Here is a 56724-nt window from a genome sequence, read left to right as displayed (position 1 = left end):
GCTATTTGCTATCATCCCGCCAGCAATTTCTCGCGTCGATTTTCCGCTGCTTTGCCTTTGCAAGCCTGCCGCGCGATGCCGCTCGATGTGTTAAAAACAGTCCAGAGTAAGGGATGGTCACATGACCCAATCAATAAAAAAGATGAGCCTTATTGGCCTCATCCTCATGATATTCACCTCAGTTTTTGGTTTTGCCAATAGCCCCTCAGCATTTTACCTGATGGGCTACAGCGCCATTACCTGGTATATATTTTCCGCACTTTTATTCTTTATTCCATTCGCTTTAATGATGGCTGAAATGGGATCGGCCTACCGCAAGGAAGAGGGCGGTATCTATTCGTGGATGAATAATAGCGTTGGCCCACGCTACGCATTTATTGGCACCTTTATGTGGTTCTCCTCCTACGTTATCTGGATGGTGAGCACCTCAGCGAAAGTGTGGGTGCCGTTCTCGACCTTCCTGTTTGGTGCAGACATGACGCAGCACTGGGGCGTTGCCGGGCTTGCCTCAACGCAGGTAGTGGGGCTGTTGGCCGTGGTGTGGATGATATTAGTGACCACCGTCGCGGCCAAAGGGATTAATAAAATCGCCCGTATTACCGCCGTTGGCGGTATTGCCGTAATGTGTCTGAATTTGGTTTTATTGTTCGTGAGCATTGCCATTTTGTTATTAAATGGCGGCCACTTTGCGCAGCCGATTAATTTCACCGCTTCGCCAAATCCGGGTTATCAGTCCGGGCTGGCGGTATTATCGTTCGTGGTATTTGCTATTTTCGCTTATGGCGGTATTGAAGCCGTCGGTGGTCTGGTGGACAAAACCGACAAACCGGAGAAGAACTTTGCGAAAGGAATTATCTTTGCGGCAATTGTTATTTCGATTGGTTATTCACTGGCCATATTCCTGTGGGGCGTGAGTACTAACTGGCAGCAAATTTTAAGCGACCATTCGGTTAACCTCGGCAACATTACCTACGTGCTGATGACCAGTCTGGGCACTACGCTTGGCAATGCGTTGCACCTGCCGCCTGACGTGGCCGCTACGGTCGGCGTATGGTTTGCTCGTATTACCGGGCTGTCGATGTTCCTTGCCTATACCGGCGCTTTCTTCACGTTAAGCTACTCGCCGCTGAAGGCGATTATTCAGGGTACGCCAAAGGCGTTGTGGCCGTCGTCGATGACCCGTCTCAACGAAAACGGTATGCCGTCGACGGCGATGTGGATGCAGTGTGCGCTGGTCAGTTTGTTCATTCTGCTGGTCTCTTTTGGCGGCGATACCGCTTCCGCGTTTTACAACAAGTTGACGCTAATGGCGAACGTCTCGATGACCTTACCGTATCTGTTCCTGGCGCTGGCCTTCCCGTTCTTTAAAGCCAAAATGGATCTCGAGCGTCCGTTCGTGATGTTTAAAACGAAGGCGTCTACGTGGCTTGCCACCACGGTCGTGGTGCTGGTGGTGACGTTCGCCAACATCTTTACCGTGATTCAGCCGGTGATTGATGCGGGCGACTGGAGCAGCGCGCTGTGGATGATGGGTGGACCGGTCTTCTTCTCGCTATTAGCGATGGCGATTTATGAGAACTACCATCGCCGCGTTAACCGTCAGCCGGAGCTGGTGGCGGAGTAACGTTGGATGCCGGAGGGTAGCTGGCAGAAAGGTAGCTCGGCCCAACAACTTGACGCCGGGAACTCCCCGGAGTCGCTGCTTGCGCACCTCGTCCGGGCGACAATTTAGGTAGGCCGGATAAGGCGAAGCCGCCATCCGGCAATCTGCATAGTAGTGCCTGATGGCGCGCAGCTTTCAGGCACTACCCGGTGCTTACAAACTTCCCGGCTGGCGAGTTCTCCCCGCCGACGTCAACGTATTCGCCGTTTTCTTCCCATTCAGGCTCTCCAGGCGCATCTGGAACGGTGGGAATGGCATATCGATACCGTGCTGACGGAAACCGGCCAGAATCAGCTGGTGCAGCTCATGGCGCAGCGGCATACGGTGTCCCATTTCGGCAGCGTAGATACGCAGTTCGAAAATCTGAATCCCCTGCTGTAAGTCGACGAGGAACGCTTCCGGCGCCGGGGTATCAATGACCAGCGAGCAGCGTTGTGCGGCGGTGAGCAGGATTTGCGCCACCTCTTCGCTGTTGGCGTCGGACGGCGCGGGAATGCTTAACACCACGCGGGTGACCGAATCCGACAGCGACCAGTTAATAAACTGCTCGGTGATAAAGGCCTTATTCGGCACGATAATCTCTTTGCGGTCCCAGTCGCTGATGGTGGTGGCGCGGGTATTAATTTTTGTCACGCTACCGGTCAAATCACGAATCGTCACCGTATCGCCGATACGAATCGGCTTTTCAAACAGGATAATCAAGCCGGAGATAAAGTTGGCGAATATCTCCTGTAAGCCAAAGCCCAACCCCACACCGAGGGCCGCGACCAGCCATTGTAGCTTCGCCCATTCAATCCCAATCATTGAGAATCCGACCAGGCCACCTATCAGCAGTAACAGATATTTGGTGATGGTGGTGATGGCATAGCCGGTGCCCGGCGTGAGCGACAGGTGTTGCAGGATGGCAAGCTCAAGCAGTGCCGGTAAGTTACGCACAAGCTGAGTGGTGATAATCAACACCAGAATGGCAATCAGCACCGCGCCGAGGGTAATCGGCTCAATGCTCTCCACGCCTTGTACGGTGGAAGTGACGTCCCACAGCGAAATGTTCTCAAGGAAGCCGAACGCCGAGTGAATTTCCGACCACAGGATAATGACCGACACCAGAGCAACCAGCATCAGGATTGACCGCACCAGGCGCAATGATTGTTCGCTGATCGTATCGAGATTCACCTCACTGACTTCCATCTCTGCCGCGCCCTCAAGGCTTGATGGATGCGGCTCCTCTTCGCCACGGGCACGGTGCGCCAGCATCTCAGCACGCTTATTCTTGGCGCGCTCAAACGCCAGACGGCGGCGCTGAATCAGCATCCAGCGGCGGATGACGTGATAAATCACCAGCAGCAGGAACCAGATGGCGACCGATGTTTCAAGGCGTGCCAGCAGCGCTTGTGAGGTGGCGAGATAACCGACGGCGGCGGCAAAAATGGCGACCAGCGGCGCGCCAATCATCAGGTTCCACAGCAGGCTGTTGACCCGATTATCCCCATTGCCCTCTTTATCGAGATACAGCGGTATCCCTGCGCGCTTAAGACTGAGCGTCACTATCGCTAACGCGCCGCAGATCAACATAAAGCACAGCCTGCCGAGCGACGCCGAGAATTCGCGGTCGTTGAGATTATCGAACATGATCAACGCCATAATCAGCGGCACGATAAGCCCGATGCTCATCAGGTAATAGCGCATGGCGCGGGCAACGCGATTTTGCGGCCAGCCGAAGTGCACGATAAACAGGCCGTTGGTGCGGGCAAAGGTGGCGCAGATCATCACCACCCACAGCAGCGGCACGGTGGCGGTGACGCCATCGCCTATCGCCACTGCCAGCGGGAAGGGCCAGGCCTCCTGAAGGCCGTATCCCAGCGTGGCCCATAACACTGGTAACGGGGATGCCACCAGTATCGACCAGAAAACGGTGCGCATGGTGAGCCAGAAGTGATCCTGGGTGACTTTGCCGACCCGCGCGCTGGAGCGCTCAAGGAAGCGCGTGAAGTGCTTACGCGAGCTAATGCTAAAACCGACCAACAGCAGTGCGGCAAATAGCGGCAGTAAGGTCTGGCGGCTGGTGAGCATCATCATGCTGGCCTTACCGAGCTGGCTGACGGTATCCAGCGAGATCAGACGACGCAGGTCTTGTACGATTTCCAGCGGCCAACTGAAGTCGATAGGGCGAACGTCGGAAGTCCAGAACAGATAGCGGTGCGTGGCCTCGTTAACCTCTTTCAAGGCATCTTCCAGCTGGCTGTTAGAGACTTTCAGCTTGGTTAATTCGAGGATCAGCGTATCGCCGCCTTGCAGCAGTGAATTCAACAATTCGCGCTGGGTACGCAGCTGCGCTTCAAGAATACGATTCTGCTCGCTGGTGAGCGGCTGGCCGTCAACCTGATTAATCTGCCGGAGCTGCGGCTGTTTATTCAGCAAATCTTCATAACGTAGACGATGGACGCGAAGTTGCGCCATTTCGGTGTCAAGTTGCTGAGGCTTCGGCATTTCAGGCAGACGTGAAACCTGGGCGCGTAGCGCCTCACCCAACAGATTCGAGGCGCCGAGCCACTGGGACTGTTCGCGGAGGGTGTTGAGCGCCTGACGCACCTGAAGGGTCTGATTGGTGGCTTGACGCTGCTGCGAGGCAACGAGATCCATACGTTGCGCCTGCTGATTCAGCGCCTGGGACAATTCACGGTTAATCTTAAACTGATTGACGATACCAACCGGCAGGTTCTCGCTGTTTTCTGCCAGCAGTTCGGTGCTCTCAAGCGCCCGTTCCGCTTCTTGCTGACGCTGGCTGTTCAACTGATTACGCAATGCCTGGAGATAGGCATCAAGCTGCTCACTCTGCTTTTGCGCCAGCTCTGAACGCATACGCGACAGCTCCTGGCGGTTATTAGCTGAAAGCTGCGCCAGCTCCAGCTCATCAACCAGCGCTTTAAGTTTACTGGACTCGGCTTGCAGACTGAGCGCCTGCGCTTGCGCCAGTGGGGTATTGCCCGGCGTCGCGCCGATACGGCGCTCAACGTCATTTAACTGGCGGCGGGCGTCGGTTTGTTGTTGAGGCAGTTGGTTAACGGAATCGGCAATATCGCGCGCGCGTTCCTGCTCCTGCTGGGCAATGCGGCTTTTTTCCAGCAGTTGGCTGCTAACCTGCAAAATCTCCTGGTTTAGCGCATCCGAACTCATCCCTTCTGGCGCAGAGCGAGGTTCATCGCGCAGGTTGTTCAACTGGTTGCGCAGCGTCTGGGAGAGTTTGGGGAAGTTGTCGATAACCTGCTGATACTGAGCGGCGCGCTCGAGGGAGCCTTTTTGCTCCTCAAGCGCGGTCAGTGCATTTTGTAATGCCTCTACGGTTTCAGGCTGAGCGGGCTTGGCCGCTTTCGCCTGTTCCAGTTCCTGGGCAATTTGTCGGGCGTTGGGGGCCGTCGCTGCGTACGCCCCCTGGCTGAGGCACCAGGCCATCAGTAACGTGATAATCAGGCGCACATCAAAACCCTTTTTCAGTGATTAACTTTGCTCTTTTTTATCGTCAGTCAGAGGAGCGGCCTTTGGCTCAACAACCACTTCTTCAACCGGCTGTACGCTGCTTTTCGGTTCCGTTGCCACAGCGGGTTCAACCACAACTTCTGGCTCAGCCACAACTTCCGATTCAACGATAACTTCCGTTTCTACGACAGGCTCTGGCGTAACGACGACTTCGGGTTCAGCCACAACTTCAGGCTCGACAACGGCTTCGGTAGAGATAGCCAGCGGCTCGCCCAGTTTGGTAACGGAGAGATTTTGCAGCTGCTCAGCCAGCTTCACTTTGCCCGGGGCGAACAGGTTGATTACCGTAGAACCCAGCTTGAAGCGGCCCATTTCCTGGCCTTTCAGCAGCGCGATAGAACCTTCCTCATCACCGGCAGGGTACGTCCAGCGCTTGATCACGCCTTCACGCGGTGGGGTAACGGTACCCGACCATACGGTTTCGATACTGCCGACAATCGTCGCGCCAACCAGAATCTGCGCCATTGGGCCAAATTCAGTGTCGAACAGGCAGATGACGCGTTCGTTACGGGCAAACAGATTCGGGACGTTTTGTGCCGTCAGGTGGTTCACGGAGAACAGATCGCCCGGGACGTAAATCATCTCGCGCAGGATACCGTTACACGGCATGTGTACGCGGTGATAGTCGCGCGGTGACAGGTAGGTTGTGGCAAATGTCCCGTTACGGAACAGGTCGGCCATGATGTAGTTACCCGCTAGCAACGCTTCCAGCGAGTAGTTGTGGCCTTTAGCCTGCAGAATCTTGTCGCCTTCGATAGCGCCCAACTGGCTGATAACGCCATCGGCTGGCATCACCAGTACGTTTGGATCGGTATTGAGCGGACGAACCTCATCACGCAGCGGACGAACGAAGAAATCGTTGAAAGTGCGGTAGCTGGCGGTATCCGGCTTCTGCGCTTCGTTCATGTCGACCTTGTAGAACTTCACAAACAGATCGATTACCAGTTTAGTCAGCCATCCCGCTCGTTTGCTTGCACCCCAGCCTGCGAGACGCGTAAGCCACAGTTTAGGCAGAATGTATTGCAGTGAAAGTTTAAACGAGTTTAACAAGGTAGCCTCCAGGCCAATATGTGTCGTTCCAGATCCGACGCGATAGTCGGATCTTAATGAGAAAAGCGGCCGATTCTAGCGATTGTTGGCGAGAATGTCAGTCGGCAAAATCATAGTTCTCATTTATCGGTCTCTGAAAAGTTTTTACGCGTTTTTACCTGCGCCATACTGTCCAGAATGTGGTGGTAATGTTCAAAACGTGATTCGGCAATTTTGCCGTTCTCGACGGCTTCACGAATCGCACAACCCGGATCGTTGTCGTGCTTGCAGTCGCGATATTTGCACAGACCAAGATAGTCATGGAATTCGACAAATCCATTGGTCACTTGTTCCGGCTCAAGGTGCCACAAACCAAATTCACGCACGCCCGGGGAGTCAATCACGTCGCCGCCGTGCGGGAAGTGATACAGGCGCGCCGCCGTGGTGGTGTGCTGTCCCAGACCGGAAACGTTAGAAACGTCGTTGGTCAGGATACTGTCGTCGCTTAACCCTAACAACGCGTTAAGCAGACTGGATTTGCCCACCCCGGATTGCCCGGCAAAAATGCTGATGCGGTTAGTTAACGCCTCTTCGAGTGGCTTTAAGCCATCTTGAGTATGGCTTGAAGCCATCAGAACGCGATAACCAATATTGCGATAAATATCCATCTGCTCGTTGACGAACGCCATGCCTTCATCGTCCAGCAAATCGATTTTATTCAAAACCAGCAGCGGTTCTACGTCGAGCGTTTCGCAAGCCACCAGATAACGGTCGATAATATTCAGCGACAGCTCTGGCAAAATAGCGGACACGATGACGATTTGATCGATATTGGCGGCGATGGGTTTCACGCCGTCATAAAAGTCCGGGCGCGTCAGAACCGAGGTGCGTTCGTGTACCGCTTCCACGATACCTTTGACTCGGACGCCTTCAGCGGCGGCTTTACCTGGACGCCAGACCACGCGGTCGCCGGTGACCAGTGAGCGAATGGTGCGACGGATATTGCAGCGGTGGGTTTCGCCATCGGCGGACTCCACGTCGGCGTGCATACCGAAGCGACTAATGACGATCCCTTCGGCGGCTTCGCCAAACAGGTTATCGTCGAAATCGGGCTTCTCTTTCGTGGTTGTTAAGCGGCGCTGGTGGTTAGCCGATACGCGACGCTGCTGACCTTTGGAGAGTTTATTTTTACTCAATCGTGCTGACTCCTGGTCGCCCGTGCTGGGCAAAACCTCTATGATACACGCTAATTAATACGAGTTAACCCGTCGCGTCTTGTTTGCGGCAGGTCAGACAGAAGGGTGGAAAATAACATGAGTGCAGATGAAAACAACCTGATTTGGATCGATCTGGAGATGACCGGCCTGAATCCCGAGCGCGATCGCATTATCGAAATCGCCACGCTGGTGACCGACGCACAGCTCAATATTCTGGCGGAAGGGCCGACTATTGCCGTCCATCAATCGGATGAACAACTGGCGCTGATGGACGACTGGAACGTGCGTACCCATACCGGCAGCGGGCTGGTTGAGCGTGTAAAGGCCAGTACCCTTGGCGATCGTGAAGCCGAACTGGCGACGCTGGAGTTTCTGAAAAAATGGGTGCCGGAAGGTAAATCGCCGATTTGCGGGAACAGCATCGGTCAGGATCGTCGCTTCTTGTTTAAATACATGCCGGAGCTGGAAGCCTACTTCCACTATCGCTATCTGGATGTGAGCACCTTAAAAGAGCTGGCGCGTCGTTGGAAGCCGGAAATTCTGCCTGGCTTTAAAAAGCAGGGCACTCACCAGGCGATGGATGATATTCGCGAATCGGTGGCGGAACTCGCCTACTACCGCGAACATTTTATTCAGCTTTAACGTGCTAACGGGATGAATTGGCGATAGAATAGGCAGATTGCCGATTTATCCAGCACTTGAACGATAAATTCAAAAAATCGCTTCAAGGGGGGTTGCAGGGGGAAAGAATTCTCGTATAATGCGCCTCCCGTAACGAAGCAGAAATGCGAATTACGACAGCAACAAAAATTGCCAGATTTTGCGGGAATAGCTCAGTTGGTAGAGCACGACCTTGCCAAGGTCGGGGTCGCGAGTTCGAGTCTCGTTTCCCGCTCCAAAAATTTGAAAGCAGTACAGCACCAAGCACCTAAATGCGGGAATAGCTCAGTTGGTAGAGCACGACCTTGCCAAGGTCGGGGTCGCGAGTTCGAGTCTCGTTTCCCGCTCCAAAATTTGAAAGCAGTACAGCACCAAGCACCTAAATGCGGGAATAGCTCAGTTGGTAGAGCACGACCTTGCCAAGGTCGGGGTCGCGAGTTCGAGTCTCGTTTCCCGCTCCAAATTTTTCTTCCAAAACAAAATCACTTCCACAATGCGTTAAGCCATTGAGGTTGTTTTTTCGTTTCTGAAATACTCTTGTAAACAGAGTTATCCACAGCCTTTCACCGCGTTGTCAGCATGCAGATCTTTTTAAGATTTTTGCTGATTTAGTTATCTTATTGAAATATAAGACGATATATCATTTCAAAATGTTAGCGAGATCGCTTGACGAACTTAGGCATGTTGAAACGCAATGTGTTTTTATTTTTACCCACAGGCTGTGAATAGTTTACGCGTCGCGCGGTAAACCTTTTTCAACCACTCTCACCAGCCGCTGTTTTTTCGGCAGTTGCACTTCAACCGCGCCGTCATTGCGTCGCGCAATTTGCTGCGCAATAGCCCACTCAATGTGTTCATCGAGTAGTGGGTGCTCACCTCTACGACTTTCAAGCGCGTTTAACGCAGCAATGCTCCACGGGGCGTTACCCAGCGCGACGGCGATATTGCGTAACCAGCGTAAATGGCCGATACGGCGAATTGCCGACCCTTCCGTCACTTTCAGAAACCACGCCTCGGTCCAGGCGAACAGTTCGATAAGCTCAGGCGAGTGCAGCGCTTGTCGTGGACTGAAGTCCGCCTCGTCGGTTAACTGTGAAAAACGGTTCCACGGACAAATGAGCTGGCAATCGTCACAACCGTAGATACGGTTGCCGATGAGTGGGCGAAACTCTTCCGGGATGGCACCTTCCAGTTCAATCGTCAGGTAGGAGATGCAGCGACGGGCGTCAACGGTGTACGGCTCAACAATCGCGCCGGTCGGGCAAATGGTCATGCAGGCCACGCAGCGCCCGCACTCTTCGGCAACAGGTTTATCGATAGGGAGTGGGATATCCACCAGCAGTTCACCGAGGAAGAAGAACGATCCGGCATCGCGGTTCAGGATTAGCGAGTGCTTACCGGTCCAGCCAATTCCGGCTTTTTCAGCCAAAGGACGTTCAAGAATAGGCGCGGAGTCAACAAAGGGTCTAAAATTCAGCGAGACACACTGTTCCTGAATCATTTCACCGAGCTTTTTAAGACGGTTACGCAACAGCTTATGATAATCGCGCCCCAGGGCATAACGGCTGACGTAACCGAGTTCGGGGTTTTTCAGCGTGCGGGCAAAAGCCGCATTGGCGGGAAGATAGTTCATACGAACGCTAATCACCCGGAGCGTACCGGGCTGCAGTTCGTGAGGACGGGCGCGCATCATGCCGTGGCGTGCCATCCAATCCATCTCGCCGTGGTATTGTTTATCCAGCCATGCCTGTAGCTTAGGTTCGGCTTCGCTGAGATCAGTATCGGTAATACCGACCTGCTGAAAACCGAGTTCAGTGCCCCATTGTTTGATTTGTTGCGCTAATTGATTGAGATCGAGGGGCTGTGACATGACGGACCATACATTGACAAGAATCCCCCAAAGTATACCACACTCCATATGGCCTGCGGACGAACTGCGTCGCGCCGAAAAAACGGCGGCACAGAGTCTGGGGCTTTCCCTGTATGAACTGATGCAACGGGCGGGCCAGGCGGCGTTCGACGTGGCGCGTGCGGCCTATCCTGTTGCGCGGCACTGGCTGATTTTGTGCGGTCATGGCAATAACGGCGGCGATGGTTACGTGGTCGCTCGTCTGGCGATGGCGGCGGGAATGCGCGTGACCTTGCTGGCGCAGACCTGCGATAAACCATTGCCGCCAGAAGCACATAGCGCGCGCGAGGCGTGGCTGGCTTGCGGTGGCGAGATTCATCCGGCTGATATTCATTGGCCACGGGATGCGGACTTAATTATCGACGGTCTGCTGGGTACTGGCCTGCAAAGCGCGCCGCGCGATAACGTGGCTAGACTGATTGAACAAGCCAATGATTTTCCCGCGCCGATTATCGCGCTGGATATTCCGTCCGGGCTCAACGCTCAAACCGGCACCACGCCAGGCGCGGTAATCCACGCGGCTCAAACGATAACCTTTATCGCCCTCAAGCCGGGATTATTAACCGGGAAAGCGCGTGACGTGGTGGGGCAACTTCACCACCATGCGCTGGGGCTCGAAGCGTGGCTTGCAGAACAACCAATACATATTCACCGTATGGATGCTTCCCAGCTGGCGCAGTGGTTCACCGTGCGGCGTCCGACTTCCCACAAAGGGGATCATGGGAAACTGGTGGTGATTGGCGGCGACCACGGCACCGCAGGGGCGATTAGAATGACGGGGGAAGCGGCGCTGCGCGCGGGGGCAGGGCTTGTCAGAGTGCTGACGCGCGCTGAAAATATTGCCCCGATAATCACCGCCCGCCCGGAGCTGATGGTGTCTGAACTGACGCCGCAGTCGCTGGATGAAAGCCTGGAATGGGCGGGCGCGGTGGTGATTGGCCCCGGCCTCGGCCAGGCAGCATGGGGAAAACAGGCGCTGCGTAAAATCGACAATTTCCGTAAACCCACGCTGTGGGATGCCGACGCGCTGAACCTGCTGGCAATCAACCCTGATAAACGTCACAATCGCGTGATCACGCCGCATCCCGGAGAAGCCGCCCGTCTACTGAACTGTAAGGTTGCAGAAATTGAGAGCGATCGCTTACTTTCTGCACAGCGTCTGGTACAACGGTACGGAGGTACTGTGGTGCTGAAAGGCGCAGGCACGATTGTCGCCAGTGAATGCGGTGTGAGCAGTATTATTGATGCCGGAAATGCCGGCATGGCCAGTGGTGGGATGGGTGATGTGCTATCCGGCATCATCGGCGCATTGCTGGGGCAGGCATTATCGCCGTATGATGCAGCTTGCGCGGGGTGTATCGCCCACGGTGCCGCTGCCGATGAACTGGCGGCGCGCTACGGCACTCGCGGTATGCTAGCGACCGATCTTTTTTCCACGCTACGGCGTGTTGTTAACCCGGATGTGATTGACGTAAACCATGATTAATCGAGTGATTCCTTTAGCTGACGAGCAGGCGACCCTTGACCTTGGCAACCGAGTGGCGCAGGCCTGCGCTGGCGCAACGGTCATCTATCTGTATGGCGATTTAGGCGCTGGTAAAACCACCTTTAGCCGTGGTTTTCTCCAGGCGTTGGGCCATAAGGGTAACGTCAAAAGTCCCACCTATACCCTGGTTGAGCCTTATCAGCTTACCGATCTCATGGTCTACCACTTTGATTTGTACCGCCTTGCGGATCCCGAGGAGCTCGAATTTATGGGGATCCGCGATTACTTTGCTAACGATGCCATTTGCCTGGTGGAATGGCCGCAACAGGGCACCGGTGTTCTGCCCGAGCCGGATATCGAAATACACTTAGATTACCAGGCGCAAGGGCGTGAGGCGCGCATCACTGCGGTCTCCTCATTAGGTGAGTCTCTGCTGGCGCGGTTTGCCGGTTAATTTTAGGGATCGCAGGATGATTTTTCGCGCAAAAGGGTGGTTAGTCGCCGCGCTGATGCTGGTGGGTGCACCGGCAGTGGCGGCGAGCTTGTCGGATATCCAGGTAGCGAACAGTGAAACGCAGGCGCGGATCACGTTCAGCTTTATGGGCGATCCAGAATATAACTTTAGCCAGGATGACAAACGCAGCGTCGTGCTGGATATCAAGCAAACGGGCGTGATACAGGGATTGCCGCTGCGCTTTAGCGGCAACAACCTGGTGAAAGCGATTCGTTCGGCGACGCCCAGAGACGATCAATCGTTACGCCTGGTGGTCGACCTAACGGAAAACGGCAAAACGCGGGCAGTGAAACAGCAAAACGGCGCCAACTATACCGTGGTGTTCACCATTAATGCGGATGTGCCGCCACCTCCACCGCCGCCACCTGTGGTGGTTAAGCGGGTGGAAACGCCGGTGATTGCGTCCACGCCAAGCCAGCCTGCGCGTAACCCGTTCAGCGGTAATAGTTCCGGGCGCGTAGCAACCGAGCGGCAACCGGCTATTACCAGCACCATTACGCCTACGCCGCGTCCAGCAGCGCGCGCCAGCAGTACGCCTGGCGATAAAGTGATCATTGCCATTGACGCCGGTCACGGTGGTCAGGATCCTGGCGCCATTGGCCCGGGCGGTACGCGTGAGAAGAACGTGACCATCGCCATTGCGCGTAAGCTCAGGACGTTGTTAAACGACGATCCGATGTTCCGTGGCGTATTGACGCGCGACGGTGACTATTTTATTTCGGTGATGGGGCGCTCGGATGTGGCGCGTAAACAAAACGCTCACTTCCTGGTGTCGATTCACGCCGATGCCGCGCCAAATCGCGATGCCACCGGGGCTTCCGTGTGGGTGCTGTCAAACCGTCGCGCTAACACGGAAATGGCCGGCTGGCTGGAGCAGCATGAGAAGCAGTCCGAACTGCTGGGCGGAGCGGGTGATGTGCTGGCGAACAGCCAGGCTGACCCTTATCTGAGTCAGGCGGTGCTGGATCTGCAATTCGGTCATTCCCAGCGGGTAGGGTATGATGTGGCGACCAGCGTTATCAGCCAGATGCAACGGGTCGGGAATTTGCATAAGCGTCGCCCGGAACATGCCAGCCTCGGCGTGCTGCGTTCGCCGGATATTCCGTCGATACTGGTTGAAACCGGCTTTATCAGTAATAGCGGCGAAGAGCGCCTGCTGGGCAGCGATGAGTACCAGCAGAAAATTGCTGACGCCATTTATACCGGTTTACGTAACTATTTTACGGCGCATCCGATACAATCCGGCCCTCGTGATGAACAGTCGCAAACCGCCAGCGCCGCGTCAACTAACAGGACGCTCGTTAACTAAGGAGTTTTCATGCCGATTCAGGTTTTACCGCCACAGCTTGCCAACCAGATTGCTGCGGGTGAAGTGGTGGAGCGTCCTGCATCGGTAGTGAAAGAGCTGGTCGAAAACAGTCTTGATGCGGGCGCGACCCGCATCGACATTGATATCGAACGCGGCGGTGCCAAACTTATTCGCATTCGTGATAACGGCTGCGGGATTAAAAAAGACGAGCTGGCGCTGGCGCTGGCGCGTCATGCCACCAGTAAAATCACATCGCTCGACGACCTTGAGGCCATTGTCAGCCTCGGTTTTCGCGGTGAAGCGCTGGCGAGCATCAGCTCGGTTGCCCGTCTGACCCTGACTTCGCGTACCGCCGAGCAGCAGGAAGCCTGGCAAGCCTACGCGGAAGGTCGCGACCAGGCGGTGACGGTCAAACCGGCGGCGCATCCGGTTGGCACCACGCTGGAAGTGCTGGATCTGTTCTACAACACCCCTGCGCGGCGCAAATTTATGCGCACCGAAAAAACCGAATTTAACCACATCGATGAGATTATCCGCCGCATTGCGCTGGCGCGCTTTGATGTGAGCTTCAACCTGACCCATAACGGTAAAGCCATCCGCCAGTATCGGGCGGTAGCCGACGGCGCATCGAAAGATCGTCGCCTCGGCGCGATTTGCGGCGTGCCGTTTCTCGAACACGCGCTGGCAATCGAGTGGCAGCATGGCGATTTAGCGCTGCGCGGCTGGGTTGCCGACCCCCATCACACCACCGCGGCGCTGGCGGAAATTCAGTACTGTTACGTCAACGGACGCATGATGCGCGACCGGCTGATTAACCATGCCATTCGTCAGGCGTGTGAAGATAAGCTCGGCGCGAATGAACAGCCTGCTTTCGTGCTGTATCTGGAAATCGATCCCCATCAGGTGGATGTGAATGTGCATCCGGCGAAGCATGAAGTGCGATTCCATCAGTCGCGGCTGGTGCATGACTTTATCTATCAGGGCGTGCTGAGCGTGCTGCAACAGCAGCTGGAAACGCCGCTGCCGCTGACGGCAGAAGATGAACCCGCACCGCGAACGCTGCCGGAAAATCGTATCGCTGCCGGACGCAACCAGTTTGCCGAACCTGCGGTGGCCCGCGAACCCGAAGCGGCGCGTTATTCGTCGGCTGCCGGCGGCGCAAGCTCCCGAGGCAGTAGCCATGGCGGTGGAGCAAGCTGGCCGAACGCGCAGCCGGGTTATCAAAAACAGCAGGGCGCGCTGTATCGCCAGCTGCTGGAAACGCCAGTGAGTCGCTCGGAACCCGCTAAGCCAGCGGTGGATAACCTTGAGGGACACAGCCAGAGTTTCGGCCGCGTACTCGCGATTGTGGCCGACACCTGCGCGCTTCTTGAGCGTAACGGAAAACTGAGCGTGTTAGCCTTGCCGGTGGCGGAACGCTGGCTGCGGCAGGCGCAGCTTACGCCGGGTGAGGCGACGATTTGCGCCCAGCCGCTGTTGATCCCTCTGCGGCTTAAAGCGCGTGAAGAGGAACGTAAAACGTTGCAGGAAGCGCAGGCGACGCTGAGTCTTTTGGGTATTGAAATTCTGCTGGAAGGGCAGCACGTCACCGTCCGCGCCGTGCCTTTACCCTTACGGCAACAAAATTTACAAATCTTGATTCCTGAACTGATAGGCTACCTGGTGGGACAAATTGATATTGATGCCGGGAATATTGCGCAGTGGCTGGCCCGAAATCTGGCAAGCGATCACGCGCAGTGGAACATGGCGCAGGCGATTGCCATGCTGGCGGACGTTGAACGTCTTTGCCCGCAGCTTGTCAAATCCCCACCAGGTGGTCTGTTACAACCTGTTGATTTAGATTCTGCGATGAATGCGTTAAGAAATGAGTGATGTGACCGAGGCGAGCCTGCCTAAGGCAATTTTTTTGATGGGGCCCACGGCTTCGGGCAAAACGGCGTTGGCAATTGAATTACGTAAAGTTTTGCCAGTTGAGTTGATTAGTGTCGATTCAGCCCTTATTTATCAAGGGATGGATATCGGCACCGCCAAGCCTTCCGCGGAAGAGCTTCAGGCCGCCCCGCATCGATTACTGGATATTCTCGATCCGTCGCAGGCCTACTCGGCGGCGGATTTCCGCCGTGATGCGTTAGCGCAAATGGCAGAGATCACCGCAGCCGGGAGAATTCCCCTGCTGGTGGGCGGCACCATGTTATATTTCAAGGCGTTGCTTGAAGGTTTATCCCCGCTGCCTTCAGCCGACCCGGAAGTCCGGGCGCGGATTGAACAGCAGGCGGCAGAGCAAGGATGGATGGCGCTGCATCAGCAGTTGCGGGAGATAGACCCCGTTGCCGCCGAGCGTATTCATCCAAATGATCCGCAAAGACTTTCCCGAGCACTGGAAGTTTTTTTCATTTCGGGTAAAACTTTAACGGAGCTGACACAAACGTCAGGAGACGCTCTGCCCTACAAGGTGCATCAGTTCGCCATCGCCCCGGCGAGCCGTGAACTGCTCCATCAGCGCATTGAGCAGCGTTTTCATCAGATGTTAGCTTCAGGTTTTGAAGCAGAAGTGCGAGCGCTATTTGCTCGCGGAGATTTGCATACGGATATGCCTTCCATTCGTTGTGTGGGATACCGCCAGATGTGGTCTTACCTTGAAGGCGAGATTTCATATGATGAAATGGTTTATAGAGGAGTTTGTGCCACGAGGCAGCTAGCGAAGCGCCAGGTAACGTGGTTACGCGGTTGGGATGGCGTTCATTGGTTAGATAGTGAGCAGCCAGAGCAGGCGTTTAGCCAGGTGATGCAGGTAGTGGGTGCTAGTACCGATTGAATGTGTACAATTGGGTCGTATCGTGCGCAATTTTCGAATCGTAAGGTTCATACGCAAATCGCTCAGGCGTTGCCTGGATGACGAAGTGTATAAGTACAAATAAGCATATAAGGAAAAGAGAGAATGGCTAAGGGGCAATCTTTACAAGATCCGTTCCTGAACGCATTGCGTCGGGAACGAGTTCCAGTTTCTATTTATTTGGTGAATGGTATTAAGCTGCAAGGGCAGATTGAGTCTTTTGATCAGTTCGTGATCCTGTTGAAAAACACGGTCAGCCAGATGGTCTATAAGCACGCAATTTCTACCGTTGTTCCGTCACGTCCGGTTTCCCATCATAGCAACAATGCTGGCGGCGGCACAGGTAGCAACTACCACCACGGTAGCAACGCGCAGGGTTCTGCGCCGCAAGACAGCGAAGAAACCGAGTAAGGTTGAAGGCTGTTAATCCAAGTCGGGGAGCCGGTTTTTGTTCTATGACTTTTTCGTTGCAGGAAGGCTAATGCGCCTGCGGCTTAAAGGACGAGGAGCATCCGGGTTCCCCGCTGGTATTTCAGGAGATATAACGCTTGTTTGACCGTTATGACGCCGGTGAGCAGGCGGTGCTGGTACACATCTATTTTACGCAAGACAAAGATATGGAAGACCTCCAGGAGTTTGAATCTCTGGTCTCTTCCGCCGGCGTCGACGCATTGCAGGTGATTACTGGTAGCCGTAAAGCCCCGCACCCAAAGTATTTTGTTGGTGAAGGTAAGGCTGTCGAAATTGCGGAAGCCGTAAAAGCGACAGGCGCTTCCGTTGTGCTGTTTGATCATGCACTAAGCCCCGCGCAGGAACGTAATCTCGAACGTTTGTGTGAATGTCGAGTTATTGACCGTACGGGTTTGATTTTAGATATTTTTGCCCAACGTGCGCGTACCCATGAAGGTAAGCTACAGGTTGAGCTCGCGCAGTTACGCCACCTGGCAACACGCCTGGTGCGCGGCTGGACGCACCTTGAAAGACAAAAAGGCGGGATCGGTTTGCGTGGCCCGGGTGAAACCCAGCTCGAAACTGACCGTCGTTTACTGCGTAATCGTATTATGCAAATTCTCTCGCGTATCGAGAGAGTAGCCAAACAGCGTGAGCAAGGACGCCGTTCTCGCGTCAAGGCTGATGTGCCGACGGTATCGCTCGTGGGATACACCAACGCCGGTAAATCGACGCTGTTTAACCACCTGACTGAAGCGGAGGTTTACGCCGCCGATCAGCTGTTCGCCACCCTCGATCCGACCCTGCGTCGTATTGATGTTGCGGATGTAGGTGAAACGGTATTAGCCGATACCGTTGGTTTTATTCGCCACCTGCCGCATGACCTGGTCGCGGCGTTTAAAGCCACATTGCAGGAAACGCGCGAAGCAACGCTTCTGCTCCATGTTATCGATGCAGCGGACGTTCGCGTACAGGAAAATATCGACGCGGTTGATACCGTCCTTGAAGAGATCGACGCGCACGAGATCCCGACTCTGCTGGTGATGAACAAAATCGATATGCTCGATGAGTTCGAACCCCGCATTGACAGGGACGAAGAGAACAAACCTATCCGGGTGTGGCTGTCTGCACAAACCGGGGTAGGCGTACCGCTCCTTTTTCAGGCGTTAACGGAACTGCTCTCCGGTGAAGTCGCGCAGCACACGCTGCGTCTACCTCCACAGGCGGGGCGTTTGCGTAGTCGCTTTTATCAGCTTCAGGCAATCGAAAAAGAGTGGTTGGAGGATGACGGTAGCGTCAATTTGCAGGTACGTATGCCGATTGTCGACTGGCGCCGCCTCTGTAAACAAGAACCGACACTGGCAGACTACGTCGTCTGACGGTGCTGCTTGCCTGAAAAAATTAGCCCTTTGGGCACCCAGCGGTTCAGATCGCCTCAACGCGACGGCGACAACCAGGATGGAGTCGCGGTCAACAGCGAAAAGATCTGAACTGGGAAAAGGTATATCACCGCATAACAAATATGGAGCATAAACATGGCGTGGAATCAGCCCGGTAATAACGGACAAGACCGCGACCCGTGGGGGAGCAGCAATAATCAAGGCGGCAACTCTGGGGGAAATGGAAATAAAGGCGGTCGCGATCAGGGGCCACCGGATTTGGATGATATCTTCCGTAAACTGAGCAAGAAGCTTGGTGGTTTTGGGGGCGGTAAAAGCGGCTCCGGCGGCGGTAATTCTTCTCAGGGGTCTCGTGCTCCGATGGGCGGCCGCATTGTCGGTATCGCAGCAGCAGCCGTGGTCGTTATCTGGGCGGCCAGCGGTTTCTATACCATTAAAGAAGCGGAACGTGGTGTTGTCACTCGTTTTGGTCAGTTCAGCCATCTGGTTGAGCCGGGCCTGAACTGGAAGCCAACCTTCATTGATGAAGTCACTCCGGTGAACGTAGAAGCGGTTCGCGAACTGGCAGCCTCCGGCGTGATGCTGACCTCCGACGAAAACGTCGTGCGCGTGGAAATGAACGTGCAGTATCGCATCACCGATCCGCGACGCTATCTGTTTAGCGTGACCAGCGCCGATGACAGTCTGCGTCAGGCAACCGACAGCGCCCTGCGTGGCGTTATCGGTAAATACACCATGGATCGCATTCTGACCGAAGGTCGTACCGTGATTCGTAGCGATACGCAGCGCGAGCTGGAAGAAACCATCCGCCCGTACAACATGGGTATTACTCTGCTGGACGTCAACTTCCAGGCCGCTCGTCCGCCGGAAGAAGTGAAAGCCGCGTTTGACGATGCGATTGCCGCGCGTGAGAACGAGCAGCAGTACATCCGTGAAGCGGAAGCGTACACCAACGAAGTGCAGCCACGTGCCAACGGTCAGGCGCAGCGTATTCTGGAAGAAGCGCGTGCGTATAAGACTCAGACCGTACTGGAAGCACAGGGTGAAGTGGCGCGTTTCGCCAAGATCCTGCCGGAATATAAAGCCGCACCGCAGATTACCCGCGAGCGTCTGTATATCGAGACCATGGAAAAAGTACTGAGCCATACCCGCAAAGTGCTGGTTAGCGACAACAAAAATGGCAACCTGATGGTTCTGCCACTGGATCAGATGCTGAAAAGTGGAAATGCCCCAGCGGCAAAGAGCGATAGCAGTGGTGCCAACAACCTGTTGCGCCTGCCGCCTGCGTCCTCATCCAGCAGCACTAGTGCAAGCAGCACGCCGTCTGCCAGTCAGGGCAACATCATGGACCAACGCCGCGCTAACGCGCAGCGTAACGATTACCAGCGTCAGGGGGAATAACGATGCGTAAGTCAGTTATCGCGATTATCATCATTGCGCTGGTAGTGCTTTACACCTCTATCTTCGTTGTTAAAGAAGGCGAGCGCGGAATTAAGTTCCAGTTCAGCAGCGTCGTGCGTGACGGAGATAAGAAGCCGTTGATTTATGAGCCGGGCCTGCACTTTAAGGTTCCGTTCATTCAGTCGGTGAAAATGCTTGATGCCCGTATCCAGACGATGGATAACCAGGCAGACCGCTTTGTGACTAAAGAGAAGAAAGACCTGATCGTCGACTCTTACATCAAGTGGCGCATCAGCGATTTCAGCCGTTACTTCCTCGCGACCGGCGGCGGTGACGTCTCCCAGGCCGAAGTTCTGCTGAAACGTAAGTTCTCTGACCGTCTGCGTTCTGAGATTGGTCGTCTGGACGTGAAAGACATCGTCACCGACTCCCGTGGTCGTCTGACGCTGGAAGTTCGCGACGCATTGAACTCCGGTTCTTCCGGTGCCGATGACGAAGTGGCAACGCCAGCGGCGGATAATGCGATTGCAGAAGCCGCGGAGCGTGTTGAGCAGCAGGCGAACATCAAAGGCCCAACCATTAACCCGAACAGTATGGCGGCGTTAGGGATTGAAGTGGTCGATGTGCGTATCAAGCAGATCAACCTGCCGGCTGAAGTGTCAGAAGCGATTTACAACCGTATGCGCGCTGAGCGTGAAGCCGTTGCCCGTCGTCACCGTTCACAAGGTCAGGAAGAGGCAGAAAAACTGCGCGCTACCGCTGACTATGAAGTGACGAAAACGCTGGCAGAAGCCGAACGTCAGGGCCGTATTATGCGCGGTGAAGGCGATGCTGAAGCGGCTAAACTGTTCGCCGATGCGTTCAGTCAGGATCCAGACTTCTATGCCTTTATCCGTAGCCTGCGTGCTTATGAAGCCAGCTTCAACGGCAACCAGGACGTCATGGTACTGAGCCCGGACAGCGACTTCTTCCGCTACATGAAGACGCCAGGTAACGCGACGCGCTAATTGCGCAGACGCGTAAACAAAACCACCGACTCTTCCGGGAGTCGGTGGTTTTTTTATAAGAGTGATGAATAATGAATTCGACAATCCTGCTGGCGCTTGCGCTGGTTTTGGTGCTTGAAGGCCTGGGGCCGATGCTCTATCCGAAAGCCTGGCGCAAGATGATCTCTACGATGACCCAATTACCCGATACGCTTTTACGTCGATTTGGCGGCGGTCTTGTGGTTGCTGGCATCGTCATCTACTACATGTTGACGAAAACGGTTGGCTGATTAAAAAAAGAGCATTCAGACGCCATTTTGTGGGTAAAAAGTGCTGTATATCTGAAAAAGCGATGGTAGAATCCATTTTTAAGCAACCGGTAATTTTGAAAATGGGTAACAACGTCGTCGTGCTGGGCACCCAATGGGGTGACGAAGGTAAAGGGAAGATCGTCGATCTTCTGACTGAGCGTGCAAAATATGTTGTTCGCTATCAGGGTGGCCACAACGCTGGTCATACTCTCGTAATCAACGGTGAAAAAACCGTCCTCCATCTTATTCCATCAGGTATTCTTCGTGAGAATGTCACAAGCATCATCGGTAACGGTGTTGTGCTTTCTCCTGCTGCGCTGATGAAAGAGATGAAAGGCCTGGAAGACCGTGGTATCCCGGTTCGTGAGCGTCTGCTGCTCTCCGAAGCCTGCCCGTTAATCCTCGATTATCACGTCGCTCTGGATGGCGCTCGCGAAAAAGCGCGCGGTTCCAAAGCTATCGGCACCACCGGTCGTGGTATCGGCCCTGCTTATGAAGATAAAGTCGCTCGTCGCGGTCTGCGCGTTGGCGATCTCTTCGACAAAGAAACTTTCGCCCAGAAGCTGAAAGAAGTGATGGAATATCACAACTTCCAGCTGGTGAACTATTACAAAGTTGAAGCTGTTGACTACCAGAAAGTGCTGGACGATGTGATGGCGGTTGCCGACATCCTGACCGGCATGGTGGTAGACGTTTCTGACCTGCTGGATCAGGCGCGTAAACGCGGTGACTTCGTGATGTTCGAAGGTGCACAGGGTACGCTGCTGGATATCGACCACGGTACTTATCCGTATGTGACCTCTTCTAACACCACCGCAGGTGGCGTAGCAACCGGTTCTGGCCTTGGCCCGCGCTATGTTGACTACGTGCTGGGCATCATCAAAGCGTACTCCACTCGCGTGGGTGCCGGTCCATTCCCGACCGAACTGTTTGATGAAACCGGTGAGTTCCTGTGCAAGCAGGGTAATGAATTTGGTGCAACGACCGGTCGTCGTCGTCGTACCGGCTGGCTTGATGCCGTTGCCGTACGTCGTGCAGTACAGATTAACTCCTTGTCTGGCTTCTGCCTGACCAAGCTGGACGTCCTGGACGGCCTGAAAGAAGTGAAAATCTGTGTTGCTTACCGTATGCCGGATGGCCGTGAAGTTACGACCACCCCGCTGGCGGCAGACGATTGGGAAGGTATTGAACCAATCTATGAAACCATGCCTGGCTGGTCTGAAACCACCTTTGGCGTGAAGGAACGTAGCGGTCTGCCACAGGCAGCACTGAACTACATTCAGCGTATTGAAGAACTGACCGGCGTGCCGATTGATATTATTTCAACTGGCCCAGACCGTACTGAAACCATGATCCTGCGCGACCCGTTCGACGCATAATTATGGTTCATGGTGCAGCGCCTGATGGCGCTGCGCTTATCAGGCCTACTCGCTTTGTAGGCCGGATAAGACGCAAAGCGTCGTCATCCGGCTTAATCGTGCGTTAAACCCTCGCTTTTTTCCTTCCTGCCATGAAATAAATTAGCGGCTCAGACGCTGGCTGGTTTATCATCAATATAATTAATATCAACAATCTTACCCTTTACTCCCCATTTCCCTGAGGTTGATGTGCAGTTAACAAGTTTTACCGATTATGGACTCCGCGCGCTGATTTACATGGCGTCACTGCCGGAAGGCAAGATGACGAGCATCTCGGAGGTGACCGAGGTCTACGGCGTGTCGCGTAACCATATGGTTAAAATCATCAACCAGCTAAGCCGTGCCGGATACGTGACGGCAGTACGTGGGAAAAACGGCGGTATTCGCCTGGGTAAACCGGCAAAAGAGATCCGCGTCGGCGATGTCGTGCGCGATTTAGAACCGTTAACGCTGGTGAACTGTAGCAGCGAGTTTTGCCATATAACGCCAGCCTGTCGTTTAAAACAGGCACTTTCAGAAGCCGTGCAAAGTTTTCTCAAGGAACTGGATAACCACACACTGGCCGATTTGGTTGAGCAAAATCAACCGCTTTATAAATTATTGCTGGTGGAGTAATTATTACTACCGCCGGCAGCGATGATGACGGAGGAACCGACATGTCAAAAGATCCTTTCCTGGAACGTGAAACCCAGAAGTACGACAACCCTATCCCGAGCCGGGAATATATCCTTGAACACTTAACAAAACGCGAAAAACCGGCAAATCGTGAAGAGCTGGCCGTTGAACTGAATATTGAAGGCGAAGAGCAAACTGAAGCTCTGCGCCGTCGCCTGCGCGCCATGGAGCGTGACGGGCAGTTAGTCTTTACCCGCCGCCAGTGCTACGCGCTGCCGGAACGCCTCGACCTGCTCAAAGGCATGGTCATTGGCCATCGCGATGGCTTTGGCTTCCTGCGCGTGGAAGGTCGTAAAGACGACCTGTATCTGTCGAGCGAGCAGATGAAAATGTGTATGCACGGTGATGAAGTGCTGGCACAGCCGCTGGGCGCAGACCGTAAAGGTCGCCGCGAAGCGCGTATCGTCCGCGTACTGGTACCGCGTAACGCGCAAATCGTTGGTCGCTACTTTACCGACGCGGGCGTTGGCTTTGTGGTACCAGACGACAGCCGCCTGAGCTTTGATATCCTGATTCCACCAGAATCAGTGATGGGTGCGCGTATGGGCTTTGTGGTGGTGGTCGAGCTGACCCAGCGCCCAACCCGCCGCACTAAAGCGATTGGTAAAATCGTTGAAGTGCTGGGCGAAAACATGGGCACCGGTATGGCCGTTGAGATGGCGCTGCGTACCCATGAAATTCCTTATGTCTGGCCGCCAGCGGTAGAAAAGCAGGTTGCCGGGCTCAAAGAGCAGGTGCCGGAAGAGGCTAAAGTGGGTCGCGTTGACCTGCGCGATTTGCCGCTGGTGACTATCGATGGCGAAGATGCCCGCGACTTTGATGATGCGGTCTACTGCGAGAAAAAACGCGGTGGCGGCTGGCGTCTGTGGGTAGCGATTGCTGACGTTAGCTATTACGTCCGTCCGCCGACCCCGCTGGACGGCGAAGCCCGCAACCGTGGGACATCCGTGTACTTCCCAACGCAGGTCGTCCCGATGCTGCCGGAAGTGCTCTCGAACGGTCTGTGTTCTCTGAACCCGCAGGTTGACCGTCTGTGTATGGTCTGTGAAATGACCATTTCGACCAAAGGACGTTTAACCGGCTTCAAATTCTATGAAGCGGTGATGAGCTCGCATGCGCGTCTGACCTATACCAAGGTCTGGCACATGTTGCAGGGCGACCAGGAGCTGCGTGAACAGTACGCGCCGCTGGTTAAACACATTGAAGAGCTACATAACCTCTACAAAGTGCTGGATGAAGCGCGTGCCGAACGTGGCGGTATCTCGTTTGAAAGCGAAGAAGCGAAGTTTATCTTCAACGCCGATCGCCGTATTGAGCGAATTGAACAGACTCAGCGTAACGATGCGCACAAACTGATTGAAGAGTGCATGATCCTGGCCAACATCTCAGCGGCGCGTTTCGTTGAGAAAGCCAAAGAGCCTGCGCTGTTCCGTATTCACGACAAGCCAACCACGGAAGCCATTACCGCTTTCCGTTCAGTGCTGTCGGAATTGGGTCTGGAGCTGCCCGGTGGTAACAAACCGGAGCCGCGTGATTACGCCGAACTGCTGGAGTCCGTCGCTGACCGTCCAGACGCTGAAATGCTGCAAACCATGCTGCTGCGTTCGATGAAGCAGGCGATTTACGACCCGGAAAACCGTGGTCACTTCGGTCTGGCGCTGCAATCCTATGCGCACTTCACGTCGCCAATTCGTCGTTATCCTGACCTGTCGCTGCACCGCGCCATCAAGTACCTGCTGGCGAAAGAGCAGGGGCATCAAGGTAACAGCACCGAAACCGGCGGCTATCATTACTCGCTGGAAGAGATGCTGCAATTAGGTCAGCACTGCTCGATGACCGAACGCCGTGCCGATGAAGCAACGCGTGACGTTTCCGACTGGCTGAAATGCGACTTTATGCAGGATCAGGTGGGCAACGTCTTTAACGGCGTGATTGCCAGCGTCACCGGTTTTGGCTTCTTCGTCCGTCTGGATGAGCTGTTCATCGACGGCCTGGTGCACGTTTCTTCGCTGGATAACGACTACTACCGCTTTGACCAGGTCGGTCAGCGTCTGATTGGCGAATCCGGCGGCCAGACCTATCGCCTTGGCGACCGTGTTGAAGTCCGCGTTGAAGCGGTCAACATGGACGAGCGTAAGATAGACTTCTCGCTTATCTCAAGCGAACGTGCCCCGCGTAACGTCGGTAAGACCGAGCGCGAGAAAGCGAAAAAAGGCAGCGGCGGTAAGCCTGCCGCCAGCCGTCGTCGTCAGGCGGGTAAGCGCACCAACTTTGAGCCGGACAGCGCCTTCCGCGGTGAGAAGAAAGGTAAAGCGAAAGCTAACCCGAATCAGACAGCGAAAAGCGGCAAAGCCAGCGCGAATCAAAACGCAGAGCAGGGCAAAGCCAAACCAGCCTCTGACAAAGCGGGCGCGAAAAAAGCCAAAAAACCATCGGCGAAGACGCAGAAAATTGCTGCTGCAACCAAAGCGAAGCGCGCCGCGAAAAAGAAATCGTCGGAATAGCCTTATTTCCCTCACCGCGACCCTCTCCCTTTCGGGGAGAGGGCTAGAGTGAGGGTAATCACAACGTAGAATTAACAACGAGTATATTCATGAGTGAAATGATTTACGGTATCCATGCAGTGCAGGCACTGCTGGAGCGCGCGCCTGAACGTTTTCAGGAAGTTTTTATTCTGAAAGGCCGTGACGATAAGCGTTTGATGCCGCTTATTCACGCACTGGAAGCGCAGGGCGTGGTGATCCAACTGGCGAACCGTCAGTACCTGGACGAGAAAAGCGAAGGTGCGGTGCATCAGGGCATTATTGCGCGCGTGAAGCCGGGTCGTCAGTATCAGGAGAACGATCTGCCGGATCTGCTGGCGTCAATCGACAAGCCGTTCCTGCTGATCCTCGATGGCGTAACCGATCCCCATAATCTCGGTGCTTGCCTGCGTAGCGCGGATGCGGCCGGTGTCCATGCGGTCATCGTACCAAGAGATCGCTCGGCGCAGCTGAACGCAACGGCGAAAAAAGTGGCCTGTGGCGCGGCAGAAAACGTTCCGCTGATTCGCGTGACAAATCTGGCGCGTACCATGCGTATGCTGCAAGAAGAGAACGTGTGGATCGTTGGTACCGCTGGCGAAGCCACTCATACTCTGTTCCAGAGCAAAATGACCGGGCCGATGGCGTTGGTGATGGGCGCGGAAGGCGAAGGCATGCGTCGTCTGACCCGTGAGCATTGTGACGAGCTGATAAGCATCCCGATGGCGGGCAGCGTATCATCGCTGAACGTCTCCGTGGCTACCGGCATCTGTCTGTTTGAAGCGGTACGCCAGCGCGGCTAAGCTTTCAGGGTGACGGCATAATGCGGTCGCCCTGACTTCCTGACTAAGAGGGGGAACGCGTTAAGTGCATTCGCCCTTCTTAACAAAAAGTGGCTGCCATTTATGAATTCTGCTCCATTCCCATCGCGAATTATCGCCCATTTCCCCTATAACTATTTTGCTTTGGTCATGGCGACCGGCATCGTCAGCATTGGCTGCGAGACGGTGGGCTTTCACGCCATTGCGCGCGTCCTGCTTTATCTTAATACGTTCCACTATGGGATATGCCTGGTGCTGGCTATCGCAAAACTCATCACCCATCCCACGGTCGTATGGGAGGATTTGATTCACTCCGATAAAGGCCCGGGCTATTTGACGATGGTGGCGGGTACCAGCATGCTGGGCGTGCAGTACAACACATTAACGACGCTGCATAGCGTGCCGAACGTGCTGATGTTTATCAGTATCTTCCTGTATCTGACGGTGATTTTCTCGCTTATTGCCGGTATCGCCATGTCGAAAGACAAATGCTCACCGGCACAAGGGCTGGATGGGCTGTGGCTGTTGTGTACCGTTTCGGGATGCTCGATTGTGGTGTTGGGCATGTCGCTACGAGGGAGCGCGCCGCAGCTTCAGATGCTCATGCTGACCGCGCTCTGGTCGGCGAGCATCATGCTTTATTTCATCATTATTCCGCTGATATTCTTCAAGTGGCTTTTCAGCTCGCTGAACCGTAAAGATTTTTCACCCTCATGGTGGATTAATATGGGGGCGTTGGCGATTGCCGCGCTGGCCGGCGTGAAGGTGCTGGAAAACGAACACCATGACCTGTTTCTCGCCGTGACGCCGTCGATAATTACCATCACCTTCTTCCTCTGGGCGGCAGCGGCATGGTGGCTGATACTGCTGCTGACGATTCTGGTCTGGCGCACGGTCACGCGCTCATTGAATCTGAGTTATGCGCCCGGCAACTGGTCGATTGTCTTCCCTTCCGGCATGTTTGCCGTCACCACAATGAATGTTATGCGCTATCTCCAGGTCGATTTACCGGCTGAATGGCTCAGGGTGGCGATGGCGGGCGTTTTGCTGCTGTGGTTGAGTTTTTACCTGTGGATGCTGGCGTCTTTCTGCAAGGGTATTAAGGCGCAATAACCTATTTTGTGATCCTGGTGCATTGTTGATGTTTTGCCGCCGTCCATACTTAAGGCATTGCCCAATGGCGGAGGGAGAGACAGTGCACTGGCAAACTCACACCGTTTTTAATCAACCTACCCCCTTAAACAACAGTAATTTGTTCTTATCCGATGTCGCCCTGTGCGAGGCGATAACCCGGCATGATGCTGGTTGGGATAGCGATCTGCTCGCCAGTATCGGTCAACAGCTTGGCACCGCTGAATCACTGGAGCTGGGGCGATTAGCCAATGCGCATCCCCCAGAATTACTTCGTTACGGCCCGCAAGGGCAACGACAAGATGATGTCCGCTTCCATCCCGCCTGGCATTTATTGATGCAGGGGCTGTGCGCCAACCGCGTGCATAATCTTCCGTGGGAAGAGGAGGCGCGCAACGGCGCGTTTGTTGCCCGCGCCGCACGTTTTATGCTGCATGCGCAGGTGGAAGCCGGAACGTTATGCCCCATCACCATGACTTTTGCCGCCACGCCTTTACTGTTAAAAACGCTGCCGCCGCTATTTACGGATTGGCAAACGCCATTAACAAGCGACCGATACGACCCGCATCAGCAGCCGGGGGCGCTTAAACGCGGCCTGCTAATTGGTATGGGCATGACGGAAAAGCAGGGGGGCTCGGACGTCCTGAGCAACAGCACTCACGCAGAGTGCCTGGCGGATGGGAGTTATCAACTCACCGGGCATAAATGGTTCTACTCCGTCCCGCAAAGCGACGCGCATCTGGTGCTGGCGCAGGCAAAACGCGGGCTAACCTGCTTCTTTGTGCCGCGTTTGCTACCGGACGGAACGCGCAACGCTATCCGCCTTGAACGGTTGAAGGACAAACTTGGCAACCGTTCCAATGCCAGCAGTGAGGTGGAGTTTGAGCAAGCGCTCGGCTGGCCGATAGGCGAAGAAGGTGATGGTATTCGGCAGATCCTGAAAATGGGCGGCCTGACGCGTTTTGATTGCGCGCTAGGCAGCCATAGCCTGATGCGTCGGGCGCTATCGGTGGCTGTTTATCACGCCTTCCAACGGCAGGCCTTCGGCCATAACCTGGTGGATCTCCCATTAATGCGTCAGGTTCTGGGCAGAATGGCGTTACAGCTGGAAGGGCAAACGGCATTCCTGTTTCGTCTCGCCAGTGCCTGGGGGCAATCTCATTCCCCGCAGGAAACGCTATGGGCGCGGCTGTTTACACCTGCTGCTAAGTTCGCCATCTGCAAAGCGGGTATACCTTTTGTCGCCGAGGCGATGGAAGTGCTGGGCGGTATCGGCTATTGCGAAGAGAGCGAGCTGCCTCGTCTGTACCGCGAAATGCCGGTGAATAGCATTTGGGAGGGGTCTGGCAACATCATGTGCCTTGATGTCCTGCGCGTTTTGATGAAACAACCGGATGCCGTTTCGCTGCTCGCCGCAGAGTGTGCTGAAGTGAAAGGTCAGGATCGTCATTTTGACCGCCACTGGCGCCAGCTACAGCAACGGCTGCGAAAACCCTCTGAGGCAATGGGGCGTGAAATAACGGGGCAAGTTTACTTACTCGGCGTTGGGGCACAGATGCTGCGCTACGCGTCTCCCCCTTTGGCCCAGGCCTGGTGCCGGATGATGCTTGATGCAAGAGGTGGCGTGTTGCTGAGCGAGCTGGTGATTAATGACGTATTAAGTCGTGCGACGGGAGGCGTTCGGTAAGAACTGGAGGACGTGGAAGAGGCGTAACAGCGTTAGCGCATCTTCCACTATTGGCTGGTCTTAGGCATAGATTATCGCCTGTGCACGCCAGTTATCTTGCTGCGGTTCTTCGTACATCTGAACAATACGGTACCAGGAAGCGCCTTGCTCGTCTGCCTTGCGCGCTATCTCCATCTCAACATCTTCCAGGCTTCCGGCAACGTTATCGACTGAAATCAGCCCGATCTCATTCAGCCCGGTGACACAATCAGCGCTGGCAAACTCTGCTGACTGTGCCGCGGTGGCGTGTGAACCGCCGGGCAAAAGCAGGGTAGATAAGGTTAATGATTGTTTCATCGTCAGCTCCATTTCACATAACCCAGTGGGGGCAGTCCATAGCAGACGCATATCCTGTATTGCGATAAGGCGCCATTGTGCATCAGGAAAACGTGAAACGGTGCAAACCTACGTAAAGCTGCTAAAGATTACCGACGGTAGAGGATAGCCTGTGAGTACCACTGTCCCGGCACTACGGTGTCATCAATCATGACGATCACATAGTAGTCCGCTTTCTGCGCGGTGGCTTTTGCCAGGATGGTTTCTTCAACATCCATCGGCGAGCCGTGCACCAGCGCGCTGACCGTACCCATGCGCTGCAAACCTTCCGTCTGGTTGCGACGAATCTCCTGCGGGTGGTCGGTGACCGCTGGCGGCGCTTCGGGCGTGCCTTCCAGCAGGGTACAACCGCTCAGCATGAGCGCCAGCAACATAGGGATAAACCGTTTTATCGCCATTTCCCGTTTCCTGATAGACATAGTGTAGTGGGGAAAAAATTCCCTTTTGGGTTAATGTTCCTGAATTGTTAACCATAGCGCTATTTTCGAATGAAAATACCCTGAAACCGTAACCGGGTTCTCAATGTTATCAATCAAGGGTATTGTCATCCTATCACTGCATTAATTTTCCTATGCTCTATCAGCATAGCTAAAGGAGTTAACCCATGATTGAACTGGAAATGCGCACGCTGGCAGGACAACAAATTCTTCATGCCTTCCCGAAAGGGGCCGCGGAAAAAGCGCTGCCCAGCATCGTGTTTTATCATGGGTTTACCTCGTCAAACGTGGTGTATAGCTATTTTGCTGTGGCATTAGCACAGGCGGGGTTTCGGGTCATCATGCCCAGCGCTGCCGATCATGGCGAACGCTTTAGCGGTGATAGCGAAGGTCGGCTACAGCATTTCTGGCAGATTCTCATACAGAACTTCACCGAATTTCCCGCACTGCGGGATGCGCTTCTGGCAAGCGAGCTGGTGAGTGATAACAGACTGGCGGTTGCCGGGGCGTCAATGGGAGGAATGACCGCGCTGGGACTCATGGCGCAGCATCCTGAATTGAAATGCGTGGCGAGCCTGATGGGTTCGGGCTACTTCACCTCGCTATCCCACTCGCTGTTCCCGCCATCTGCGGCGACAATACAGGAGCAGGAACGGCTGCGGACCTTGCTGGCAACATGGGATGTCGGACATCAGCTGGCGCGGCTGGCCGACCGTCCGCTGCTGCTGTGGCATGGTGAAGAAGATGATGTCGTGCCTGCGGGCGAAACCTTCCGTTTACAGCAAGCGCTTTGTGAAGCTCACCTGGATGAACGGTTGACCTGCGTCTGGCAATCCGGCGTTCGCCACCGTATCACGCCAGAAGCGCTGGCGAGCACGGTGACGTTTTTCCGCCAGCATCTTTAAACGCGGATAACCTGCACGCTCTGATCCTCGAGTTTTTTGAGGATCTCCGGGTCTGCCTGCTTGCCGGTGATCAGAATATCGATCTCATCAGCACGGCTAAACAACATGCCCGCACGCTCACCGACTTTGCTGCTGTCGACCAGTACCGCCAGCTTGCCCACCACGTTCAGCATTTTTTGTTCGGCCATCGCGGTCAGCATGTCGGTTTTATACAGCCCCTCAGCGGTAAGCCCTTTGCCGCTGGTGAACATCCAGTGTCCCGCGTAGAGGCTATTTTCGCTGCCTTGCGGGCTAAGCGTAATCGCGTGGCTACGGTTGTATTGGCCGCCCATAATGATCACGCTGTCGTGTTCTCTGTCGATAAGATAGTTTGCCAGCGGCAAATAGTTGGTGATTATCTGTACCGGCTTGCCGCAGATCTCCTGGCCGACTAAAAAGGCGGTTGATCCGCAGTTGATCACCACGCTTTCGCCTGGCATCACCAGCTGTGCCGCCGCTTTGGCGATGCGGACTTTCTCATCATGGTTCTGAGCCTGGTGAATATTCATTGGCGACCAGCGTGGCGGCTGCTGATTGATTGCCTCAGCGCCGTTACGCACTTTCTTCAGCTTGCCGCTTTCGTCGAGTTTGTTGATGTCCCTTCGGGCCGTGGCGGGTGAAATTCCCAGACGGGAAATCACCTGTTCTACTGTAACAAAGCCCGCCTGTGCCAGCAGTTCCAGTAGAATCTGATGTCTTTGCGCTTCCGTCATGAGCTAATCCGAAAAAAAATGATGAGTAAAGATGATATTTGAAAACCTGGCAAAATACTAAAAATTCTATCCGGGTGCGGTAGGGGCTTTCCGGGAGTGCCGTTTACGAGCAGGTCTGTGCGGGCTTTTCCCGGCGTCGCTTGCGCTCGGCCGGGCTACCTGTCCGGTTACCTGTTGGTGTGGGTGTGAGAGTAGCCCGGCCAAGCGCAGCGCCGCCGGGATCTCTGCGGAGCCAACAAATTACAGGAACGATTTAAACGGCAGATCCGGTTCAATGGTAAAGCAGTCATCAAAGCCGCGTGGATAGTGATATTCAAAGTTATCTTTATCCAATGGCCAGGTAAATTTACCGCCAACCTGCCAGATAAACGGTTTGAATCCATACTTCAGCCGATCTTTTTTCATCTCCCACAGCACGCGGATCTCTTGCGGATCGGCCTGGAAGTTTGACCAGATATCATGGTGGAAAGGGATCACCACTTTGGTATTCAACGCTTCCGCCATACGCAGCATATCGGCGCTGGTCATTTTGTCGGTAATACCGCGTGGGTTTTCACCGTATGAGCCCAGCGCGACGTCAATTTGATGCTCGTTACCGTGTTTAGCATAGTAGTTGGAATAGTGGGAATCGCCGCTGTGATACAGCGTACCGCCCGGGGTTTTAAACAGATAGTTAACCGCCCGCGCATCCATGCCATCCGGCAGCACGCCTGCCGCTTTTTGATCGGCTGGCAAGGTGATAAGCGCGGTGCGGTCAAATGCATCAAGCGCATGAATTTCAATATCTTTTACTTTCACCACGTCGCCAGGTTTAACCACAATACAGCGTGATGCTGGCACACCCCAACCGATCCACAAATCGACACAAGTCTGCGGCCCGATAAACGGCACATCATCTGCGCAATTCTGCATGACCGCAGCGGCGACGTTAACGTCGATATGATCGTTATGGTCGTGCGTAGCCAGCACCGCGTCAATCTGACGAATAGCGAACGGATCCAGCACGAACGGTGTGGTACGCAGATTAGGTTGCAGTTTTTTCACCCCTGCCATGCGTTGCATCTGGTGGCCTTGCTTCATCAGCGGATTACCGTGACTTTGTTTGCCGGTACCGCACCAGAAGTCGACGCAGACGTTGGTTCCCCCTTCTGATTTCAACCAGATCCCGGTACAGCCCAACCACCACATTGCAAAGGTACCCGGCGCGACCTGCTCCTGCTCAATCTCTTCATTCAACCAGCTTCCCCACTCCGGGAAGGTGCTCAGGATCCAGGATTCCCGCGAGATAGTTTCTACTTTGCTCATCGTGTTTTCCTCTTTTACTCGTCAAATGTAATCATATAGTGATTTGTTGTGATTGATATTGGCACCGTTTTTTCATGAATGCAATGGGGTATTTTTGAGGGAATGGCGCGGTATGCTTCGGTAAGTAACGACAAATAATCAATGGTTAAACAATGTTTCAGTTACATTTGTTTGATTTATATAGGATATTTCAAGGCGGTTTTGTCGGGCTGGTTTCCCATGCTAAAGATAAGCTTATTATTGCGGCGCGCATCACAATTAATCAAATTGAATCTTGTTGTGATTATTTTTGATTATTAGAGTGTGTTCACCCGGCTAGCCTCAGATTGGGTTTAGCCTTCCTCAATGACTGGAGAGCGTGATGGAGATCCTCTACAACATCTTTACCGTCTTTTTCAACCAGGTGATGACCAACGCTCCGCTACTGTTGGGTATCGTGACCTGTCTCGGCTACATCCTGCTGCGTAAAAGCGTCAGCGTGATTATTAAAGGCACCATTAAAACCATTATCGGTTTTATGCTGCTGCAAGCAGGGTCCGGCATCCTGACCAGCACCTTTAAACCGGTAGTGGCGAAGATGTCGGAGGTTTACGGCATCAACGGTGCGATTTCAGACACCTACGCCTCGATGATGGCCACCATCGAACGCATGGGGGACGCCTACAGTTGGGTGGGCTATGCGGTGCTGTTAGCGCTGGCGTTGAACATCTGTTACGTCCTGCTGCGCCGTATTACCGGCATCCGTACCATCATGCTTACCGGACACATCATGTTCCAGCAGGCGGGGCTGATTGCGGTTTCCTTCTATATCTTCGGCTATTCGATGTGGACCACCATTATTTGCACGGCGGTGCTGGTGTCGCTCTACTGGGGCATCACGTCCAATATGATGTACAAGCCGACGCAAGAAGTGACCGACGGTTGCGGCTTCTCCATTGGGCACCAGCAGCAGTTCGCGTCATGGATTGCTTATAAAGTCGCGCCGTATCTCGGTAAAAAAGAAGAGAGCGTAGAAGACCTTAAGCTGCCCGGCTGGCTGAATATTTTCCACGACAATATCGTCTCGACGGCGATTGTGATGACCATTTTCTTCGGCGCAATTCTACTTTCATTCGGCATTGACGTAGTTCAGGCAATGGCGGGCAAAACTCACTGGACGGTCTATATCCTGCAAACCGGTTTCTCGTTTGCGGTGGCGATTTTCATCATCACGCAGGGCGTGCGTATGTTTGTCGCAGAGCTATCTGAAGCCTTCAACGGAATTTCTCAACGCCTGATCCCAGGCGCCGTTCTGGCCATCGACTGTGCGGCAATTTATAGCTTCGCACCGAACGCCGTGGTCTGGGGCTTTATGTGGGGCACCATCGGTCAGTTGATTGCCGTGGGTATCCTGGTCGGCATGGGCTCCTCCATTTTGATCATCCCAGGCTTTATCCCGATGTTCTTCTCTAACGCCACCATTGGCGTGTTTGCCAACCACTTTGGCGGCTGGCGTGCGGCGCTCAAAATTTGCCTGGTGATGGGCATGATTGAAATCTTCGGCTGCGTCTGGGCGGTGAAACTGACCGGCATGAGCGCCTGGATGGGCATGGCGGACTGGTCAATTCTGGCACCGCCGATGATGCAGGGCTTCGCCTCAATCGGCATCGCCTTTATGGCCGTCATTATTGTGATTGCACTGGCTTATATGGTCTTCGCCGGACGCGCGCTGCGCGCTGAGGAAGATGCGGAAAAACAACTGGCAGACGTTTCTGCTCAATAAGGAGTTTTGACTATGACCGTACGTATCTTAGCTGTATGTGGTAACGGGCAAGGCAGTTCCATGATCATGAAAATGAAGGTGGATCAGTTCCTGACGCAGTCAAATATTGACCATACGGTGAACAGCTGCGCGGTAGGGGAATACAAGAGCGAATTGAGCGGAGCGGACATTATCATCGCCTCGACCCATATCGCCGGTGAAATTACCGTATCCGGCAATAAATACGTCGTAGGTGTGCGCAATATGCTGTCTCCGGCGGACTTTGGTCCAAAGTTGCTGGAAGTGATCAAAGAACATTTCCCGAATGACGTGAAGTGAGGACGCACCATGAAATTACGTGATTCGCTGGCGGAAAACGACGCCATCCTGTTACAAGCCGAGGCCGCCACCTGGCAAGAAGCGGTGAAGCTGGGCGTTGACCTGCTGGTGAAGGCTGATGTGGTTGAGCCGCGCTATTACCAGGCCATCCTCGACGGCGTTGCCGAACATGGCCCTTACTTCGTGATTGCGCCGGGCCTGGCGATGCCGCACGGGCGCCCGGAGGAGGGCGTCAAGAAAACCGGTTTTGCGCTGGTGACGCTGAAAACGCCGCTGGTCTTTAACCACGAAGATAACGACCCGGTGGACATCCTGATAACGATGGCGGCGGTCGACGCCAATACCCATCAGGAAGTGGGCATCATGCAAATCGTTAACCTATTCGATGATGAAGCCAACTTCGACCGTTTACGCGCCTGCCGTACCGCGCAGGAAGTGCTCGATTTAATTGATAACGCCAATGCGGCGGCTGTTTAAAAGGAATAGCAAAATGTCATTACCTATGTTGCAGGTCGCGCTGGATAACCAGTCAATGTCTTCCGCGTATGAAACCACTCGTCTGATTGCCGATGAAGTGGACATTATTGAAGTCGGCACCATCCTTTGCGTGGCCGAAGGCGTTCGCGCGGTTCGTGACCTGAAGGCGCTTTATCCGCATAAAATTGTCCTGGCGGACGCCAAAATTGCCGATGCCGGTAAAATTCTCTCCCGCATGTGCTTTGAAGCTAATGCTGACTGGGTGACTGTGATCTGCTGTGCGGATATCAACACCACCAAAGGCGCGCTGGACGTGGCGAAAGAGTTTAACGGCGACGTTCAGATAGAACTGACCGGTTTCTGGACCTGGGAACAGGCGCAGGAGTGGCGTGACGCGGGCATCCAGCAGGTGGTGTATCACCGCAGCCGCGACGCGCAGGCGGCGGGTGTTGCCTGGGGCGAGGCGGATATCAGCGCCATCAAACGTCTGGCGGATATGGGCTTTAAAGTGACCGTAACCGGCGGGCTGGCGCTCGAAGATCTGCCGTTATTTAAAGGCATCCCGATTCACGTCTTTATCGCTGGTCGCAGTATTCGCGATGCCGCGTCACCGGTGGAAGCCGCGCGTCAGTTTAAACGCTCTATTGCCCAGCTTTGGGGCTAAGGAGCCATTATGCTGTCGAAACAAATTCCGCTCGGCATCTATGAAAAAGCGCTCCCCGCCGGGGAGTGCTGGATGGCGCGGCTGAAGCTTGCGAAAACGCTGGGTTTTGATTTTGTCGAAATGTCGGTGGATGAAACCGATGCGCGGCTGTCACGCCTCGACTGGAGTCGCGAACAGCGCCTGGCGCTGGTCAACGCGATTGCCGAAACCGGCGTACGCGTACCGTCCATGTGCCTCTCCGCTCACCGTCGTTTTCCGCTGGGCAGTGAAGACGACGCGGTACGAGCGCAGGGGCTTGAGATTATGCGCAAGGCCATTCAGTTTGCGCAGGACATCGGCATTCGCGTTATCCAGTTGGCGGGTTATGACGTTTATTATCAGGAAGCCAACAACGAAACGCGGCGTCGTTTCCGCGACGGGCTGAAAGAGAGCGTCGAAATGGCCAGCCGCGCGCAGGTGACGCTAGCAATGGAGATCATGGACTATCCGTTAATGAACTCCATCAGCAAAGCGCTGGGCTACGCTCACTATCTGAATAACCCGTGGTTCCAGCTCTACCCGGATATCGGCAATCTGTCCGCCTGGGATAACGATGTGCAGATGGAGCTCCAGGCAGGAATCGGCCATATCGTCGCCGTACACGTAAAAGACACCAAACCCGGCGTCTTTAAAAACGTGCCGTTTGGCGAAGGTGTGGTTGATTTTGAACGCTGCTTTGAAACGCTCAAAACGAGCGGTTACTGTGGGCCGTATTTGATTGAAATGTGGAGTGAAACCTCCGATGACCCGGCGCAGGAAGTGGCAAAAGCGCGTGATTGGGTGAAGGCGCGAATGGCCCGTGCGGGTCTGGTGGAGGCGGCATAATGCAAAAGCTTAAACAGCAGGTATTTGAAGCTAATATGGCGTTGCCGCACTATGGCCTCGTCACTTTTACCTGGGGCAACGTCAGCGCTATCGACCGCGCGAGCGGGCTGGTGGTGATTAAGCCTAGCGGTGTCGCTTATGAAAGCATGGGCGTTGACGACATGGTGGTGGTCGATATGTCAGGGAAGGTGGTGGAAGGCGGTTATCGTCCTTCCTCTGATACCGCGACCCATCTGGCGTTGTACCAGCGCTATCCCTCGCTTGGTGGCGTGGTGCATACCCACTCCACACATGCCACCGCGTGGGCGCAGGCAGGGCTGGCTATCCCCGCGTTGGGCACTACTCATGCGGACTACTTCTTTGGCGACATTCCCTGCACTCGGGCGTTAACAGCAGAAGAAGTGCAGGGCGAGTATGAGCTGAACACCGGCAAAGTGATCATCGAAACTTTAGGCGAAGTAGAGCCGCTGCATACGCCGGGCATCGTGGTCTATCAGCACGGCCCATTCGCGTGGGGAAAAGATGCCCACGACGCGGTGCATAACGCGGTGGTCATGGAAGAAGTGGCGAGAATGGCGTGGATTGCGCGCGCGATTAACCCGGCGCTCAACCACATTGATGATTACCTGATGAATAAGCATTTCATGCGCAAGCATGGCCCAAATGCCTATTACGGTCAGTAGTGAGTAGCCCGGCCAAGCGCAGCGCCGCCGGGATTTCTCCCTGGCTAACGACAAAAGCATTACCCCCCGAAATTTGTACTCCCACGGGATGTTACTGGTCTGGTTTCGGGGTTTTTTATGCTTCGCCCCCGGGCGGGGGCGAAGGTCGGGTATCAGCGATAAATAGCTGCGCTGGCGTGGATTAACCCATCGCTTCCCGGCTCATGCATCAGGATAGGCCGATAGTATCTGGCACCCTGTGCATCGCTCTCCTGACTGAGCGCCATGTCGGCCTCTTGCTCAGTGGCGATATTATGATTGATATAGATAACTCCCAGGCTCTGCACATCGTCCATGTTACGTGCCTGACGGCCATCAATCTTAATGGCAGCCTGTGCGCTGGTGCTAACCAGTAACGCAGCAATTACGGCAATGATGATGTTTTTCATACCTGACTCCTTACTGACAGTCCTGACGTTACGCGGGGCTCTCCTCTGGTGGTGTGTGTGACTTCTGAGTTAATTGTAATCCTTCTACAGCATCTCCACAGAGACCTTTTCTGATGCTGTTGTTCAAAAAATTACCGCTTTCCGGGCTGTTTAATTTTAAATCACCGACTTAGGCTCACTTTGCGCTTTGTGCGAATATTTTGCGCAATCAGCTTGTGTTTCCCGGGTGCGGCAAGTACTATTACGCGTCATTTTTCAGCCGACCTTTAACACGTTCCTTGCCTCCATGGGCCTCGGCTGACCCAGACAGGAGGCTGAATAATCCGTAAGGAGCAATTCGATGCGTCATTACGAAATCGTTTTTATGGTCCATCCTGACCAGAGCGAACAGGTTCCGGGTATGATCGAACGCTACACTGGTGCAATCACTGCAGCAGAAGGCACGATCCACCGTCTGGAAGACTGGGGCCGCCGTCAGCTGGCTTACCCGATCAACAAACTGCACAAAGCACACTACGTTCTGCTGAACGTTGAAGCTCCGCAGGAAGTGATCGATGAGCTGGAAACAAACTTCCGCTTCAACGATGCCGTTATCCGCAGCATGGTTATGCGTACTAAGCACGCTGTTACCGAAGCATCTCCAATGGTTAAAGCGAAAGACGAGCGTCGTGAACGTCGTGACGATTTCGCAAATGAAACCGCAGATGATGCTGAAGCTGGGGATTCTGAAGAGTAATTTCTGATGACCAACCGTCTGGTGTTATCCGGCACTGTGTGCAGGACGCCGCTTCGCAAGGTCAGCCCATCAGGAATTCCTCATTGCCAGTTCGTGCTTGAGCATCGTTCTGTGCAGGAGGAAGCCGGTTTCCACCGGCAGGCATGGTGTCAAATGCCCGTTATTATTAGCGGACACGAGAACCAAGCCATTACTCACAGTATAACGGTCGGCAGTTGCATAACCGTTCAGGGTTTTATCTGTTGCCACAAAGCAAAGAATGGCCTGAGCAAAATGGTTCTGCATGCCGAGCAGATTGAATTGATAGATTCTGGAGACTAGCCAAATGGCACGTTATTTCCGTCGTCGCAAGTTCTGCCGTTTCACCGCGGAAGGCGTTGTTGAGATCGATTACAAAGACATCGCAACGTTGAAAAACTACATTACCGAAAGCGGTAAAATTGTCCCGAGCCGTATTACCGGTACTCGTGCAAAATACCAGCGTCAGCTGGCTCGCTGCATCAAGCGCGCTCGCTACCTGTCCCTGCTGCCGTATACCGATCGTCATCAGTAATCGGCCGCCGTCTATTAACGACTTTAAGAGGATAAGGTAATGCAAGTTATTCTGCTTGATAAAGTAGCAAACCTGGGCACCCTGGGTGATCAAGTTAACGTTAAAGCGGGCTACGCTCGTAACTTCCTGGTACCACAGGGCAAAGCTGTTCCTGCTACCAAGAAAAACGTTGAATTCTTCGAAGCACGTCGTGCAGAACTGGAAGCCAAACTGGCTGACGTTCTGGGCGCTGCAGAAGCTCGTGCTGCACAGATCGTAGCACTGGAATCAGTAACCATCGCGTCTAAAGCTGGCGACGAAGGTAAACTGTTCGGTTCCATCGGTACTCGCGACATCGCTGATGCAGTTACTGCTGCTGGCGTTAATGTTGCTAAGAGCGAAGTTCGTCTGCCGAACGGCGTTCTGCGTACTGTTGGCGAGCACGAAGTGAACTTCCAGGTTCACAGCGAAGTATTCGCTAAAGTTATTATCAACGTTGTTGCTGCTTAATCAGCAACCCACGTTTTGATAACAACAAACCGCCGGCCTTGTGCCGGCGTTTTGCTTTCTGGCCCCCGCGCTTTTCAACTGGCTATCTTTCATCCTTTTCGCGATAATCATAAAAATAAAACATTATTTTAATTTATGGTGGAAGAATGGATACTCTCAGCCAGCCTCCCTTATTTTCTCGTAAGAACATCGTTTACCTCAGCGCCGCTTTCTGCTGCTTGCTCTGGGGAAGCGCCTATCCGGCTATCAAAAGCGGATATGAAATCTTCCAGATTGCTGCTGACGATATCCCGACCAAAATTGTCTTTGCTGGCTATCGCTTCCTGTTTGCAGGATTACTGTTGTTACTGCTGGCGATGGCGACACGAAAACCGATTGCGCGACTTAGTCCGCGCCAATTCGGGCAGCTGACGCTATTGGGTCTGACGCAAACCTCACTGCAATATATTTTCTTCTACATTGGCCTCGCCTTCACGACCGGGGTTAAAGGCTCGATCATGAATGCGACCGGCACATTCTTTAGCGTACTGCTGGCGCACTTTATCTATCAAAACGACAAGCTCAGCTATAACAAAACGTTGGGCTGTATTTTGGGCTTTGCGGGCGTGATGGTGGTGAACTTCAACAGCGGCCTGCTGGACTTCAGCTTTAGCCTGCTGGGGGATGGTTCGGTCGTGCTGGCGGCCTTTATTTTGTCGGCAGCCTCGCTGTATGGAAAACGGATCTCTCAGACGGTCGACCCAACGGTGATGACCGGCTATCAGCTGGGGCTGGGTGGCCTGGCGCTGGTGGTGGGCGGCTATCTTAGCGGCGGAGAGCTTACCTTCCACGGCATCTCATCGGTGGCGATTCTGGGCTACCTGACGCTACTTTCTTCGGTGGCTTTCGCCTTGTGGAGCATTCTGCTCAAATACAATCGCATGGGCATGATCGCGCCGTTTAACTTCCTGATCCCGGTCTCGGGTTCGGTGCTGTCGGCGATTTTCCTCGGAGAGGATATTCTCGAATGGAAATATGCGCTGGCGTTGCTGCTGGTGTGTTCGGGGATTTGGTGGGTGAATAAAGTAAAAAGATAGTTTGAGGTTGTCGGGTAATCCCGGCGTCGCGCAGCGAAGCCGGGCTACCACTTGATTCCTGATGGCGCTGCGCTTATCAGGCCTACCAAAACGTAGGCCGGGTAAAGCGGAGCCGCAACCCGGCAATCAGCACGATTAACGAGCGCGAATAAAGCTGCCGTCTGCCTGACGGGTAAACAGCACCTGTCCGTTATCAGACTCAATGGTTAATCCCGTCACCACGCCGTTCGCGTTTTTACGAATCTGCACCTGTTGACCCTTTTTCAGGGTGCTAAGCGGTTTACCCGCTCCTTCAACCTGCGCCATCGCGTACACATCGGTTGGCGGCAGATTATTGTCGCGGAACAGCTGCGCCATCGTCTTGCCGGCCTCGACCTGATAGGTCCGCCATTGATTGCTGTCGGCGCTCTCCTGATACGGCTGAGTGCGTGACGGCGCGGCCTGTTCCGTTGGCTGCTCTTCCTGCACAGGTTCAGGTTCTACCGGTGCGACCTGATCCGGGTCATTTGACGGCGTGACCAGCTGCGCGTGTAACGGCTGAGCGTCAGGCTGCGGTGTAGACTGCGACTGGAAGTCTAGCTGCGCATTACGGCTCACGGGCGCAGGCGGACTGTCATCTGCAGATGGCAGCAAAAAGCCGATAATTACCACCACTGCGGCGATAATCACCCCGCGACGGTGGGCAAGCGGCAACGGATCCAGGATGCGGAGATTATCCGGCGCGTGCCAGATTTTCGTCAGCAAAGGTTTTACTTCAAATCTCCCGGGCATGGCTTTCCTCCTGCTCCGTGTCTTCGCTATCAACTAACTGCCTGATGAACGTGGTAAAGCACTCTTTCATCATATCCCATAGGTAATATTTATTGTTTCTTTTTCCCGGTAATTTGTCATCTTTCCTGACACAAAGTTTTACCCTATGCGGCGTGACTGCTATGCTGCCCGCTACTTTATACCCGAAGAAAGGAAAGACGATGGCCACCCCGACTTTTGACACCATTGAAGCACAGGCAAGCTACGGTATTGGCCTGCAGGTAGGACAGCAGCTGAGCGAGTCCGGTTTGCAGGGTTTACTGCCGGAAGCACTGGTTGCCGGTATTGCCGATGCGCTGGAAGGCAAACAGCCTGCTGTGCCGGTAGACGTTGTTCACCGTGCACTGCGTGAAATTCACGAACGTGCTGATGCCGTTCGTCGCGAGCGTTTTGCCTCAATGGCAGAAGATGGCGTGAAATACCTGGAAGAAAACCGTGAGAAAGAAGGCGTGAACAGCACCGAAACCGGTCTGCAGTTCCGCGTTCTGACCCAGGGCGAAGGCGCAATCCCAGCGCGTACCGACCACGTTCGCGTACACTACACCGGTAAACTGATTGATGGCACCGTCTTCGACAGCTCCGTTGCACGTGGCGAACCGGCTGAATTCCCGGTTAATGGCGTGATCCCAGGCTGGATTGAAGCGCTGACCCTGATGCCAGTTGGCTCTAAATGGGAACTGACTATCCCTCACGAACTGGCCTACGGCGAACGCGGCGCGGGTGCATCTATCCCTCCGTTCAGCACGCTGGTCTTTGAGGTCGAGTTACTGGAAATCCTGTAACCCTCGCGTTTATCCTCTCTCCGCAGGGGGAGAGGATACAAACTCCTGAAGTTTGATATATCCTGGGATTTAATCTTGCAAATACCGTTGTTGCGTGTATTTTTGTGAGCTGTTTCCCATAGGTGAGGTGATATAACACTCACTTTAAACATAAAATTAACATTATATTTAAATCATAGTATTCATCCCTCCGATTCTTACCTAATATCGAGACATCCTATAGATGGGATAGTCTTGCATGACGACATAAAGGGCCAGTAGAGCCTGCACAACACAGACAGAAACAACAGGAAGAAATCACATGGTTGATCAGATCAAGGTCGCTGCTGCCGATGGGCAAGAGCCGACCGAACAATCGCTACGGCGAAACCTAACTAACCGGCATATTCAGCTAATCGCGATCGGCGGCGCCATCGGGACAGGTCTGTTTATGGGCTCCGGGAAAACAATCAGCCTCGCGGGGCCGTCGATCATCTTCGTGTATATGATCATCGGCTTTATGCTTTTCTTCGTGATGCGTGCGATGGGCGAACTGCTGCTCTCTAACCTCGAATATAAGTCGTTCAGTGATTTTGCAGCTGACCTGCTTGGCCCGTGGGCGGGCTATTTTACCGGCTGGACGTACTGGTTCTGCTGGGTTGTCACCGGGATGGCCGATGTGGTGGCGATAACCGCCTACGCGCAATTCTGGTTCCCCGGACTCTCCGACTGGGTGGCCTCGCTGGCGGTAGTTGTCCTGCTGCTGAGCCTGAACCTTGCCACCGTGAAGATGTTCGGTGAGATGGAGTTCTGGTTTGCGATGATCAAAATCGTCGCCATCGTCGCGCTGATTATTGTCGGCCTGGTGATGGTGCTGACGCACTTTACCTCGCCAACCGGCGTTGAGGCCTCGTTTGCACACCTGTGGAACGACGGCGGCTGGTTCCCGAAAGGCATTAGCGGTTTCTTTGCGGGCTTCCAGATTGCGGTATTCGCGTTTGTGGGGATTGAGCTGGTGGGAACCACCGCCGCTGAAACCAAAGACCCTGAGAAATCGCTGCCGCGCGCAATTAACTCTATTCCTATCCGCATCATCATGTTCTACGTGTTCGCGCTGATCGTGATTATGTCCGTGACCCCGTGGAGCTCAGTGGTACCGGATAAGAGCCCGTTTGTTGAACTGTTTATGCTGGTCGGCCTGCCTGCGGCGGCAAGCATCATCAACTTTGTGGTGCTGACGTCTGCCACCTCATCCGCTAACAGCGGCGTGTTCTCAACCAGCCGTATGCTGTTTGGCCTGGCACAAGATGGCGTCGCGCCTGGCCTGTTCGCTAAGCTCTCCAAACGCGCGGTACCGGCGAAAGGCTTGACCTTCTCCTGTATCTGCCTGCTGGGCGGCGTGGTGATGCTGATGGTCAACCCAAGCGTGATTGCGGCATTCACCATGATCACCACCGTCTCAGCGATTCTGTTTATGTTCGTCTGGACGATTATCCTGTGTTCTTACCTGGTTTACCGTAAGCAGCGTCCACACCTGCATGAATCTTCCAAATACAAAATGCCGTTGGGCAAAGTGATGTGCTGGGTATGTATGGCGTTCTTCGCCTTCGTACTGGTGCTGCTGACGCTGGAAGCCGATACCCGTGAAGCGCTGATGGTGACGCCAATTTGGTTCATCGTGCTGGGGCTGGGTTGGATGTTCCTGCGTAAGAATCAGCGGGCTAAGTAAGGTACGATTGCCCGATGGCGCTTTGCTTATCGGGCCTACGAGCGCGATCGTTGTAGGCCGGGTAAGCGCAGCGCCACCCGGCAGTACCAGTCTCAAACCTCAAAGCGCCCATCGTGGCGCTTTCTTCGTTTTTGCGCCCCACCTCGACGTCCTCCCTTTCTTAACGTGCTACTTTCCCCGCCACAAACGAAAAGCCTATGGAGATAAAATGCGTCAGAGAACAATTGTTTGCCCGGTAATTCAAAATGAGGGCGAATACCTGTTATGCAAAATGGCAGCCGATCGTGGTGTTTTCCCTAATCAATGGGCGCTATCCGGCGGCGGCATGGAGCCGGGCGAAACGATGGAAGAAGCGCTCAGACGAGAGATCCGTGAAGAACTTGGCGAGGCGCTGGTTATTTCTGAGGTGAAGCCGTGGGCCTTTCGCGATGACGTGCGGGTGAAAACCTACGCCGATGGCACCACCGAGCAAATCTACATGATTTATCTCATCTTTGACTGCGTAAGCGCCAACCGTGATGTCACTTTCAATGAAGAGTTTCAGGAAATTGCCTGGGTGAAACCCGAAGCGCTAGCGGATATGGACTTAAACGTGGCGACGCAGGAAACGTTCCGCCAGAAAGGACTGCTGTAAACAAAACCGCCCCCATCAGGAGGCGGCTGACCAACTTATTCCCCGGCCAGTGCGCGCGGGAACAGAACGTTATTTTCGAGGCTGATATGTTCCATCAGGTCATCGATCATCTCGTTAATGCCGTTGTACATCGCCTTCCACGTGGTGCAGGCTTCCGGCGGGATGGTAACGTTCTGCGTGGTGTGCTTAATCACTTCCAGCAGTTCACCCGCTTCATCGTGCTCGCTTTCCATTACGCTGATTGGGCCCATCGCCTGACTGCCCATGCCTTGTTTGATCATTGGGAACAGAATCTGTTCTTCTTTCATCATGTGGCTGGAGAGTTCCTGGTGCAGCATGGTCAGGTATTTAGCCAGACCTTTCGGTACGTTGGGTTTGTCGGCGTGAACGCGCTCAACCTTGGTAGCCTGTAAAATCAGCTCCGGCAGCTGCTCGCGGTGACGGTCATGATAACGCACCACAATGTGATCGATGATTTCCGGCAGCGGGGCGACACGCCAGTCTTTCTCAACCGGTTGTTCCGCTAATTTTGCCAGCTCTGCTTCAATGACTTCGACGTCCAGTTCTTTCCTTGCCGCCGCGCGAGCAAGCGTCTGCTTACCGCCGCAGCAGTAATCCATATCGTATTTACGGAACAGCGCGGATGCGCGTGAAATGGAGAGCGCAAGCTCGCCTAAGGGTTGGTCGCGAAAGGCCATAACAGTTACCTCGTCATCAATAATATAAGGTGTATTTTAAATGCATCTTTAAATAAAGATATACCCCTTTAGAGGGAGTGGAGAAAAAGTGATGGCTGTCACAAAAATTTATTTATGTTTAAGATGCTGAATCTTATTAAGAATGGGTCTGGTACGACCTGAATCGATTAAATAACCCCGCCATACTGCCGATAGTGAGACTCCAGATCACCTGCACTAGAAAGGCAAATGATGTTCAAAAGAATAAAAGTCATCACCGTACTGATTATCGTGCTGCTCGCGTTGGGCGCGATGCAGCTTATCTCGGCGGGCGTATTCGTACGTGCGCTCAACAACGATAAGCAAAACTTCAACGTTTCACAGCTCTCAAGCCAGAACGTCGCGGAGTTCACCGACGCGTGGATAAGTCTCAACCAGGCGCGCGTTACGCTCAACCGTGGCATGCTGCGTCTGCAAGGCACGATGGCGAGCAGTATCAACGGCGGTGAATTGAAAACGCTGGTGGATACCGCAAACAATCTGCTGGTGGATGCCAAACGTCACTACGACAAATATTACGCGCTGCCAGAAACGCCGGGGCTCGATGGGAATCTGTCAGACAGTCTTGAAAAGCAGTACGGTATTTACTCTGCCACGCTCGCGCGCATGAACGAACTGCTCGCGGAAGGCAAGCTGGATGAGATGTTCAAGCAGAACGCTGAACAGAAACAGCAGGCGATGCAGGCGGTTTATCAGCAATGGCGTGCGGCGCAGGCGACGTTGACCAGTGCGGGTATCCAGCAAAATAACAGCGACTACACTCGGATACTGTGGACGCTGGCGGCGATCATGCTGATGGTGGTCGCGGTGATTGTTGTGAGCTGGGTGGCGATGCAGCGCGTACTGCTCAAGCCGCTGCATTTGGTGATGGCGCATATCCGCCATATCGCTGAAGGCGACCTGACCAACGACATTAATACCGAAGGTAGCAACGAAATGGCGCTGCTGGCGCGCAACGTCAATGAAATGCAGCAGTCGCTGGCGAAAACCGTCGGCGTGGTGCGTGAGGGCGCAGATACTATTTACACCGGGGCGGGTGAAATATCGGCGGGCAGTAGCGATCTGTCATCGCGTACCGAGCAACAGGCGGCGTCGCTTGAAGAAACGGCCGCCAGCATGGAGCAGCTGACCGCCACCGTTAAGCAGAATGCTGACAACGCCCGCCAGGCAACTCAGCTGGCGCATAACGCGTCGCAGACGGCGCAGAAGGGCGGCAATGTGGTGGACGGCGTTGTACGTACGATGGACGAAATCGCCGCCAGTTCCAGCAAGATTGCGCAGATCACCAACGTCATTGATGGTATTGCCTTCCAGACCAATATTCTGGCGCTGAACGCGGCGGTGGAAGCGGCACGTGCCGGTGAGCAGGGGCGTGGATTTGCGGTCGTTGCTGGAGAAGTTCGCACTCTGGCACAGCGGAGCGCGCAGGCGGCGAAAGAGATCAAAGGGCTGATTGATGATTCCGGCAACCGCGTTAACGCGGGCTCGGCACTGGTACACGAAGCCGGTGCTACGATGGCGGAAATCGTCAATGCGGTTACGCGCGTGAGCGACATTATGGGTGAAATTGCCTCCGCCTCCGACGAACAAAGCCGTGGGATCGATCAGGTCGGCCAGGCTGTCGCCGAGATGGATCGCGTAACCCAGCAGAACGCCTCGCTGGTGGAAGAGTCGGCAACGGCCGCCGCCGCGCTGGAAGAGCAGGCTGCACGACTGAACGAAACGGTGGCGGTGTTTAAAATTACGCGCCAGCAGCGGATGCAAAAAGCGCCGGTGAGAAAGGCCCATGTGCCAGCGGCGAAAGCCGCGCCGCAAAATGAGGCGAACTGGGAAACCTTCTAAGCGTTGTGCTGCAAAGACCGGCATTCTCGCCGGTCTTTGCTTGCCGGATGGCGGCGTAAACGCCTTATCCGGCCTACACCAGCCGGTAGGCCTGATAAGCGAAGCGCCATCAGGCAACTTTCTTCGCGCTGGCCTCGTAGGCCTGATAAGCGAAGCGCCATCAGGCAATACTGGCACGTTGCCTCATACCGGCACCACCGCCGGTTTCTGCGGTTTTGAGCGCACCGCAATCACTACCCCTACCACCAGCAGCGTAATCCCGCAAAGCGTCAACACAGGCGGCATTTGCTGGCGTAATAAGAAGGTGTACAGCAACCCCGCCAGGGTTTCGAAGACAATCAACGGCCCTAACACCACCGTCGGCAACCGTTGGCTTGCCACGTTCCAGCACAGCGCCCCCACCCATGAACACAGTACGGCAATGGCCACCATTAACCCGATAAAGACCGCCGGACGCGGGCCAAAAGGCAGGGCGAAATCAGGCGTTTGTATATCCAGCCACCAGCAGGCCGCGGCGTATCCGACGATGGAGACGGGGAGTGTCACCAGCGCCTGCGCGGTCGCCCACATGAGCGGCGGTTTTTGCGGGTTCTCCCGTAACCAGCGGGCGTTGCGCAGCGCATACCACGCCCAGCACACGACTGAGACTGAGGCCAGCGCGATCCCTGAACCGTAGCGCCAGCCGCTAAAATCGGGCTGCCCCTGACGCAATTCGGCGACGTTCACACACATTAGACCGATACCAATCAGCACCAGTGCAGGCATCAGCCGACGCCATGAGAGTTTGCCGTCGCGCTGGCTGTAAAGCAGGTTAGCGAAAACAGGGATTACCACCGGCAGGGTGGCGATAATCATTGTCGAAACCGGCGCGCCGGTACGCTGAATGGCGCTGGCAAGGCACAGGTAATAAATCACGTTCCCGACCATCGTCAGCGCCAACGCCGTCCACCAATCCTGGCGCGTAAGCTGCCGTAAACGTCCACGCCCCAGCCATGCCAGCGGTAGCGCAATCAGCCCCAACGCCAGATAGCGCCCCATCGACTGCAACACCGCCGGGTATTCCGGCACGATAAGCGGGCCAACAAAAATCAGTCCCCACATTAATCCCGCCAACAGGGCGTACAGCACTCCGCTAATCATCATAAAATCCAAATCTATTTATCATGCGCCAAGTGTAGGAAGGGAAAAGCGTTCAGTATTGTATGAGATTGCTGATTAGCGACGAGCGACCTGTTTTTGATAGCGCACTGGCGTAATGCCGTAGCGCTGGGTAAAGGCGCGGGTGAGATGAGATTGATCGGTCAGGCCAGCGGCGGCAGCGACCTCGGCTGCGGGCATACCGTGAGTGAGGAATTCTTTGGCGCGCCACAGTCGAACGGCCATCAGCATCTGGTGCGGTGTGACGTGGAAGTGGGCTTTGAACTGACGCTGAAAATGCCATGGGCTGAGTGCGGCGACGTTCGCCAGCTCATCAAGCGTAATGGGGTGCATATAGTTGTCGTACAGGTATTCGCGCACGCGGGTAAAGCGATGTTTACCCTCGACTAACACCGGCGCATGGCGGGCCAGCGGCGAAAAGGTGTTGATCATATCCAGCAGCAGACCTTTCTGTGCCAGTGGATCGTCGGTGTGCCACAGCGAATGGATTTGCCGACCAATCAGCTGTGAACGCTGCGGATCATGGCGAGTCGCATCGGCAAACCACCAATGACGGATACCCGTGACCTCTTCAAGCAGGTCGGGTTGCAGATAAATCATTCGGTAGCGCCAGCCGTCAGCGGTTTCCGCTTCACCGGTATGCAGCTCATCCGGGTTCATCGTCACCACAGAATGCACGGGGGCGATATGCTGAGTGCCGCGATAGCGAAAGCGCTCGGCACCGGCTTCAATGACGCCAATACCAAACGCTTCGTGAGTATGAGGTTCAAAGGCATAACGCGAAATATGCGCGTGATACAGCTCAACGCCCGGCACCTGCGCCAGATGGCGAAAGCGCGCGCTATCTTTCTCATCGATGAACTGTTCTGGTACGCCTTGCACGTGATATTTCCCCCGGGGCCATCTTTGTATTATCAGAGATGACCCGCAGGGGCGCTAGCCTATTTAACCGATTTTTAACGCTTACAGGATGCCTTTCACACTGTCGGCAAGCGATGTAGTTGGACGGCCGATTAGCGTGCTGAGCGTATGGCTGTCGTCAAACAGACCGCCTTTTGAAGCGCCAACGTCGGAGTCAGCCAGCATATCGGCCAGGCCTTCTGGCAGGCCAACGCTCTTCAGCGCGGCGGCAAAATCGGCCTGACTCATGTTCTGATACACCACGTTTTTACCGCTCTGCTTCGTCAGTTCAGCGGCCAGCTTGGACAGCGTCCAGCCATTGTCGCCCGCCAGTTCATAGACTTTCCCGGCATGACCGTCTTCGCTTATCACGCGCGCCGCAGCGGCGGCATAATCCGCACGCGTTGCTGAGGCAATTTTCCCCTCGCCCGCTGCGCCAATAAACACGCCGTGCTCCAGCGCTGGAGGTACGCTCGCCAGATAGTTTTCGGTATACCAGCCGTTACGCAGCAACGCGTAGGGAATACCGGAATCGGCCAGCATTTTCTCGGTTGTGATGTGCTCATCTGCCAGGCCCAGCGGAGATTTATCCGCATGCAAGAGACTGGTGTAGGCAATAAATTTCACGCCAGCGGCTTTGGCGGCATTGATGATATTACGGTGCTGCGGCGCACGCTGCCCCACCTCGCTTGAGGAGATAATCAGCAGTTTATCGACGCCCTGTAATGCCGCAGTTAGCGCGGCTTCATCACCGTAATCGGCCTGACGAACCGCCACGCCTTTTTGGCTCAGCGCCTGCGCTTTTGCCGGGTTACGAACAATCGCCGCCAGCTGATTCGCCGCCGTGGTGTTAAGCAGGTTTTCAATAACAAGTTGACCAAGTTGGCCGGTAGCTCCGGTAATCGCAATCATGGGTGTTCTCCTTCGTGTTCGTATGATGTTGTGGTAAGCTAACACCTTAACTAACTTTTAGTAAGTACGTACAAAAAGGTAAGTATGAAAGAAATGACCCCAACGCTGACGCAAAAGCTACGTAACGGCAATTTGTTTGCCGAAAGCTGCCCCTCGCGCGATGTCCTGAAACATGTGACCAGCCGTTGGGGCGTGCTGATTCTGGTGGCGCTGCGCGAAGGCACGCACCGGTTTAGCGATCTACGCCGAAAGATGGGCGGGGTGAGTGAAAAAATGCTCGCCCAGTCGCTACAGGCGCTGGAGCAAGATGGTTTTATCAACCGCATCTCTTACCCAGTGGTACCGCCGCACGTTGAGTATAGCCTCACTCCGATGGGGGAGGCGGTGAGTGAAAAGGTGGCGGCGCTAGCGGATTGGATTGAGGTGAATTTGCCGGACGTGATGGCGCAGAAAACCCCGGCGTCGGCGTAAACGCCTCGACCGGGCCGCTATCAGGCCCGATCGCTTAAATTGCCGGATGGCGGCTTCGCCTTATCCGGCCTACACCAATCTGTAGCCCGGCCGAGCGAAGCGACGCCGGGAACCACGCGAAAATTACTTGCTCAAATCCACCTGATAAATCGCAAAACCAATCTCATCCGTAGCGACCTGCTTCATCGGATACTGGGCTTTCTCTTTAATAAACGCCGCCGCTTTTTCTGACGGCGAGGTTTCAAAGCGAATATCCAGCTTCGTGTCGCTGTGAATCGGCGCCAGACGCCAGTTGTTGTCGGCTGCTGGATGAATCTCACCGGCCTTCTTCGACTCGGCGCTTATCCATGCCGCGAGCACCGAGCGGTTTTCATCCGGCGAGGCGAAGGCGATATGGCTGTCACCGGTGCCCGCGAACTTGCCGCCGTAGGCGCGATAGTTATTGGTGGCAACGAGGAAAGTGGCGTTCGGATCGATAGGCTTACCGTTAAACGTCAGATTTTTAATGCGCTCGGCTTGCGGGTTAACGCTCTGGCATTCGCCGTCGTAGCGGGCGGGCTGAGTAATATCCACCTGATAATTCACGCCATCGATAACGTCGAAGTTATAGGTGCGGAAGCCGTCCCAGTTAATCAGCCCCTGCGGTTTAGTGCTGTGCGGATCGATCTGGTTAAACTGGCCGGCTGAGCACTCCAGCCACTCTTTCACCTCTTTACCGCTGGCTTTCACCACCACCAGAGTGTTCGGATAGAGATAAAGGTCGGCGGCGTTACGGAAGGTGAGCTGGCCTTTTTCCACTTCGACGTAGCTTGCCGGGTCGTTCTTACGTCCGCCGACTTTAAACGGTGCGGCGGCCGAAAGTACCGGCAGTTTTGCCAGATCCGGGTCGCCCTGAATGTAGTGTTCAACGTAGGCTTTCTGCGCCATGTTGACCACCTGCACGGTCGGGTCGTCCTGTACCAATGACAGGTAGCTGTACATGTTGTCGGAGGATTTGCCAATAGGCTTGCTGACGAATTCGCGGGTGGCGTCGTGGTCGGTCTTGAGCGCCGCAACCAGCTTAGCGTCTTCTGCCGCCAGCGATTTTTTCGCGGCGGTATCATAAATTGGTCGCGCCTGTGCCTGGGCTGCCGTGACCTGCCATTTGCCGCTATCATCATTTAGCACCAGATCGACGACGCCTAAATGATCGCCCCACATCCCCGGCATCACGGCGGGAATGCCGTTCAACGTGCCTTTGTCGATATCTGCGCCTTTAATACTGGCAAAATCTTTACCCGGGAACACCGCGTGAGCGTGACCAAACATAATGGCATCAACGCCCGGCACCTGGCTTAAGTAGTAGACCGAGTTCTCGGCCATCGCCTGATAAGGATCGGCGGAGAGACCGGAGTGAGCAATCACGACAACCACGTCTGCGCCGTTGGCGCGCATCTCCGGCACGTATTTACGTGCCGTTTCGGTGATGTCGTTGACCGTCACTTTACCGCTCAGATTGGCTTTATCCCACGTCATAATCTGCGGCGGCACAAAGCCGATATAGCCGATTTTCAGCGTATGCTTTTTGCCGTCTTTATCGACCACGTCGGTATCTTTAATCAGATACGGGGTAAATAGCGGCTTTTTAGTCTTAACGTCGATGATATTGGCGTTAACGTACGGGAATTTCGCCCCTGCCAGCGCCTTGTGCAGGTAGTCCAGCCCGTAGTTGAATTCGTGGTTACCGAGGTTACCTACCGCATAATCAAGCAGGTTCATCGCCTTGTAGACCGGATGAATGTCACCCTGCTTCAGGCCTTTCGCCGCCATATAGTCGCCAAGAGGACTCCCCTGAATCACATCGCCGTTATCGACCAGCACGCTGTTCTTCACCTCGTCGCGTGCTGCATTAATCAGGCTTGCCGTGCGCACCAGACCAAACTTCTCGGTCGCGGTATCTTTGTAGTAATCAAAATCCATCATATTGCTATGCAGATCGGTGGTTTCCATTATGCGGAGATCCACCGTTGCCGCATTTACGCTGGCCGCAATCAGCGTAGCCAGCAGCGTTGCGCTAAACTTGATCATCAGAGGCATCCTTTTTTAGATCTAAGACACAGATTTAAATGTATTTGTTTTCTGTTACTTACGAAGGTGTGAATCATGCCAGAAAATCATGACGGGAAATCGGTAGCGGTTCACAGTTATTCGGGGCGATGATGGGAATAGCGGAATTAACGGCGATGCGATATAAATAAAACAATAAGTTAACGCCACTGTAATCTCAACGAGGTGGAGAATGTTAGAACAAGTCACTCAGCTTGCGCGTGACGCGGGCGATGCCATCATGCAGGTGTACGAGGGCAAACAGCCGTTAGACGTGACCAGCAAGAAAGATGATTCGCCGGTCACTGCGGCCGATATTGCGGCCCACCATGTGATTGTGAACGGCCTGAAGGCGATGACGCCGGACGTGCCGATTTTGTCGGAAGAAGACCCTCCCGGCTGGGATGTGCGCCAGCACTGGCAGCGCTACTGGTTGGTTGACCCGCTGGACGGCACTAAAGAGTTCATCAAACGTAACGGCGAATTCACCGTTAACATCGCTCTGATTGAAGACGGTAAAGCGGTGCTGGGCGTGGTCTATGCCCCGGTGCTGGACGTGATGTACAGCGCGGCCAATGGCAAAGCGTGGAAGGAAGAGGGTGGTGTGAGTCGTCCTATTCAGGTACGTGATGCAAACCCGCCGAAGGTGGTGGTGAGTCGTTCCCATTATGCCAACGACGATGAGCTCAAAGAGTACTTGCAGCAGCTGGGCGAGCACCAGACGGCATCCATCGGATCGTCGCTGAAGTTCTGTCTGGTGGCGGAAGGGGACGCGCAGCTCTATCCACGCTTTGGGCCAACCAATATCTGGGATACCGCAGCGGGGCACGCGGTCGCCGCCGCCGCCGGGGCGCACGTGAACGACTGGCAGGGCAAAACGCTGGATTACACCCCGCGTGAATCGTTCTTAAACCCCGGCTTCCGCGTCTCTATTTTTTAATTCACCAGCTTATGCAGCAGGGCCATTACCTGCTGCACCTCTGCGGCTGTCAGCGCGCCGTCTTTTGCCCACTGTATTTTGCCGTCTTTATCCAGCACCACAATCGCGGAGCTCTCTTCATCAAGCTGCCAGGCTTTTCGCACCACGCCATTGCTGTCGACCACAAACTGCGACCACGGATAGAGCTTCTTATTGCTTTCAAGGCTGCTGCGCACAAACATCGCTGAGCCAGGAATGGCATCATCGGTGTTAACAATCGTGGTGGTCTGGTAGCTATCATGAGGCAGTCTGGCGGACTTGATGGCCTCTATGATCCCGGCATTTTTCTCTTTTGCCGATGAGCGCCCGGCAATATGTTGTACCACCCGCACTTTTCCAGGCAGCATCGCGCTATTCCAGTTTTTGTAGCTAAACTTATCATTGTCGAGAATCAATTCACCCCGATCCGCTACCCCGACGGGCGCAACACGTTGCCCCTTTGTGAAGTTGTGTGCGGATGCCATTAACGGCATTAACAGGCATGAAACCGTGAGAAACGTACGTAGAGTCATGGTTTTTCCTTTTTTTATGCAGGTGATCCGACCACTTGGTCGATAGTTTTAATCATAAGTGCGATTTATGGACTTTTCCCGCAAAGACGGTGCCAGTTTGTGGAGGAACGCACACAATCGTATAAAAACGAAGACTTATACTGTCTTCGTCGTATGGCTGAAAAGAAAGTTCTGAAATATTGTAATAAATTGGTAAATAAGGCCCCCTATGATGGAGGCCCTTAGATTTTATGGACTATAGTTAACGAGTATTTAACTTTGCGCCCCGGAGCGTTGAGCCAAATGTGGATCAACTAGGGCGTAGTACTCGCAGGAGATTAGAATGAAAATTTTCCAACGCTACAACCCGTTTCAGGTAGCAAAGTATGTGAAGACCCTGTTCCGTGGACGGTTGTATATCAAGGACGTTGGCGCTTTTGAATTTGATAAAGGGAAAATTGTTCTCCCTAAAATTAAAGACAAGCAGCACCTTTCTGTGATGTCTGAAGTGAACCGCCAGGTGTTACGTCTGCAAACTGAGATGGCGTAACCTGCAAGCTTAATGCGGTAGAATTGAAAACGGCTCCCAATGGGAGCCGTTGATGTTTCTGGGCTGACTAAAATCGCTTACGCGTTATTTTGCTCGCTGTCCATCATGTCGGCCTGCTTCGGTACCAGCACCGTTGGCTTGTTATCGATGCGCGTCACCAGCAGCTGATCGATGCGGTAGTTATCAATATCCACCACCTCAAACTTGTAGCCGGAGAACTTCACCGAGTCGGTGCGTTTCGGGATTTTGCGCAGCATAAACATCATAAAACCACCGATGGTTTCATAGTTATCCGACTGCGGGAAATCATCGATGTCCAGCACGCGCATCACGTCATCAATCGGTGTGCCGCCATCAATCAGCCATGAGTTTTCATCACGGGCGACAATTTGTTCTTCCAGACCCTGGCCCACCAGATCGCCCATCAGCGTGGTCATCACGTCGTTAAGGGTGATAATCCCCACCACTAACGCGTATTCGTTCATGATGATGGCGAAGTCTTCACCGGCGGCTTTGAAGCTTTCCAGCGCTTCAGACAACGTGAGGGTGTCCGGCACGATGAGCGTATTGCGGATCTGCACGCCGCTATTGAGCGCCATGCTCTGATTGGCCAGCACGCGGTTCAGCAGGTCTTTTGAGTCAACGTAGCCGATGATGTGGTCGATATCTTCATTACACACCAGGAATTTAGAGTGTGGATGCTCGGCGACTTTGTTTTTCAGGCTCTGCTCATCTTCGTGCAGATCGAACCAGATCACATTCTCACGCGGCGTCATGGACGACGGCACGGTACGGGATTCCAGCTCAAACACGTTTTCAATCAGCTCATGTTCCTGCTTACGCAGTACACCCGCCAGGGCACCGGCTTCGAAGACCGCATAAATATCATCAGAGGTCAGATCGTCTTTGCGCACCATTGGCAGTTTGAAGATGCGGAAAATGATATTAGCCATGCCGTTAAAGAACCAGACCAGCGGGCGGAAGATAAACAAGCAGAAGCGCATCGGGTTGATGATGCGCAGTGCCACAACTTCAGGCGCAACCATACCGATGCGTTTCGGGGTTAAATCTGCAAACAAAATAAACAGACCGGTGACCAGCGAGAAGGAGAGGATAAAGCTCAGCTGTTCGGAGAGTTCGGCAGACAAATATTGAGAGAACAAGGAGTGGAATGCGGGAGAAAAAGCGGCGTCGCCGACGATACCGCCGAGAATGGCGACGGCATTCAGGCCAATCTGCACCACGGTAAAGAACATCCCGGGGTTTTCCTGCATTTTTAGAACACGTTGGGCGTTGACGTTGCCTTCATCGGCAAGCAGTTTCAGTTTAATTTTGCGCGATGCGGCAAGTGAAATCTCAGAGATTGAGAAGAACGCACTTACTGCGATCAGGCAAAGTATGATGAGTATACTGTTTAACATATCTTATCCGGCCCGTCTGGCCAGATCCTCGGAAGGGGAAGTTGATAAATCTGTGTGAAATACACATTGAAAACCGGCCCGAAGAAGAGGGGCCGGCATTTTCAGAAGGTAGTATAGCGTAAGGGACTGTAAAGCTGCCAGAGGTTAACCGTTTGTCGCCAGCGGCCTCTCCTTCACTTTGCCTGCTGGAGCCGCATCCCAAACCTTATCGTATGGGTAGCCGGTCAGCGCCAGAATCACCTCGCGAGTCTCCTGGTCGCAGTCTTCCGAATTGCCACCAAGCTTACGGCGCGCCACTTCCTTAACCAACAGACTGTGGGTTTTCTGCGTGAGCTTGAAGCGGTAAGTAATATAGAAGCTCACCGCCAGCAGCGCGGCAGTGGCAAATACCATCAGGCCAATAATGGCGTGCAGGGCGCTGGCAGGCTGCGTACCGCCGCCTTTCACAAAGCCGCTTTCCTCGA

The 56724-nt window shown here is 54.3% G+C and carries 55 protein-coding genes, 3 tRNA genes and 1 pseudogene (1 of these 59 cut by a window edge); 40 read left to right on the top strand and 19 right to left on the bottom strand.

Annotated features, from left to right (window positions below):
- The first annotated feature begins 121 nt into the window (after nucleotides 1–121).
- Nucleotides 122–1624 carry a glutamate/gamma-aminobutyrate family transporter YjeM gene (gene yjeM, locus ACIPDS_RS16405; protein WP_400737945.1) on the top strand — a complete coding sequence of 501 codons (1503 nt, stop codon included), beginning with the start codon at nucleotides 122–124 and terminating at the stop codon, nucleotides 1622–1624.
- Nucleotides 1625–1816: 192 nt separating this feature from the next.
- Here yjeM and mscM read toward each other — a convergent pair whose 3' ends face one another.
- The 3 genes from mscM to rsgA all read right to left on the bottom strand — a co-directional run bounded on the left by mscM (nucleotide 1817) and on the right by rsgA (nucleotide 7422).
- Nucleotides 1817–5137: a miniconductance mechanosensitive channel MscM gene (mscM, locus tag ACIPDS_RS16400; protein WP_400737942.1), complete on the bottom strand. Its 3321-nt coding sequence runs from the start codon at nucleotides 5135–5137 to the stop codon at nucleotides 1817–1819.
- A 21-nt stretch (nucleotides 5138–5158) separates the two neighbouring features.
- Nucleotides 5159–6247, bottom strand: coding sequence for an archaetidylserine decarboxylase (gene asd / locus ACIPDS_RS16395; RefSeq protein WP_400737940.1), 1089 nt, complete (start codon nucleotides 6245–6247; stop codon nucleotides 5159–5161).
- 119 nt (nucleotides 6248–6366) lie between these two features.
- A complete protein-coding gene (gene rsgA, locus ACIPDS_RS16390; RefSeq protein WP_400737937.1) occupies nucleotides 6367–7422 on the bottom strand; it encodes a small ribosomal subunit biogenesis GTPase RsgA in 1056 nt (351 codons plus the stop codon).
- Nucleotides 7423–7539: 117 nt separating this feature from the next.
- Between rsgA and orn the strand changes: the two genes are divergently transcribed.
- The 4 genes from orn to ACIPDS_RS16370 all read left to right on the top strand — a co-directional run bounded on the left by orn (nucleotide 7540) and on the right by ACIPDS_RS16370 (nucleotide 8564).
- Nucleotides 7540–8085, top strand: a complete 546-nt coding sequence (gene orn / locus ACIPDS_RS16385; protein WP_400737934.1) for an oligoribonuclease — start codon at nucleotides 7540–7542, stop codon at nucleotides 8083–8085.
- Nucleotides 8086–8265: 180 nt separating this feature from the next.
- Nucleotides 8266–8341, top strand: a tRNA-Gly gene (locus ACIPDS_RS16380).
- Nucleotides 8342–8377: 36 nt separating this feature from the next.
- Nucleotides 8378–8453 (top strand) — tRNA-Gly (locus tag ACIPDS_RS16375).
- 35 nt (nucleotides 8454–8488) lie between these two features.
- Nucleotides 8489–8564: transfer RNA gene (locus tag ACIPDS_RS16370), tRNA-Gly, on the top strand.
- A 269-nt stretch (nucleotides 8565–8833) separates the two neighbouring features.
- Here ACIPDS_RS16370 and queG read toward each other — a convergent pair.
- Nucleotides 8834–9973 carry a tRNA epoxyqueuosine(34) reductase QueG gene (gene queG / locus ACIPDS_RS16365; RefSeq protein ID WP_400737931.1) on the bottom strand — a complete coding sequence of 380 codons (1140 nt, stop codon included), beginning with the start codon at nucleotides 9971–9973 and terminating at the stop codon, nucleotides 8834–8836.
- On the opposite strand from queG, the gene nnr reads away from it, so the two are divergent.
- From nnr to ACIPDS_RS16285, 16 genes are all read left to right on the top strand, one after another.
- Entirely contained in the window at nucleotides 9972–11498 is a 1527-nt protein-coding gene (nnr, locus tag ACIPDS_RS16360; RefSeq protein ID WP_400737928.1) for a bifunctional ADP-dependent NAD(P)H-hydrate dehydratase/NAD(P)H-hydrate epimerase, read from the top strand. The genes queG and nnr overlap by 2 nt on opposite strands.
- Nucleotides 11491–11952, top strand: a complete 462-nt coding sequence (gene tsaE / locus ACIPDS_RS16355; protein WP_166516590.1) for a tRNA (adenosine(37)-N6)-threonylcarbamoyltransferase complex ATPase subunit type 1 TsaE — start codon at nucleotides 11491–11493, stop codon at nucleotides 11950–11952. Before nnr ends, tsaE begins: the two co-directional genes overlap by 8 nt.
- 16 nt (nucleotides 11953–11968) lie before the next feature.
- A complete protein-coding gene (gene amiB / locus ACIPDS_RS16350; protein WP_166516591.1) occupies nucleotides 11969–13321 on the top strand; it encodes an N-acetylmuramoyl-L-alanine amidase AmiB in 1353 nt (450 codons plus the stop codon).
- A gap of 9 nt (nucleotides 13322–13330) precedes the next feature.
- A complete protein-coding gene (gene mutL / locus ACIPDS_RS16345) occupies nucleotides 13331–15193 on the top strand; it encodes a DNA mismatch repair endonuclease MutL (protein WP_400737923.1) in 1863 nt (620 codons plus the stop codon).
- A complete protein-coding gene (gene miaA, locus ACIPDS_RS16340; protein ID WP_400737920.1) occupies nucleotides 15186–16136 on the top strand; it encodes a tRNA (adenosine(37)-N6)-dimethylallyltransferase MiaA in 951 nt (316 codons plus the stop codon). The genes mutL and miaA overlap by 8 nt, the downstream gene beginning before the upstream one ends.
- A 123-nt stretch (nucleotides 16137–16259) precedes the next feature.
- A complete protein-coding gene (gene hfq / locus ACIPDS_RS16335) occupies nucleotides 16260–16565 on the top strand; it encodes an RNA chaperone Hfq (protein ID WP_035893326.1) in 306 nt (101 codons plus the stop codon).
- Nucleotides 16566–16702: 137 nt separating this feature from the next.
- Nucleotides 16703–17983, top strand: coding sequence for a ribosome rescue GTPase HflX (gene hflX / locus ACIPDS_RS16330; RefSeq protein WP_166516594.1), 1281 nt, complete (start codon nucleotides 16703–16705; stop codon nucleotides 17981–17983).
- A gap of 156 nt (nucleotides 17984–18139) precedes the next feature.
- On the top strand, nucleotides 18140–19405 hold the full coding sequence (gene hflK, locus ACIPDS_RS16325) for an FtsH protease activity modulator HflK (protein WP_166516595.1): 1266 nt from the start codon (nucleotides 18140–18142) through the stop codon (nucleotides 19403–19405).
- Between the two features lie 2 nt (nucleotides 19406–19407).
- Nucleotides 19408–20412, top strand: a complete 1005-nt coding sequence (gene hflC / locus ACIPDS_RS16320) for a protease modulator HflC (protein WP_166516596.1) — start codon at nucleotides 19408–19410, stop codon at nucleotides 20410–20412.
- 71 nt (nucleotides 20413–20483) lie between these two features.
- Nucleotides 20484–20681, top strand: coding sequence for a DUF2065 domain-containing protein (locus tag ACIPDS_RS16315; protein WP_166516597.1), 198 nt, complete (start codon nucleotides 20484–20486; stop codon nucleotides 20679–20681).
- Between the two features lie 101 nt (nucleotides 20682–20782).
- On the top strand, nucleotides 20783–22081 hold the full coding sequence (purA, locus tag ACIPDS_RS16310; protein ID WP_166516713.1) for an adenylosuccinate synthase: 1299 nt from the start codon (nucleotides 20783–20785) through the stop codon (nucleotides 22079–22081).
- A 228-nt stretch (nucleotides 22082–22309) separates the two neighbouring features.
- The gene (gene nsrR / locus ACIPDS_RS16305; RefSeq protein WP_166516598.1) at nucleotides 22310–22735 is read left to right on the top strand and encodes a nitric oxide-sensing transcriptional repressor NsrR; all 426 of its coding nucleotides are present in this window, start codon (nucleotides 22310–22312) and stop codon (nucleotides 22733–22735) included.
- A gap of 41 nt (nucleotides 22736–22776) precedes the next feature.
- On the top strand, nucleotides 22777–25299 hold the full coding sequence (gene rnr, locus ACIPDS_RS16300) for a ribonuclease R (RefSeq protein WP_166516599.1): 2523 nt from the start codon (nucleotides 22777–22779) through the stop codon (nucleotides 25297–25299).
- 89 nt (nucleotides 25300–25388) lie between these two features.
- Entirely contained in the window at nucleotides 25389–26120 is a 732-nt protein-coding gene (gene rlmB / locus ACIPDS_RS16295) for a 23S rRNA (guanosine(2251)-2'-O)-methyltransferase RlmB (protein ID WP_166516600.1), read from the top strand.
- 102 nt (nucleotides 26121–26222) lie between these two features.
- Nucleotides 26223–27251, top strand: coding sequence for a tellurite resistance/C4-dicarboxylate transporter family protein (locus ACIPDS_RS16290; protein ID WP_400737911.1), 1029 nt, complete (start codon nucleotides 26223–26225; stop codon nucleotides 27249–27251).
- Between the two features lie 82 nt (nucleotides 27252–27333).
- Nucleotides 27334–28956, top strand: a complete 1623-nt coding sequence (locus ACIPDS_RS16285) for an isovaleryl-CoA dehydrogenase (RefSeq protein ID WP_400737908.1) — start codon at nucleotides 27334–27336, stop codon at nucleotides 28954–28956.
- A 60-nt stretch (nucleotides 28957–29016) separates the two neighbouring features.
- Here ACIPDS_RS16285 and yjfN read toward each other — a convergent pair whose 3' ends face one another.
- Complete coding sequence (yjfN, locus tag ACIPDS_RS16280; RefSeq protein ID WP_400737905.1) at nucleotides 29017–29304, bottom strand: DUF1471 family protease activator YjfN; 288 nt, start codon at nucleotides 29302–29304, stop codon at nucleotides 29017–29019.
- 116 nt (nucleotides 29305–29420) lie between these two features.
- Nucleotides 29421–29729 (bottom strand): biofilm peroxide resistance protein BsmA, encoded by a 309-nt coding sequence (gene bsmA / locus ACIPDS_RS16275; protein WP_400737902.1) that lies wholly within the window; start codon nucleotides 29727–29729, stop codon nucleotides 29421–29423.
- 206 nt (nucleotides 29730–29935) lie between these two features.
- On the opposite strand from bsmA, the gene yjfP reads away from it, so the two are divergent.
- Nucleotides 29936–30673 carry an esterase gene (gene yjfP / locus ACIPDS_RS16270; RefSeq protein ID WP_400737899.1) on the top strand — a complete coding sequence of 246 codons (738 nt, stop codon included), beginning with the start codon at nucleotides 29936–29938 and terminating at the stop codon, nucleotides 30671–30673.
- Here yjfP and ulaR read toward each other — a convergent pair.
- Complete coding sequence (gene ulaR / locus ACIPDS_RS16265; RefSeq protein ID WP_166516606.1) at nucleotides 30670–31425, bottom strand: HTH-type transcriptional regulator UlaR; 756 nt, start codon at nucleotides 31423–31425, stop codon at nucleotides 30670–30672. The genes yjfP and ulaR overlap by 4 nt on opposite strands.
- Before the next feature lie 240 nt (nucleotides 31426–31665).
- Nucleotides 31666–32730 carry an L-ascorbate 6-phosphate lactonase gene (gene ulaG / locus ACIPDS_RS16260; RefSeq protein WP_166516607.1) on the bottom strand — a complete coding sequence of 355 codons (1065 nt, stop codon included), beginning with the start codon at nucleotides 32728–32730 and terminating at the stop codon, nucleotides 31666–31668.
- Nucleotides 32731–33091: 361 nt separating this feature from the next.
- Between ulaG and ulaA the strand changes: the two genes are divergently transcribed.
- The 6 genes from ulaA to ACIPDS_RS16230 are packed head-to-tail and all read left to right on the top strand — an operon-like array spanning nucleotide 33092 to nucleotide 37498.
- Complete coding sequence (gene ulaA / locus ACIPDS_RS16255) at nucleotides 33092–34492, top strand: PTS ascorbate transporter subunit IIC (RefSeq protein WP_400737895.1); 1401 nt, start codon at nucleotides 33092–33094, stop codon at nucleotides 34490–34492.
- 12 nt (nucleotides 34493–34504) lie between these two features.
- The gene (ulaB, locus tag ACIPDS_RS16250; RefSeq protein WP_166516609.1) at nucleotides 34505–34810 is read left to right on the top strand and encodes a PTS ascorbate transporter subunit IIB; all 306 of its coding nucleotides are present in this window, start codon (nucleotides 34505–34507) and stop codon (nucleotides 34808–34810) included.
- A gap of 9 nt (nucleotides 34811–34819) precedes the next feature.
- On the top strand, nucleotides 34820–35287 hold the full coding sequence (gene ulaC / locus ACIPDS_RS16245; RefSeq protein WP_400737892.1) for a PTS ascorbate transporter subunit IIA: 468 nt from the start codon (nucleotides 34820–34822) through the stop codon (nucleotides 35285–35287).
- A gap of 13 nt (nucleotides 35288–35300) precedes the next feature.
- Nucleotides 35301–35951 carry a 3-keto-L-gulonate-6-phosphate decarboxylase UlaD gene (gene ulaD / locus ACIPDS_RS16240; RefSeq protein ID WP_166516611.1) on the top strand — a complete coding sequence of 217 codons (651 nt, stop codon included), beginning with the start codon at nucleotides 35301–35303 and terminating at the stop codon, nucleotides 35949–35951.
- 9 nt (nucleotides 35952–35960) lie between these two features.
- Entirely contained in the window at nucleotides 35961–36815 is an 855-nt protein-coding gene (gene ulaE, locus ACIPDS_RS16235) for an L-ribulose-5-phosphate 3-epimerase UlaE (protein WP_400737888.1), read from the top strand.
- Complete coding sequence (locus ACIPDS_RS16230; RefSeq protein WP_400737885.1) at nucleotides 36815–37498, top strand: L-ribulose-5-phosphate 4-epimerase; 684 nt, start codon at nucleotides 36815–36817, stop codon at nucleotides 37496–37498. Before ulaE ends, ACIPDS_RS16230 begins: the two co-directional genes overlap by 1 nt.
- 152 nt (nucleotides 37499–37650) lie before the next feature.
- On the opposite strand, the gene ACIPDS_RS16225 is transcribed toward ACIPDS_RS16230, so the two are convergent.
- The gene (locus ACIPDS_RS16225; protein WP_166516614.1) at nucleotides 37651–37926 is read right to left on the bottom strand and encodes a DUF1471 domain-containing protein; all 276 of its coding nucleotides are present in this window, start codon (nucleotides 37924–37926) and stop codon (nucleotides 37651–37653) included.
- A gap of 340 nt (nucleotides 37927–38266) precedes the next feature.
- On the opposite strand from ACIPDS_RS16225, the gene rpsF reads away from it, so the two are divergent.
- The 5 genes from rpsF (at nucleotide 38267) to ACIPDS_RS16200 (ending at nucleotide 40780) form a co-directional block, all read left to right on the top strand.
- Complete coding sequence (rpsF, locus tag ACIPDS_RS16220; RefSeq protein ID WP_096758559.1) at nucleotides 38267–38662, top strand: 30S ribosomal protein S6; 396 nt, start codon at nucleotides 38267–38269, stop codon at nucleotides 38660–38662.
- A 6-nt stretch (nucleotides 38663–38668) separates the two neighbouring features.
- Nucleotides 38669–38983: a primosomal replication protein N gene (gene priB / locus ACIPDS_RS16215; RefSeq protein ID WP_166516615.1), complete on the top strand. Its 315-nt coding sequence runs from the start codon at nucleotides 38669–38671 to the stop codon at nucleotides 38981–38983.
- A 4-nt stretch (nucleotides 38984–38987) separates the two neighbouring features.
- A complete protein-coding gene (gene rpsR, locus ACIPDS_RS16210; RefSeq protein WP_002210155.1) occupies nucleotides 38988–39215 on the top strand; it encodes a 30S ribosomal protein S18 in 228 nt (75 codons plus the stop codon).
- Between the two features lie 39 nt (nucleotides 39216–39254).
- Nucleotides 39255–39704, top strand: coding sequence for a 50S ribosomal protein L9 (gene rplI, locus ACIPDS_RS16205; RefSeq protein WP_166516616.1), 450 nt, complete (start codon nucleotides 39255–39257; stop codon nucleotides 39702–39704).
- A 146-nt stretch (nucleotides 39705–39850) separates the two neighbouring features.
- Complete coding sequence (locus ACIPDS_RS16200) at nucleotides 39851–40780, top strand: DMT family transporter (RefSeq protein ID WP_400737877.1); 930 nt, start codon at nucleotides 39851–39853, stop codon at nucleotides 40778–40780.
- 135 nt (nucleotides 40781–40915) lie between these two features.
- Here the strand turns inward: ACIPDS_RS16200 and ACIPDS_RS16195 are convergent, their stop codons facing one another.
- On the bottom strand, nucleotides 40916–41551 hold the full coding sequence (locus ACIPDS_RS16195; RefSeq protein ID WP_400737874.1) for a LysM-like peptidoglycan-binding domain-containing protein: 636 nt from the start codon (nucleotides 41549–41551) through the stop codon (nucleotides 40916–40918).
- A gap of 200 nt (nucleotides 41552–41751) precedes the next feature.
- Between ACIPDS_RS16195 and fklB the strand changes: the two genes are divergently transcribed.
- The 3 genes from fklB to nudI all read left to right on the top strand — a co-directional run bounded on the left by fklB (nucleotide 41752) and on the right by nudI (nucleotide 44714).
- Entirely contained in the window at nucleotides 41752–42372 is a 621-nt protein-coding gene (gene fklB / locus ACIPDS_RS16190; RefSeq protein WP_400737871.1) for an FKBP-type peptidyl-prolyl cis-trans isomerase, read from the top strand.
- 301 nt (nucleotides 42373–42673) lie between these two features.
- Nucleotides 42674–44080 carry a D-serine/D-alanine/glycine transporter gene (cycA, locus tag ACIPDS_RS16185; protein ID WP_166516620.1) on the top strand — a complete coding sequence of 469 codons (1407 nt, stop codon included), beginning with the start codon at nucleotides 42674–42676 and terminating at the stop codon, nucleotides 44078–44080.
- 208 nt (nucleotides 44081–44288) lie between these two features.
- Entirely contained in the window at nucleotides 44289–44714 is a 426-nt protein-coding gene (nudI, locus tag ACIPDS_RS16180; protein ID WP_400737868.1) for a nucleoside triphosphatase NudI, read from the top strand.
- A 35-nt stretch (nucleotides 44715–44749) separates the two neighbouring features.
- Here the strand turns inward: nudI and ytfE are convergent, their stop codons facing one another.
- Entirely contained in the window at nucleotides 44750–45412 is a 663-nt protein-coding gene (ytfE, locus tag ACIPDS_RS16175; RefSeq protein WP_400737865.1) for an iron-sulfur cluster repair protein YtfE, read from the bottom strand.
- A gap of 231 nt (nucleotides 45413–45643) precedes the next feature.
- On the opposite strand from ytfE, the gene ACIPDS_RS16170 reads away from it, so the two are divergent.
- On the top strand, nucleotides 45644–47293 hold the full coding sequence (locus ACIPDS_RS16170) for a methyl-accepting chemotaxis protein (RefSeq protein ID WP_400738278.1): 1650 nt from the start codon (nucleotides 45644–45646) through the stop codon (nucleotides 47291–47293).
- A gap of 39 nt (nucleotides 47294–47332) precedes the next feature.
- Here ACIPDS_RS16170 and ACIPDS_RS16165 read toward each other — a convergent pair.
- From ACIPDS_RS16165 to ACIPDS_RS16150, 4 genes and pseudogenes are all read right to left on the bottom strand, one after another.
- Nucleotides 47333–47410 (bottom strand): annotated as a pseudogene (locus ACIPDS_RS16165) (hypothetical protein); the annotation flags it as partial.
- 66 nt (nucleotides 47411–47476) lie between these two features.
- Entirely contained in the window at nucleotides 47477–48433 is a 957-nt protein-coding gene (locus tag ACIPDS_RS16160; RefSeq protein WP_400738275.1) for a DMT family transporter, read from the bottom strand.
- Nucleotides 48434–48508: 75 nt separating this feature from the next.
- A complete protein-coding gene (locus ACIPDS_RS16155) occupies nucleotides 48509–49333 on the bottom strand; it encodes an AraC family ligand binding domain-containing protein (protein WP_400737862.1) in 825 nt (274 codons plus the stop codon).
- Between the two features lie 81 nt (nucleotides 49334–49414).
- Nucleotides 49415–50263, bottom strand: coding sequence for an SDR family oxidoreductase (locus ACIPDS_RS16150; protein WP_400737859.1), 849 nt, complete (start codon nucleotides 50261–50263; stop codon nucleotides 49415–49417).
- A gap of 84 nt (nucleotides 50264–50347) precedes the next feature.
- On the opposite strand from ACIPDS_RS16150, the gene ACIPDS_RS16145 reads away from it, so the two are divergent.
- Nucleotides 50348–50734 (top strand): winged helix-turn-helix transcriptional regulator, encoded by a 387-nt coding sequence (locus ACIPDS_RS16145; protein WP_400737856.1) that lies wholly within the window; start codon nucleotides 50348–50350, stop codon nucleotides 50732–50734.
- A 123-nt stretch (nucleotides 50735–50857) separates the two neighbouring features.
- On the opposite strand, the gene cpdB is transcribed toward ACIPDS_RS16145, so the two are convergent.
- Complete coding sequence (gene cpdB, locus ACIPDS_RS16140) at nucleotides 50858–52801, bottom strand: 2',3'-cyclic-nucleotide 2'-phosphodiesterase (RefSeq protein WP_400737852.1); 1944 nt, start codon at nucleotides 52799–52801, stop codon at nucleotides 50858–50860.
- Between the two features lie 211 nt (nucleotides 52802–53012).
- Here cpdB and cysQ point away from each other — a divergent pair, with 211 nt between their 5' ends.
- Nucleotides 53013–53759 carry a 3'(2'),5'-bisphosphate nucleotidase CysQ gene (gene cysQ, locus ACIPDS_RS16135; protein WP_166516627.1) on the top strand — a complete coding sequence of 249 codons (747 nt, stop codon included), beginning with the start codon at nucleotides 53013–53015 and terminating at the stop codon, nucleotides 53757–53759.
- On the opposite strand, the gene ACIPDS_RS16130 is transcribed toward cysQ, so the two are convergent.
- Nucleotides 53756–54310, bottom strand: a complete 555-nt coding sequence (locus ACIPDS_RS16130) for a YtfJ family protein (RefSeq protein ID WP_400737848.1) — start codon at nucleotides 54308–54310, stop codon at nucleotides 53756–53758. The two genes, cysQ and ACIPDS_RS16130, sit on opposite strands and share 4 nt — an antisense overlap.
- A gap of 322 nt (nucleotides 54311–54632) precedes the next feature.
- On the opposite strand from ACIPDS_RS16130, the gene ACIPDS_RS16125 reads away from it, so the two are divergent.
- Complete coding sequence (locus ACIPDS_RS16125) at nucleotides 54633–54839, top strand: DUF1107 domain-containing protein (RefSeq protein ID WP_062776091.1); 207 nt, start codon at nucleotides 54633–54635, stop codon at nucleotides 54837–54839.
- Between the two features lie 77 nt (nucleotides 54840–54916).
- Here the strand turns inward: ACIPDS_RS16125 and ACIPDS_RS16120 are convergent, their stop codons facing one another.
- Together ACIPDS_RS16120 and ACIPDS_RS16115 are read right to left on the bottom strand one after the other, a co-directional pair.
- The gene (locus ACIPDS_RS16120; RefSeq protein WP_400737845.1) at nucleotides 54917–56260 is read right to left on the bottom strand and encodes a hemolysin family protein; all 1344 of its coding nucleotides are present in this window, start codon (nucleotides 56258–56260) and stop codon (nucleotides 54917–54919) included.
- A 144-nt stretch (nucleotides 56261–56404) separates the two neighbouring features.
- Nucleotides 56405–56724, bottom strand: the 3' end of a protein-coding gene (locus ACIPDS_RS16115; RefSeq protein ID WP_400737842.1) for an MFS transporter. It continues 1225 nt past the right edge of the window; 320 of the gene's 1545 nt are visible here — the last part of the coding sequence; its start codon lies off the right edge, out of view; its stop codon occupies nucleotides 56405–56407.

Source organism: Kluyvera sp. NPDC087067 (assembly GCF_044745165.1).
Classification (GTDB): domain Bacteria; phylum Pseudomonadota; class Gammaproteobacteria; order Enterobacterales; family Enterobacteriaceae; genus Kluyvera.
The sequence above is the reverse complement of the archived record's forward strand: the minus strand, read 5'-3'. Positions and strand labels throughout refer to the sequence as shown.

Coding starts and splice junctions, on each gene's coding strand:
- amiB (WP_166516591.1), top strand. CDS start 11,969: ATGATTTTTCGCGCAAAAGGGTGGTTAGTCGCCGCGCTGATGCTGGTG.
- fklB (WP_400737871.1), top strand. CDS start 41,752: ATGGCCACCCCGACTTTTGACACCATTGAAGCACAGGCAAGCTACGGT.
- yjfP (WP_400737899.1), top strand. CDS start 29,936: ATGATTGAACTGGAAATGCGCACGCTGGCAGGACAACAAATTCTTCAT.
- yjeM (WP_400737945.1), top strand. CDS start 122: ATGACCCAATCAATAAAAAAGATGAGCCTTATTGGCCTCATCCTCATG.
- mutL (WP_400737923.1), top strand. CDS start 13,331: ATGCCGATTCAGGTTTTACCGCCACAGCTTGCCAACCAGATTGCTGCG.
- ACIPDS_RS16290 (WP_400737911.1), top strand. CDS start 26,223: ATGAATTCTGCTCCATTCCCATCGCGAATTATCGCCCATTTCCCCTAT.
- ACIPDS_RS16145 (WP_400737856.1), top strand. CDS start 50,348: ATGAAAGAAATGACCCCAACGCTGACGCAAAAGCTACGTAACGGCAAT.
- ACIPDS_RS16120 (WP_400737845.1), bottom strand. CDS start 56,260: ATGTTAAACAGTATACTCATCATACTTTGCCTGATCGCAGTAAGTGCG.
- priB (WP_166516615.1), top strand. CDS start 38,669: ATGACCAACCGTCTGGTGTTATCCGGCACTGTGTGCAGGACGCCGCTT.
- ulaB (WP_166516609.1), top strand. CDS start 34,505: ATGACCGTACGTATCTTAGCTGTATGTGGTAACGGGCAAGGCAGTTCC.
- miaA (WP_400737920.1), top strand. CDS start 15,186: ATGAGTGATGTGACCGAGGCGAGCCTGCCTAAGGCAATTTTTTTGATG.
- hfq (WP_035893326.1), top strand. CDS start 16,260: ATGGCTAAGGGGCAATCTTTACAAGATCCGTTCCTGAACGCATTGCGT.
- ACIPDS_RS16195 (WP_400737874.1), bottom strand. CDS start 41,551: ATGCCCGGGAGATTTGAAGTAAAACCTTTGCTGACGAAAATCTGGCAC.
- ACIPDS_RS16130 (WP_400737848.1), bottom strand. CDS start 54,310: ATGACTCTACGTACGTTTCTCACGGTTTCATGCCTGTTAATGCCGTTA.
- ACIPDS_RS16160 (WP_400738275.1), bottom strand. CDS start 48,433: ATGATTAGCGGAGTGCTGTACGCCCTGTTGGCGGGATTAATGTGGGGA.
- ACIPDS_RS16225 (WP_166516614.1), bottom strand. CDS start 37,926: ATGAAAAACATCATCATTGCCGTAATTGCTGCGTTACTGGTTAGCACC.
- ACIPDS_RS16200 (WP_400737877.1), top strand. CDS start 39,851: ATGGATACTCTCAGCCAGCCTCCCTTATTTTCTCGTAAGAACATCGTT.
- tsaE (WP_166516590.1), top strand. CDS start 11,491: ATGATTAATCGAGTGATTCCTTTAGCTGACGAGCAGGCGACCCTTGAC.
- cycA (WP_166516620.1), top strand. CDS start 42,674: ATGGTTGATCAGATCAAGGTCGCTGCTGCCGATGGGCAAGAGCCGACC.
- nnr (WP_400737928.1), top strand. CDS start 9,972: ATGACGGACCATACATTGACAAGAATCCCCCAAAGTATACCACACTCC.
- ytfE (WP_400737865.1), bottom strand. CDS start 45,412: ATGGCCTTTCGCGACCAACCCTTAGGCGAGCTTGCGCTCTCCATTTCA.
- hflC (WP_166516596.1), top strand. CDS start 19,408: ATGCGTAAGTCAGTTATCGCGATTATCATCATTGCGCTGGTAGTGCTT.
- ACIPDS_RS16170 (WP_400738278.1), top strand. CDS start 45,644: ATGTTCAAAAGAATAAAAGTCATCACCGTACTGATTATCGTGCTGCTC.
- ulaG (WP_166516607.1), bottom strand. CDS start 32,730: ATGAGCAAAGTAGAAACTATCTCGCGGGAATCCTGGATCCTGAGCACC.
- rpsF (WP_096758559.1), top strand. CDS start 38,267: ATGCGTCATTACGAAATCGTTTTTATGGTCCATCCTGACCAGAGCGAA.
- queG (WP_400737931.1), bottom strand. CDS start 9,973: ATGTCACAGCCCCTCGATCTCAATCAATTAGCGCAACAAATCAAACAA.
- ulaC (WP_400737892.1), top strand. CDS start 34,820: ATGAAATTACGTGATTCGCTGGCGGAAAACGACGCCATCCTGTTACAA.
- rnr (WP_166516599.1), top strand. CDS start 22,777: ATGTCAAAAGATCCTTTCCTGGAACGTGAAACCCAGAAGTACGACAAC.
- bsmA (WP_400737902.1), bottom strand. CDS start 29,729: ATGGCGATAAAACGGTTTATCCCTATGTTGCTGGCGCTCATGCTGAGC.
- ACIPDS_RS16315 (WP_166516597.1), top strand. CDS start 20,484: ATGAATTCGACAATCCTGCTGGCGCTTGCGCTGGTTTTGGTGCTTGAA.
- rplI (WP_166516616.1), top strand. CDS start 39,255: ATGCAAGTTATTCTGCTTGATAAAGTAGCAAACCTGGGCACCCTGGGT.
- hflK (WP_166516595.1), top strand. CDS start 18,140: ATGGCGTGGAATCAGCCCGGTAATAACGGACAAGACCGCGACCCGTGG.
- ACIPDS_RS16150 (WP_400737859.1), bottom strand. CDS start 50,263: ATGATTGCGATTACCGGAGCTACCGGCCAACTTGGTCAACTTGTTATT.
- ulaD (WP_166516611.1), top strand. CDS start 35,301: ATGTCATTACCTATGTTGCAGGTCGCGCTGGATAACCAGTCAATGTCT.
- ACIPDS_RS16125 (WP_062776091.1), top strand. CDS start 54,633: ATGAAAATTTTCCAACGCTACAACCCGTTTCAGGTAGCAAAGTATGTG.
- ulaE (WP_400737888.1), top strand. CDS start 35,961: ATGCTGTCGAAACAAATTCCGCTCGGCATCTATGAAAAAGCGCTCCCC.
- nudI (WP_400737868.1), top strand. CDS start 44,289: ATGCGTCAGAGAACAATTGTTTGCCCGGTAATTCAAAATGAGGGCGAA.
- yjfN (WP_400737905.1), bottom strand. CDS start 29,304: ATGGAGCTGACGATGAAACAATCATTAACCTTATCTACCCTGCTTTTG.
- cpdB (WP_400737852.1), bottom strand. CDS start 52,801: ATGATCAAGTTTAGCGCAACGCTGCTGGCTACGCTGATTGCGGCCAGC.
- rlmB (WP_166516600.1), top strand. CDS start 25,389: ATGAGTGAAATGATTTACGGTATCCATGCAGTGCAGGCACTGCTGGAG.
- purA (WP_166516713.1), top strand. CDS start 20,783: ATGGGTAACAACGTCGTCGTGCTGGGCACCCAATGGGGTGACGAAGGT.
- ulaR (WP_166516606.1), bottom strand. CDS start 31,425: ATGACGGAAGCGCAAAGACATCAGATTCTACTGGAACTGCTGGCACAG.
- rpsR (WP_002210155.1), top strand. CDS start 38,988: ATGGCACGTTATTTCCGTCGTCGCAAGTTCTGCCGTTTCACCGCGGAA.
- ACIPDS_RS16230 (WP_400737885.1), top strand. CDS start 36,815: ATGCAAAAGCTTAAACAGCAGGTATTTGAAGCTAATATGGCGTTGCCG.
- ulaA (WP_400737895.1), top strand. CDS start 33,092: ATGGAGATCCTCTACAACATCTTTACCGTCTTTTTCAACCAGGTGATG.
- orn (WP_400737934.1), top strand. CDS start 7,540: ATGAGTGCAGATGAAAACAACCTGATTTGGATCGATCTGGAGATGACC.
- cysQ (WP_166516627.1), top strand. CDS start 53,013: ATGTTAGAACAAGTCACTCAGCTTGCGCGTGACGCGGGCGATGCCATC.